Here is a 55,685-nt window from a genome sequence, read left to right as displayed (position 1 = left end):
CGTCGACGGCACGGCCGAGCGCATCGATTACGACGGCAAGCAGGACCTCACCACGCTCACGACGCGCGCCACGGTGCGCCGTCTGCAGGGCCTCTCGACGGTGATGGATCAGGTCCACGGCAGCGTCGTCACGTATGACGGCCAGAACGACTTCTATACGGCGCGCTCCGGAAAGGACGTCGCAGGTCCCGGCAACCCCGGCGGCCGCGTTCGCGCCATGCTCTCGCCGCGCAACACCACTACCGGCGCACAGCCACCCGCCGGCGCCCCGGCCGCGCTCACGCCGTCCACCAAGCTGCAGGAAGCGCCGCCACAGTGAATACCGTTACCGCCCCCCAAAGCTACGGCCGCCAGCTGGCCGGCAAGACGAGCACGCTCGTCGTGCGCAACCTGAAGAAGCGCTATGGCTCGCGCACCGTCGTCAAGGACGTTTCGCTCGACGTGAAGAGCGGCGAAGTGGTCGGGCTGCTCGGCCCGAACGGCGCCGGCAAGACTACGTCGTTCTACATGATCGTGGGTCTCGTGCCGCTCGATGCCGGCGAGATCGACCTCGACGGCCGGTCCATCAGCCTTCTGCCCATCCACAAGCGCGCGGCGCTCGGTCTTTCGTATCTGCCGCAGGAAGCTTCGGTGTTCCGCAAGCTCAGCGTCGAGGAGAACATCCGCGCAGTGCTCGAACTGCAGGTGGATGGCAACGGCAAACGTCTGTCGAAAGACGTCATCACCGAGCGCGCCGAAGCGCTGCTCGAGGAGCTGCAAATCGCGCATCTGCGCGATAATCCGGCGCTGTCGCTCTCGGGCGGCGAACGCCGGCGCGTCGAAATCGCGCGCGCGCTCGCAACCGATCCGAGCTTCATCCTGCTCGACGAGCCATTTGCGGGCGTCGACCCGATCGCCGTGCTGGAAATCCAGAAGATCGTGAAGTTCCTCAAGCAGCGCAACATCGGCGTGCTGATCACCGACCACAACGTGCGCGAAACGCTCGGCATCTGCGATCACGCGTACATCATCAGCGACGGCAGCGTCCTCGCGGCCGGCGCACCCGGCGAGATCATCGAGAACGAGAACGTGCGCCGCGTTTATCTCGGCGAGCACTTCCGCATGTAAGCCCCCGGGCGCGCCTCGCGCGCCCCCTCACCGCCGTCCCGCAGCACCCACCCGGGCGCGCGATCCGCTTTCGCGCTTTTCCGGCCTCATCTTTCGCATTCCCCGTGTAACTCCGCTGTATCGACCTTGCCCCCAAAACGGTGCCTGGCAGGCCGGGCAGCGCCCCCTGTTTGCGCACCAAATTCCGGGCACGCACCGGCGCGGCGCACGCTCGTTTTTGCGAATGTCCCGTGGTTTCGCCCGCGTGGCAAACTCTTTACAATGGTTCGCACACCGCCATGAAAGCCAGCCTCCAACTCCGCCTCTCGCAGCATCTTGCGCTCACGCCACAACTGCAACAGTCCATCCGGCTGCTGCAGCTGTCGACGCTCGAACTGCAGCAGGAGGTCGCGACGGCGATCTCGCAGAACCCGCTGCTCGAGAACGAGGACGACTGGATCGCGAGCCCGCTGCGCGTGGCCGCGGACGGCTCGCTCATCGCGCAGCCGCCCACGTCCTCCGGCGCCGAGCCGATGCAGGGCGCGAACAGCGGCACTTCGGCCTCGAACGGCAGCGGCGAGAACAGCGAGAGCGAGCCGCGGGGCGTGGACGAATACGACGGCCTTGGCGGCGACGCGAACGGCGACGCGAGCCAGTGGAACCTGGACGACTACGGCCGCTCGGGCAACGCCTCCGACGACGACGACCTGCCGCCGCTGCAGATCCACGAGTCGACCACCACGCTGCGCGACCATCTCATGGCGCAGTTGCGCGAAACGAACGCGAGCCAGCGCGACCGCGCGCTCATCACCTTCCTGATCGAATCGCTCGACGAAGACGGCTACCTCAGCGCGACCTGTGAGGAAATACTTGCCGACATTCCCGAAGAATTCGAAATCGACACCGACGAATTCAATGCGGCGCTAGCGCTGCTGCATAGCTTCGACCCCGCGGGTGTGGGCGCCCGCTCCGCTTCCGAGTGCCTCAAGCTGCAGTTGCTGCGCGTCAATTCGTCGCCCACGCGCACACTCGCGCTCGAGATCGTGTCGAACCATCTGGAACTGCTCGCCGCGCGCGACTTCACGCGGTTGCGCAAGCAACTGAAGACGGGCGACGACGAGCTGCGCGAGGCGCATGCGCTGATCCGTTCGCTCGAACCGTTCCCGGGTGCATCGTATGGCAAGGCCGAAGCCGATTACGTGGTGCCCGACATCATCGTGAAGAAGGCCGGCCAGAACTGGCATGCGGAACTGAACCCCGAGGTGGTGCCGAAGCTGCGCATCAACCATCTGTACGCGAATATCCTGCGCAACAACCGCGGCGATCCGGGCAGCGGTTCGCTGCGCCAGCAGCTGCAGGAAGCGCGCTGGCTCATCAAGAATATCCAGCAGCGCTTCGAGACGATCCTGCGTGTTGCGCAGGCTATCGTCGAGCGTCAGAAGAACTTTTTCGTGCACGGCGAAATCGCCATGCGCCCCTTGGTTTTGAGGGAGATTGCTGATACGCTGGGCCTACACGAATCAACTGTCTCGCGTGTGACAACCGGTAAATACATGCTGACTCCATTCGGGACACTTGAATTTAAGTACTTCTTCGGATCGCATGTATCGACGGACACCGGAGGCGCTGCATCGTCTACCGCCATCCGCGCCCTCATCAAGCAACTCATAGGAGCCGAGAACACCAAATCTCCTCTTTCAGACAGCCGCATAGCCGAACTGCTGGCGGAACAGGGCTTCGTGGTCGCGCGACGCACAGTCGCGAAGTATCGCGAGGCACTGAAGATTCCGGCGGTCAATCTGCGCAAGTCTCTTTAGCTTGTTCCGGCTTTTACGGAGCAGGCGTTTTCCGGCCGCTACGCCCGTTGGCGGACATGGCCGGCCGAGTTAGCCCGCCGTCGCAGGCCTTTCGGGGAGCCGCGCACAGGCAGACAGTCGACCGGCATTGCCGCACTTCACGCGTCACGCGGCCATTAGCCTGGAGAAGCACTATGAATCTGAAGATCAGTGGACACCATCTCGAAGTAACGCCAGCGTTGCGAGAATACGTGATCACCAAACTGGACAGGGTGCTAAGACATTTCGATCAGGTAATCGATGGCAATGTGGTCCTCTCGGTCGACAACCATAAGGAAAAGGATAAGAGACAGAAGGTTGAAGTGAACCTTCATCTGAAAGGCAAGGACATATTTGTGGAGAGCGCGAACGGCGACATGTACGCCGCCATCGATCTCGTGGTCGACAAGCTGGACCGCCAGGTCGTACGTCACAAGGACCGCGTGCAGGGACATCAACATGAGGCGATCAAGCACCAGCCTGCGCCCATCATCGAAATCCCGCCGCAGTGATCCCACAGTGTCCTGTGTGGCGATTCACGCCATGAACCGGGGCTGGAGTCGATAGTTCATCCTCCGCCCCTCGAAGCAAAGCCGCCCGAACCGGGCGGCTTTTTCGTGAGTGCACGCAATGCAGGGTTTTACCGCTGGGTGCAACCGGGCAACGAGGGTTGCGCTCATGCGTGGCGCATCGCACCATCGGCATGGACGCTTGTTCTATAATGGTCCAGTCGTATTACGGGGTCTAACGCGCCAACAGGTCCCCACTGGTCCCGGCACCGGGCTTCGTCGCCAGATCCAAAGCTTCCGCCAAAGCGGTCAGCTGTCGGGGTGTGGAGCATTCAGGCCACGTTTTCGCCTGCCAACATGAATCGTTTAGCCAAAATACTTCCTATCGAGAACGTCGTCGTCGGCCTGTCCGTCACCAGCAAGAAACGCGTCTTCGAGCAGGCTGGCCTGATCTTCGAAAACCAGAACGGCATCGCCCGCAGCACGGTTACCGACAATCTTTTCGCACGCGAGCGCCTCGGCTCTACGGGCCTGGGCGAAGGCGTCGCGATCCCGCACGGCCGCATCAAGGGCCTGAAGCAGCCGCAGGCCGCCTTCGTGCGCCTCGCCGAGCCGATCGCCTTCGAAGCGCCAGACGGTCAGCCCGTCTCGCTCCTGATCTTCCTGCTCGTGCCCGAACAGGCCACGCAGCAGCACCTTGAAATCCTGTCAGAGATCGCACAACTGTTGTCGGATCGCGAAACGCGTGAGCGGCTCCATACGGAAGAAGACCGCGAAACGTTGCATCGCCTGCTCACCCAGTGGCAACCTTGATGTAATGTGCGGCGTCTTGTGGTGCGCGGTCGCGGTACGCGCGGCCGAACAGCGCGCGCTCGACGCTCGTTGCAGGGGTGAAGCGCCGGGCGTCGGCAGCCGTTAACCACCCAGGTAGCGCATCCAGGTCGCGCGATTTATTTAGCCAGCAATTCAGTCAGCCGTTAAGCGAGTCATCTCGCGGAGTCACCGACTCATGGACACTTCCAGCATCAACGCCCAAAGCATCTTCGACGACAACGCCACCACGCTGAAACTCAGCTGGCTGACGGGGCACGAAGGCTGGGAACGCGGCTTTTCGACCGAGACGGTGGCCACGGCCACGGCGAGCGCGGACCTCGTCGGCCACCTGAACCTCATCCACCCGAACCGCATCCAGGTGCTCGGCGACGCCGAAATCCACTACTACCAGCGCCAGACCGACGAAGACCGCTCGCGCCACATGGCCGAGCTGATCGCGCTCGAACCGCCGTTCCTCGTGGTCGCCGACGGCATGACCGCGCCCCCCGAACTGGTGCTGCGTTGTACGCGTTCTTCCACGCCGCTCTTCACCACGCCAATGTCGGCGGCCACTGTCATCGACAGCCTGCGCCTCTACATGTCGCGCATACTCGCGCCGCGCGCGACGCTGCACGGCGTGTTTCTCGACATTCTCGGCATGGGCGTGCTGCTCACGGGCGACTCGGGTCTCGGCAAGAGCGAGCTGGGTCTGGAGCTGATCAGCCGCGGCCATGGCCTCGTGGCCGACGACGCCGTGGACTTCGTGCGCCTCGGCCCCGATTTCGTCGAGGGCCGCTGCCCGCCGCTGTTGCAGAATCTGCTCGAAGTGCGCGGCCTCGGTCTGCTCGACATCAAGACGATCTTCGGTGAAACGGCCGTGCGCCGGAAGATGAAGCTCAAGCTCATCGTGCAGCTCGTGCGCCGCCCGGACGGCGAGTTCCAGCGTCTGCCGCTGGAGAGCCAGACCGTCGACGTGCTCGGCCTGCCCATCAGCAAGGTCACGATCCAGGTGGCCGCGGGCCGCAACCTCGCCGTGCTGGTCGAGGCCGCCGTGCGCAACACGATCCTGCAATTGCGCGGTATCGACACCCTGCGCGACTTCATGGACCGCCAGCGTCTCGCCATGCAGGACCCCGACAGCCAGTTTCCCGGCAAGCTGATCTGACGCCCGAAGCCGCGCGGCCGGCGAGGCGCGCGAAGCACGCCGCGCGCCCCCCCCGAAACGAGCGCCTGCGGCCCGGAGAGCCAATACAGGCGCGCGGATCGGATGCTATGATGACCCAATCGGGTTCATCGACTCTCCCATGCGTATCATCCTGATCACCGGCATTTCGGGTTCCGGCAAGTCAGTGGCGCTCAACGCGCTCGAAGACGTCGGCTACTATTGCGTCGACAATCTGCCGCCGCGCTTTCTACCGCAACTCGCCCAATATCTCAGCGACGATGGCTACGAACGCCTCGCCGTCGCTATCGATGCGCGCTCGGGTTCGTCGTTCGACGACATGCCGGAGATGATCCGCGACCTGGCTCTTCGCCACGACGTGCGCGTGCTCTTCCTCAACGCGAGTACGCAGTCGCTCATCCAGCGCTTCTCGGAAACGCGGCGCCGCCATCCACTTTCGGGCTCCGCCGCGCACGACGCGAACGTGGGCATGCTCAAGTCACTCGAAGAAGCGATCGAGCACGAGCGCGAACTCGTCTCGAACCTCGCCGAATTCGGCCATCAGGTCGACACGAGCAACCTGAGTTCGAACGCACTGCGCCAGTGGGTGAAAGTGTTCGTCGGCGGCGAGCGCGGCTCGCTCATGCTCACGTTCGAATCGTTCGGCTTCAAGCGCGGCGTGCCGCTCGACGCGGACCTCGTGTTCGATGTGCGCACGCTGCCGAACCCGCATTACGACGCCCGCCTGCGGCCGCTCACCGGGCTCGATCAGCCCGTGATCGACTTTCTGAATGCGCAGTCGGCCGTTCACGAAATGATCGACGATGTCTATGCGTTCGTCGCGAAGTGGCTGCCGCACTTTCGCGCCGACAACCGCAGCTATCTCACCGTTGCGATTGGCTGCACGGGCGGACAACATCGATCGGTGTACATCGCCCAGACGCTCGCCACGCGCTTTGCCGGCGAGTCGAACGTTATCGTGCGTCACCGCGACGCGCCTCTCGATGTCGGAGAGTCGTCACGGCTGATCGCCTAACCGGCTGCGCATCGCGCGGCCCTTAACCGAAAGCGTTGCGCCATGCCCTCGTCTCCTGCCGTGCTTGCCGATTTGCCGTTGTTCCCGCTGCATACGGTACTGTTCCCCGGCGGCCTGCTGCCGCTCAAGATCTTCGAAGCGCGATACCTGGACATGGCGAGCGAGTGCCTGCGCGAGCACACGCCGTTCGGCGTGTGTCTGCTCAAAAGCGGCGCGGAAGTCGCGCAGCCCGACGAGACCACTGCCGTGCCCGAGCCCGTCGGCTGCCTCGCGCTCATCGAGCAATGCGATGTCGAGACCGTCGGCATGCTGCACATCCAGGCTCACGGCACCCAGCGCTTTCATCTGCTCTCGCATCGCGTGGAAGCCGACGGCCTGCTCGTGGGCATGGCCGAACTGATCCCCGAAGATATTCCGCTGGAAGGCGGCAATCAGCTCGCGCAATTCGGCGCGTGTGCGGAAGTCCTCGAGCGCATCATCGCGACGATCCGCGAGCGCGACCCCGCGAGCCTGCCGTTTGCGGAGCCGTTCCGCTTCGACGATCCCTCGTGGGTATCGAACCGTCTGGCCGAGGTGCTGCCGATCGCGCTGCGCGCGCGTCAGAAGCTCATGGAGTTGAACGACGCGGGCGCGCGTATCGAAATCGTGCATCACTACATGCAGCAGCATCAATTGCTTTGAGGCGGCGTTGATGCTGCGTTGATGTCGCTTGCTCGCTGACTCAGATCAGCGGTCCACGCAAACCGTCGAGCAGCTTGCGCACTGGCGCGGGCAGGCCATACGCGTCGATATTGCCGAGCGACACCCATGCGGTCTGTCCATCGTTGGCTTCGAGCGGCGCGGCATCGTGCCTGAGTTCGATCACGCGCGGCTCGATGTCTAGCTTGAAATGCGTGAACGTATGCGTGAGCGGCATGAGCGCGGAGCTCGACGCCGCGCCCTCCGGCGTCACGCCGAAGTCTCGCGCGCGCTCGGCGAGCGCGGGTTCGTCCGCGGCTTCGGGCAAGCTCCATAATCCGCCCCAGATACCCGATGGCGGGCGCTTCTCCAGCATGACCGCGTCGCCGTCGAGCAGCACGAGCATCCACGTACGCCGCGTGGGCACGGCCTTCTTCGGGCGCGCGGCGGGCAGTTCGCGCTGACGTCCCGTCGTCTTCGCCACGCAGTCGTCAGCGAACGGGCAGCGCGCGCAGTCGGGCTTGCCGCGCCCGCAAAGCGTCGCGCCAAAATCCATCAAGCCCTGCGTGTACGCGCTCACGTCGGCGTCGCTCGCTTCGGGACCCGGCACGAGCGTTTCGGCGAGCGTCCACATCGCGTTCTCCACGCGCTTTTCGCCAGGAAAGCCTTCCACGCCGAACACGCGCGCGAGCACGCGCTTCACGTTGCCGTCCAGGATCGTCTCGCGCGCGCCGAACGCGAACGACGCGATCGCCGCCGCCGTCGAACGGCCGATGCCGGGCAGCTCAGCGAGCGCCTCGACCGTCGAAGGAAACTTGCCGCCGTGGGTATCGGCCACGACCTGCGCGCAGCGGTGCAGATTGCGCGCGCGCGAGTAATAGCCGAGGCCGGCCCAGAGCGCCATCACGTCGTCGTCGGGCGCGGCGGCGAGCGCTTCGACCGTGGGAAAGCGCTCGAGAAAACGCGTGTAGTACGGAATCACGGTCGAGACCTGGGTCTGCTGCAGCATGATTTCCGAGAGCCAGATACGGTACGGGTCGCGCGTGTTCTGCCAAGGCAGGTCGTGACGGCCATGCTCGCGCTGCCAGGCGATCAGGCGCGGCGCGAAACCGGTAAGGAGTTCAGCGGGATAGGCGCCAGCCGGTAGCGGCGCGGAAGTGGAGGACGTTCGGTACATGAAAAAGCTAGTCGCTCAGCGCTGGCAGCGCGGACAGAAATAGGTGGAACGCTGGCCCTGCACGATCTGTTTGATCGGCGTGCCGCACACGCGGCAGGGTTGGCCGGCGCGGTCATAAACGAAGTATTCGAGCTGGAAATAGCCGCTTTCGCCATTGCTGCCGACGAAGTCGCGCAGCGTGCTGCCGCCCTTCTCGATGGCCGAGGCGAGCACGGCGCGCACGGCGTCCGCGAGCAGTTCGTAACGCGCCAGCGAAACGCGGCCCGCCGGGGTGGTCGGCCGGATGCCGGCGCGGAACAAGCTTTCCGACGCGTAGATATTGCCAACGCCCACCACGATATCGCCCGCGAGCAGCGCCTGCTTGACGGCGACCTTGCGGCCGCGGGTCTCGCGAAAGAGCAGCGCGCCGTCGAAGGCCGGCGCGAACGGCTCGATGCCGAGCCCCGCCAGCAGCGGATGGCCGAGCACGTCGCCGGCCTCGCGCGGGTGCCAGAGCACGGCGCCGAAACGGCGCGGGTCGCGAAAGCGCAGCGTGAAGTCGTCGAAGAACCAGTCGACGTGATCGTGCTTCTCCGCGGCGGGCGGCTTCGGCAGATTGCGCAGCACGCGCAGTGTACCGGTCATGCCGAGATGCACGATGAACCAGCCCTCGTCGACCTCGAACAGCAGATATTTGCCGCGCCGCCCGACCGAACGTATCGTGCGGCCGCGCAGCGTTCGGGCGAGCGTGGCCGGCACGGGCCAGCGCAATGCGGGGTTGCGCACCTCCACACGCTCGACGCGGCGGCCCGCGACCCACGGTTCGATCCCCCTTCGGGTAACCTCAACTTCTGGCAACTCTGGCATGTCTTGCGGCCTGATTCGGATGCTGGTCCGGGTTGGTCTGCAACTTGCATAAACGTGTGTGCGCGTTGTGCGCGTATTGTAGCCAGCGCGTTACAATCGACCGAAACATTCGACGGAATTCCATGGAACTGTCTTTCGTTAAGCTGTTCGCGAAGCGTCCCGCGACGCCCCGCGTGCCTGCCGCCTTCGCGCGTCGCCTCGTTGGCGCCGCGGTTCTCGCCGCCTGGGCGCTGACCACGTCGAACGCGTATGCGCAGGATCCGTCCCCCGACACGGACGACACTTCCGTCACTATGCCGGACGCTTTCGGCCCCGCCTCGCCCGACGAGAAGAAGGATCTGCCGGGCGTTCCGCTGTCGAGCCAGATCGTCTTCCAGGTGCTCGCTGCGGAAATCGCGCTGCAGCGCGACCAGCCTGCACCGGCCTTTCAAACGTATCTCGCGCTCGCGCGCGACACGCACGACCCGCGCATGGCGCAGCGCGGGACCGAAATCGCGCTCGCGGCGCAAAGCCCGTCCGACGCCCTGACCGCGGTCCAGCTCTGGCAGCAGTACGCGCCCGATTCCGAGCGCGCGGCGCAACTCGACGCTTCGCTGCTCGTGCTTGCCGGCAAGCCCGACGACGCCCAGCCGCTGCTCGCGCGCGAACTGGCGAAAGTACCGGCCGACAGCCGCGGCCAGGCCATCCTCTCGCTGCAGCTTCTGCTTTCGCGCGGCCCCAATCGCGTGGGCGGCCTGAATGTGCTCAAAGCGCTGCTCAAGGACGACATGAACCGTCCCGAAGCACAGCTCGCGATCGGACGCCAGCAACTGCTCGCCGACGATGCGCCCGGCGCGCGCAAGTCGTTCGAGCAGGCGCTCGCGCTCAAGCCCGACTACCTTCCCGCCGCGCTGATGCTCGCGCAGATGGGCCCGGAGGAGCGCGCCGAAGGCATTGCGTCGATCGAAAAGTACGTCCAGCAGAACCCGAAGTCGCGTGAAGGCCGTCTTGCACTTGCACAGACCTATCTCGCTGCCGACCGCCTCGATGACGCGCAGAAGCAGTTCGAGATTCTGCACAAGGACAACGCGACCGACCTGATGCCGCTCATGGCGCTCGCGCTCATCAGCGTGCAGCAGAAGAAGTTCGACGCTGCGCAGAAGTATTTGACGCAATACGCGCAACTTGCCGAGAAGAATCCGGCCGCCGACCCCGGTCAGGCCTATATCTACCTCGCGCAACTGTCGGTCGAGCAGAAGGACGACGCCGGCGCGCAGAAGTGGCTCGACAAGATCCAGCCCAGCAGCCAGCAGTACGTGCCGGCCCAGATCACGCGCGCGCAGATCCTGGACAAGGAAGGCAAGACCGACGACGCGCGCCGTCAGCTCGCGAGCATTCAGGCCGACGATCCGCGCGACCAGGCGCTGATCGCGCGCACCGATGCCGCGATCCTGTTCGACGCGAAGCGCTACCCGGAAGCCGAGGCACGGCTCGCGAAGGCGACCGCCGACTTCCCGGACGACCCGGACCTCACCTATGACTACGCGATGGCCGCGGAAAAGACCGGCCACTACGACGTCATGGAAGCGCAGCTGCGCAAGCTGATCAAGACGCAGCCCGACAATCCGCAGGCCTACAACGCGCTCGGATACTCGCTCGCGGACCGCAACCAGCGCCTGCAGGAAGCTGACAAACTGGTGGAAAAAGCCTCGGCGCTCGCACCGGACGACGCGTTCATCATGGACAGCGTGGGCTGGGTGAAATTCCGCCTGGGCGACAACGCCGACGCGATCAAGCTCTTGCGCAAAGCCTACAGCCTCCAGCCGAACGCGGAAATTGGCGCGCACCTCGGCGAAGTGCTCTGGAAAAACGGCGACCAGGACGGCGCCCGCGCTGCCTGGCGCGAGGCCCGCAAGCTCGAACCCGACAACGACACGCTCCTGAGGACGCTCAAGCGCCTCCAGGTCAACGATCTCTGATGGCAGATTTTTTCACTTCGATCTCCCCCAAGGCCCTCCCCGTTGCGCGCGCCGCCCGCCTCGTACGGCGCGCGTCGCTCGGCGCAGCGGCGGCTGCGCTCCTCGTGCTCACGGGCTGCGCGACGCAACAGCCGCCGCGCCAGCCGTCCACCTCGAACGCCACGACCTCGCTCTCTACGCAGACGAACCGCGCCTATCATGGCCGCTTCGCCGTGCAGTACGTCGACCAGAACGGCCAGCAGCGCAACGCGTACGGCAACTTCGACTGGCACGAGACCGATTCGACGGTGACGCTGCAACTGCTCAATCCACTCGGCCAAACGCTCGCGCTCGTCACGTCCGCGCCGTCGCAAGCCACGCTGGAACTGCCTAACCGCCAGCCGCTCACGGCCGACAACGTGAGTACGCTCATGCAGCAGGCGCTCGGCTTCGCACTGCCCGTGGAAGGGCTGCGTTACTGGCTGCAGCCTTCGGTCGCGCCCACATCGCACGCGCGCACCACGCCCGACCCGCAAAATCCGCAGCGGCTTTCGCAGATCGAGCAGGACGGCTGGACCGTCGATTACGTCGCCTACGCGGACGCGCCGGCCACTGGCGTGAAGCGCGTCAATCTCACGCGCGAAGTCCCGCCGCTCCAGATCAAGCTCGTGCTCGACCAGTAAGCGCGCCGGTTACCGTCTCTCATCAGCAATATCTGGCCGGCATGCGCCGGCCAGGATCCAGGCATCGCCCCAAGAGCATCATGATCGAAACCCAGGACTCGCTGCGCGACTGCCTCGCGCCCGCGAAACTCAATCTCTTCCTGCACATCACGGGCCGCCGTCCCAATGGCTATCACGATCTGCAGACCGTGTTCCAGTTGCTCGACTGGGGCGACACGCTGCATTTCACGCGCCGGCACGACGGCCGCATCACGCGTACCGTGGAAGTGGAAGGCGTACCTGCCGAGCACGACCTCACCGTGCGCGCCGCGACGCTGCTCAAGGAGCACACGGGTACGGGCGAGGGTGTCGAGATCGATATCGAAAAGCGTCTGCCGATGGGCGCGGGTCTCGGCGGCGGCAGCTCCGACGCAGCCACGACGCTGCTCGCGCTCAACCGTCTCTGGAAGCTCAACCTGCAGCGCGAGGAATTGCAGGCGCTCGCACTCAAGCTGGGCGCGGACGTGCCCTTCTTCGTGTTCGGAAAAAATGCGTTCGCGGAGGGTGTTGGCGAAGCTCTCGAGGCTGTACAATTGCCCCCGCGTCATTTTTTGGTCGTGACGCCGCGGGTTCATGTTCCTACTGCCGAGATTTTTTCGGAAAACTCGTTGACAAGGGACACAAAGACCCGCACAATAGCAGTCTTTCTTGCACAGCAAGCAACGCAAAACGGATGGCCAGACAGCTTCGGTCATAACGATATGCAAGCCGTTGTCGCAGGAAAATACGCGGAAGTAGCGCAGGTGCTTCGATGGTTTGAAAGTGTGTCGAACAGCATCGCACCAGCGCGGATGACCGGATCGGGTGCCAGCGTTTTTGCAGCATTCGCCAGTCGGTCCGAAGCAGAATCGGCACGAGCCAGACTGCTTGCGGAACAACCTGACTGGAGAAGCGCGGTAGCCTCGAGTCTGAATACGCATCCACTCTTCGCTTTCGCGGCATAGTTTTGCGTGGTTGATCGTCCTACCGGTCAGTCAGGCTCAAAGTCGAGTGTAGGGGAGTCGCCAAGTTGGTTAAGGCACCGGATTTTGATTCCGGCATGCGAGGGTTCGAGTCCTTCCTCCCCTGCCAAAATTTCCAGGCAGTTCGCTCTGTGGGTTACCCAGGGCAGTTCGCCTAAGTAGTTCCTCTCGCCCCCTCAAAGTCCGCAGCAGGTGCATGATGAGCAGCCATGACGGCCTGATGGTTTTTACTGGCAACGCAAATCCCGCGCTTGCCCAGGAAGTCGTCAAGATCCTCGGTATTCCCCTCGGCAAGGCTATGGTTAGCCGCTTTTCCGACGGTGAGATCCAGGTCGAAATCCAGGAAAACGTGCGCGGCAAGGACGTCTTCGTCCTTCAGTCGACTTGCGCGCCGACCAACGACAACCTGATGGAACTGATGATCATGGTCGATGCGCTCAAGCGCGCATCCGCAGGCCGGATCACCGCAGCTATCCCCTACTTCGGCTATGCCCGTCAAGACCGCCGCCCCCGTTCGGCGCGCGTCGCCATCTCGGCGAAGGTCGTGGCGAACATGCTGGAGATCGCCGGCGTCGAGCGGATCATCACGATGGATCTGCACGCCGACCAGATTCAGGGCTTCTTCGATATTCCCGTCGACAACATCTATGCAACGCCCGTGCTGCTCGGCGATCTGCGCAAGCAGAATCACGAGAACCTGCTGGTCGTTTCGCCGGACGTCGGCGGCGTGGTGCGCGCCCGTGCGCTCGCCAAGCAACTGAATTGCGATCTCGCCATCATCGACAAGCGTCGTCCGAAGGCGAACGTCGCCGAAGTGATGAACATCATCGGTGAAGTCGAAGGCCGCACCTGCGTGATCATGGACGACATGGTCGACACCGCCGGCACGCTCTGCAAGGCAGCGCAAGTGCTGAAGGAACGCGGCGCGAAGAAGGTGTTCGCTTACGCCACGCACCCGGTTCTCTCGGGTGGCGCAGGCGAGCGTATCGCCGCTTCGGCTCTGGACGAACTCGTCGTGACCGACACGATTCCGCTGGGCACCGAAGCGCGTTCGTGCGCGAAGATCCGTTCGCTCACGAGCGCAGGCCTTCTCGCCGAAACGTTCTCGCGTATCCGCCGCGGCGACTCGGTGATGTCGCTCTTCGCGGAAAGCTGACAAGTATTGACGCGCAAGGCGCGGGGTTCGCAAGAACGCCGCGCTTTTGCACGTAATCGGCGCGAACGGACGAAGGTTCGCGCTGCATCGCTGGGGGCCCAAAGGTAGGCGTTCTGCTGAAAAGGCCCCGTTTTACTGCCTGGTCGCGGGCAGTGCAATGGAGAATCAAATGAAAGTCATCGCTTTCGAGCGTAACCTGCAAGGTACGGGTGCGAGCCGCCGCCTGCGCAATGCTGGCAAGACCCCTGGCATCGTGTACGGTGTCGGTTCGGAGCCGCAACTGGTCGAAGTCGACCACAATGCGCTGTGGCACGCCCTGAAGAAGGAAGCCTTCCACTCGTCGATCCTCGAGCTCGAAGTGGCAGGCAAGTCGCAGCAAGTGCTGCTGCGCGACGTGCAATACCACCCGTTCCGTCAGCTCGTGCTGCACGTGGACTTCCAGCGCGTGGATCCGAACAAGAAGATCCACACGAAGGTGCCCCTGCACTTCATGAACCAGGAAACCAACCCGGCTGTGAAGACGGGTGGCGCGATCATCTCGCACGTTCTGGCTGAAATCGAAGTCCAGTGCCTGCCGGGCCAACTGCCGGAATTCCTCGAAGTCGACCTCGCGACGATCGAAGCCGGTCAATCGCTGCATGCCAAGGACATCACCCTGCCCGCAGGCGTGACGCTGGTTCAGCACGTTGAAGCGGAAAACCCGGTCATCGCGTCGGCACCCGTGCCGGCTGGCGCCCAGGCGGCTGCTGAAGGCGAAGAAGCGCCGGCTGCGGAGTAAGCGCAGCGGCCTCAATGAGCCGATCCTCTCGATCCGTTTCCCTGAAACGGACGACGTGACCCGCCGCGGTTCGCCCCGGCGGGTTTTTTTTCGCACTTTTTCGTACACTTGCGGGTCAATTCAACGATTTCCGCAGGCGGAACACCACAATGATCAGGTTGATCGTCGGGCTCGGCAATCCGGGCGCCGAATACACGGCGACGCGCCACAACGCGGGCTTCTGGCTCGTGGACCAGCTCGCGCGCGAAGCCGGCACGACGCTGCGCGACGAGCGGCGCTTCCACGGCCACTATGCGAAGGCGCGCCTCTACGGCGAGGAAGTGCATCTGCTCGAACCGCAGACCTATATGAACCGCTCGGGGCAATCGGTCGTCGCGCTCGCGGCCTTCTTCAAGATCCTGCCCGATGAGATCCTCGTCGCGCACGACGAGCTCGATCTGCCGCCCGGCGCCGTCAAGCTCAAGCTCGGCGGCGGCAGCGGCGGTCACAACGGCCTGAAGGACATCTCCGCGCATCTGTCGACGCAGCAGTACTGGCGTTTGCGCATCGGCATCGGCCATCCGCGCGACCTGATTCCCGAAGGCGCGCGCGCCGGCGCGAAGCCCGATGTCGCGAACTTCGTGCTCAAGCCGCCGCGCCGCGAGGAGCAAGAGGTGATCGACGCCTCGATCGAACGCGCGCTCGCCGTGATGCCGACGTTCCTGAAGGGCGAGGCCGAACGCGCGGTGATGCAGCTGCATCGCAATGGTTGAAACAAGGAGAGCGTCTTGAGTCGTTACTGGAGTGACATCGTCAACCGGCTCGTGCCCTACGTGCCGGGCGAACAGCCCGCGCTCGCGAAGCCGGTCAAGCTCAACACCAACGAGAATCCGTATGCGCCCTCCCCGCGCGTGCTCGAGGCGATCCGCCACGAGCTGGGCGAGACGGGCGAGTCGCTGCGCCGCTATCCCGACCCCGTCGCGAAGCGTCTGCGCGCCGCCGTGGCCGCGCATCACGGCATCCGCGCGGAGCAGGTGTTCGTCGGCAACGGCTCCGACGAGGTGCTCGCTCACGCATTCCAGGCGCTGCTCAAGCACGACAAGCCGATCCTCTTTCCCGACATTACCTACAGCTTCTACCCGACCTACGCGCGGCTCTACGAGGTCGAGTACCGCACGGTGCCGCTCACGGAGCAGTTCACGATTCGCGTCGACGATTACCGCCAGCCCAATGGCGGCGTGATCTTCCCGAATCCGAATGCGCCCACGGGTCACGCGCTGCCGCTCGCGGAAATCGAGCGGCTCATCGCGGCGAACACGGAATCCGTGGTGGTGATCGACGAAGCGTATGTGGATTTCGGCGCCGAATCGGCGATCGCGCTGATCGACCGCTATCCGAACCTGCTGGTCGTGCACACGACTTCGAAATCGCGCTCGCTCGCGGGCATGCGCGTGGGCTTCGCGTTCGGTCACCCCGATCTCATCGATGCGCTCAACCGTGTAAAGGACAGCTTCAACTCATACCCGCTCGACCGCCTGGCGCAAGCCGCCGCGACCGCCGCTTACGAAGATGACGAGTGGCTCAGGACCACCAGCGCGCGCGTGATCGCAAGCCGCGAGCGCCTGACGGCCGCGCTCACGGCGCTCGGCTTCCAAGTGGTGCCTTCGGCGGCGAATTTCGTGTTCGCGAGGCATCCCGAGCACGGTGCGGCGGCAATTGCGGCCAAACTGCGCGAAAAAGAGATCTTCGTGCGACATTTCAACGCGCCGCGCGTGAACCAGCATCTGCGCATCTCGATCGGCACCGATGCCGAGTGCGACACGCTCGTCCATGCATTGAAGGCCATCGTCGCGTAAGAAGACGGCAAGATGAAATAAAAAACGCGCCAGTTGGCGCGTTTTTTATTTCCGGAGGATTGCGCGATTCAGGCGCTGTTCTTCGCCGCCGTCAGCGCGTGGTACTTCTGCATCAATTGCTCGGGCGACTCGACATGCTCCGGATTCTTGGGAATGCACTCCACCGGGCACACCTGGATGCACTGCGGCTCATCGAAATGGCCGACACATTCGGTGCACTTTTTCGGGTCGATCACGTAGATTTCCGGGCCCATCGAGATCGCGTCGTTCGGGCACTCGGGCTCGCACACGTCGCAATTGATGCACTCGTCGGTAATCATCAGGGCCATGCTGTTCTCACTTCCTGCCGGCGCGAAGGCCGGCTCACACGTTGCTTAGCCCCACAGTTTACGCTGCTTTCGCCTCGCGTTCACGCCTTCGTAACCGGGGCGCCCATTGAGGCGACCTTGTCCTGCAAGCGCTTTTCCACGGACGGAAACACGAACTTGCTCACATCGCCGCCCAACTGGGCGATTTCACGCACGATCGTGCCCGAAATGAACTGATACTGGTCCGACGGCGTCATGAACATCGTCTCGACGTCGGGCAGCAGGTAGCGGTTCATGCCCGCCATCTGAAATTCGTACTCGAAGTCCGATACGGCGCGCAGGCCGCGCACGATCACGCGTGCGTTGTTGGTGCGCACGAAGTCCTTCAGGAGCCCCTTGAAGCTCATGACCTGCACGTTCGGATAGTGGCCGAGCACCTCGTGGGCAATCTCGAGCCGCTCGTCGAGCGAGAAGAAAGGCTTCTTGTTGCGGCTGTCCGCAACGCCGACTACCAGCGTGTCGAAAATGCTCGACGCGCGCCGCACGAGATCTTCGTGGCCGCGCGTGAGCGGGTCGAAGGTACCGGGGTACACGGCGACTACCATGAGGCTTCTCCTCTCAACAGAAATGGGGCGCAATGCGGTGCCGTGGCGACGCATGCACACGTGCGTGCGTGACGGCCAGGCCGCCCGCCGCTTCTTATCGAACGCGCATTATTCCTCATTTTCGCGCTGCAGCAAATGATAGTGAACCGCACCCGCCCGGCCCTCGCGCACCACGCTCCAGCCCGCCAGCGTGGGCCGCACAGCCGGATCGATGCGCTCGCCCGACTCCACGTAAAGCCAGCCGTCCGGCGCGACGAGCGGCGCGGCCAGCTCGAGCGCACGATCGAGCAGCGCGGTGTCGCCGAACGGGGGATCGAGGAACACCACATCGAACGAGCCTGGCGCGAGATTGGCCGCGAGGCGCAGTGCGTCGGCTTCCGCGATTTCGATCATGCGCGCGCCAAGGTGCGCCTGGTTCGCGCGCAGTTGCGCGGCGGCGCGCGCGCTGCGCTCCACCATCACGACGCGCGCGGCGCCGCGCGAGGCCGCCTCGAAGCCGAGGCCGCCGCTGCCCGCGAAAAGATCAAGGCAACGCAGGCCGTCGAGACGCTGGCCGAGCCAGTTGAAGAGCGTTTCGCGCACGCGGTCGGGAGTCGGGCGCAGACCATCGAGGTCGAGCACCGGTAGCGGCGTGCGCTTCCAGTCGCCGCCGATGATGCGGATCGTGTGCGCGCCGCCACCACCGCCGCCACGTGCGCGCGGATCGGATTGATGGGCGCGGCCGCCTTGGCCACGTGAAGGTGAGGAACGGGTCATGCGTTGGGTCGTACGGCTGCGTGCATTTGACCGCCGGCAGTCAACTTGCCGGCGGAACTCGACTGCGAGGTTCGGGCACGACGCTTTCGCATCGCACCCTCCAATGCGCGCACGTTACCACAGGGGCGCGCAGGTGCCGCGTGCGCGCCGCAACGGCCCTGGGCGGGCCCCCACGGCGACGCCGCAGCGACTCCAGCTAACGCGCCTGATAAAATGCCATGTTTTCCGCGCGTTACCTCTTCCCATGCCGTCGCTGACCGCCCCTCGGTCCGATCCGCAGCGCGCCTGACCCACCCCAGACCATGTTCAGTTTCTTCAAACGATTCCGCGGCTCGAAGGACGCCGAGAACGCGCCGGCCGAGAATGCGCAGGACGAAGCCACGCTCGATGCGCCGGACGAGGCCGTTGACGCGCCCGCCAGCACGCCCCGCGAACCGTCGCCCGCGCCGTCCGCTCCACCGGTCGCGCCCGCTCCGGTCCAGCCGCAGCAAGCCGCCGACGAAAACGATGACGAGCCGGAAGCCGTCGAAATCGTCCCGCCGCCCGCGCTCGAGCCCGCCGCAAAGCAATCGTGGCTCACGCGCCTGAGGTCGGGGCTTTCGAAAACCGGCTCGAACATCCAGAGTATCTTCGTCAACGCGAAGATCGACGACGACCTCTACGAGGAGCTGGAAACCGCGCTGCTGATGTCGGATGCGGGCGTCGACGCGACCGAATATCTGCTCGAAACGCTGCGCCAGAAGGTGCGCGCCGAGCGCCTGACCGACGCACTGCAGGTGAAGAACGCCCTGCGCGAGCTGCTCATCGGCCTGCTCAAGCCGCTCGAAAAGTCGCTCATGCTCGGCCGCGCGCAGCCGCTCGTGATGATGATCGCGGGCGTGAACGGCGCGGGCAAGACCACCAGCATCGGCAAGCTCGCCAAGCATCTGCAAAGCTTCGACCAGAGCGTGCTGCTCGCCGCCGGCGACACGTTCCGCGCCGCCGCGCGCGAACAGCTCGCCATCTGGGGGCAGCGCAACAACGTGACGGTCGTGCAGCAGGAAAGCGGCGACCCGGCGGCGGTGATCTTCGACGCCGTGAGCGCCGCGCGCGCCCGCCGCATCGACGTGGTAATGGCCGACACCGCGGGCCGCCTGCCCACGCAATTGCATCTGATGGACGAGCTGAAGAAGGTCAAGCGCGTGATCGGCAAGGCGTTCGACGGCGCGCCGCACGAGGTAGTGCTCGTGATCGACGCGAACACAGGCCAGAACGCGCTCGCACAGGTCAAGGCCTTCGACGACGCGCTCGGCCTCACCGGCCTCATCGTCACGAAGCTCGACGGCACCGCCAAGGGCGGCATTCTCGCCGCGATCGCACGGCAGCGCCCGATTCCCGTGTATTTCATCGGCGTGGGCGAAAAGGTCGAAGACCTGCAGCCGTTCGTGGCCGAGGAATTCGCCGACGCGCTGCTTGGCAGCTGAAAGCGCGCTTTACCCGGACTTAGATGCACGAAGGGCGTCGTTCTCGCGAACGACGCCCTTCTTCATTGGTACGGCCAGCGTGAGCCGGTCAGACGCTCATTCCGTATCCGGCTGCACACCCGGCGCGGCGCGCGCGAACGCATCGAGCGTGAGCGCGTAGTCGTTGATGCGCTGAATGGTCGGGTAACGCGTCGTGTCGATCTTGAACCGGTTCGCGTTGTAGACCTGCGGCACGATGCAAAGATCGGCGACAGTCGGCGTGTCGCCGAACGCGAGCTTGCCGGTGCGCGGATCGCTGGCGAGCCGCTGTTCGAGCGTCGCGAAACCCGCCTCGATCCAGTGGCGATACCACGCGTCTTTCGTCGCGTCGTCCGCGCCCACGGTGTGCTTGAGGTACTTGAGCACGCGCAGGTTGTCCACCGGATGAATCTCGCACGCCACCTGCAGCGCGAGCGAGCGCACGTGAGCGCGGTCGACGGGCGACTTCGGCAGCAGCGGCGGCTCGGGATGCGTCTCTTCCAGATACTCGATGATCGCGAGCGACTGCTGTAGCGTGTGCCCTTCGTCGTCGACGAACGCCGGCACGATCGCGTCGGGATTCACCTGGCGGTAGGCGGGCTTGAGCTGCTCGCCGCCGTCGCGCACGAGGTGAACCGGCACGTACTCGTACGACAGGTTCTTCAGATTCAGCGCAATGCGCACTCGATACGACGCCGAACTGCGGAAATAGCTGTAAAGCTTCATGCTCCTCTCTTGCTCCTCTTGAATCGTGATGCGGCGCGCGGCGCTCAGACGACCCGCACGGCGAATTCGCCGATCCCTGCCACACCGCCCGTCATCAGATCGCCCTTGACCACGGCGCCCACGCCTTCGGGCGTGCCCGTGTAGATCAGGTCGCCGGCCTTGAGCTCGAACAGCGTCGAAAGGAACGCGATCGTGTCGGCAACCGGCCAGATCATCTGCGAGATGTCGGAGCGCTGCTTGTCCTCGCCGTTGACCGCGAGCCAGATTTCGCCCTTCGCGAGCTGGCCGATCTTCGAAACCGGATGGATCGGGCCGATCGGCGCCGAATGGTCGAAGCCCTTGGCCGTATCCCACGGACGACCGAGCTTCTTCGCCTCGCCCTGCAAGTCGCGGCGCGTCATATCGAGGCCGAGCGCGTAGCCATACACGTGGTCGAGCGCGCTCGCGACCGGAATGTCCTTGCCGCCCTTGCCGATGGCCGCGACGAGTTCCATTTCGAAGTGCACGTTCTGCGATTGCGCGGGATACGGGAATTCGGCGGTCGAGCCGGGCGCAACGTAGAGCACGGCGTCGGCGGGCTTGGAGAAGAAGAACGGCGGTTCACGGTTCGGATCGTGGCCCATCTCGCGCGCATGCGCTTCGTAGTTGCGGCCAACGCAATAGATGCGCCGCACCGGGAAACGCGTGTCGCTGCCGGCCACCGGCACCGAGGCGAGCGCCGCCGGTTCGAATACGTACGTCATGGAGTTCTCCGTCTTTGTGATGGGGCGTGCGCGAGGCACGCGGGCCTGTAGATCGCTCGGCTTGCGCCGCCAGAACAATCGCGAGTGTAACGCGCGGCGGTGGGCGTGCGCGGCGGTGCCTGCAAGTAGCCGGCGAGGTGGGGCCGCCCAGGTGGGGCCGCCCAGGCGGGCCGCGGGCGTGGCCGGCGAGCCGCGCCGTGCTCGTGCGATACTTGTCGCATCCCCCATTTCAATATGACGGCGGCCCGCCGCACGCCGTCGAACGAACCGCGCTCGCCCATGACCACCGCCGACTCCACCGACATCTTCCCGTGCGCCCGCTTCATCAAGGAGATCGGCCGCGGACCGCACGGCGCACGCTCGCTCTCGTCCGAAGACACGCACGCCCTTTACGCCGCCATGCTCGACGGCCGCGTGCCCGAGCTGGAGCTGGGCGCGGTGCTGCTCGCCTACCGCCTCAAGGGCGAAACCGCGGATGAGCTGGCCGCCATGCTCTGCGCTGCGCACGCCTCGTTCGCGCCGCTCGCGGTGCCGCAAGGCGACTATCGGCCCGTGTCGATCCCAAGCTACAACGGCGCGCGCAAGCAGCCGAATCTCGTGCCGCTGCTCGCCTTGCTCCTCGCGCGCGAAGGCGTGCCGGCGCTCGTGCACGGCGTCGTCACCGATCCGGGCCGCGTGACGAGCGCGGAAATCTTCGCGGCGCTGAATCGGCCCGAAGCAAGCGATCACGCCGAAATCGAGGCGCAACTCGCGTCGGGCCGCGTCGCGTTTTCGTCGATCGAAACGCTCGCGCCCAAACTCGCGCGCCTGCTCTCGATGCGCCGGCGCATGGGCGTGCGCAACTCCACGCATACGCTCGTGAAGTTGCTGCAGCCGTTCGCCGAGCCGGGCCTGCGTCTCGTGAACTACACGCACCCGCCGTATCGCGAAAGCCTGAGCGCCCTCTTCGCGGCGCATCCGGAAGCGGCGGTGGGCGGCGCGTTGCTTGCGCGCGGCACCGAGGGCGAAGCCGTCGCCGATACCCGCCGCCAGGTGCAGGTCGACTGGCTGCACGACGGCATCTGCGAAACGCTGGTCGAACCGGAGCGCTCGTCGCCCGGCGCGCCCGAAATCGATCTCCCCGAAGGTCGCGACGCGCCCACGACGGCCGCCTGGATCGAAGCCGTGTTGCGCGGCGAAGCGCCGGTGCCGGAAGCGATCGCGCGCCAGATCGAGACGATCAAGCGCATCGCGAAGCGCTGACGATCGAACCGGAAGCGCGCCGCTCAAGCCGCTGAAAGCCATGCGGGGCGGGCGACCGGCGCGTTCCGACGCAGGCGCATCGGAGCGCTTCGTCGGCCATCTTCACGCATCTTCACGCGGCCAATCTGCAAATTCTCTGTTGACACGCGCATCCGCCCTGATTTACATTGGACGAATGCGTTCCTACCCGAACACCCTCCGAATTGCCCTCGGCCGACTATCGGCCCTATCGCTACGCCTAGCCTAAAGCTGGTGTAGCGCCGCAACGACCACCTCCTCCGGTCACCGCGGTCCTCCCAAAGCCGTTTTCGCAGTACCCCAAAACCGCAGTATCTCTACAACCTGTCGTCTGCATTCGTCCGCTTACCGTTCGGACGAGTCGCGAGGTCAAAATGCACGTTGCATGGGCATCGTTCACGTCCGCTTTCGCCGCGCCGGCTACCGCCGTCACCGTGGCCGTCTTCTTCGCGTCCGAGGTTGCCGCCCGTACGCATGAAGTTTCGCGCATCGTGCTCCGTCGTCAGCCCGCCAGCCGCCCGCTGCCGACCGCCATCGCAAACGACACCATGAAGAACGAGGCTCGTCATGTTGCGTAATCCCGCCGAGAAATACCGCCCCTTCCCCGCCATCCGCCTGAACGGCCGCAAATGGCCGACGCGCACCGTCGAACGCGCGCCGATCTGGATGAGCACCGACCTGCGCGACGGCAACCAGTCGCTGATCGAGCCGATGAGCATCGAGCAGAAGACCGAATTCTTCGAAATGCTCGTCGCGATCGGCTTCAAGGAAATCGAAGTCGGCTTTCCGTCCGCTTCGCAGACCGACTTCGATTTCGTGCGCAAGCTGATCGACGAAAAGCGCATTCCCGACGATGTGACCATCGAGGTGCTCGTGCAGTCGCGCGAAGAATTGATCGCGCGCACGTTCGAGGCGCTCGAAGGCGTGCCGCGCGCAATCGTCCACCTTTACAACGCGATCTGCCCGTCGTTCCGCAAGATCGTGTTCGGTCAGTCGAAGGATGAAGTGAAGGCGCTTGCAGTCGAAGGCACGCGCATCATCCGCGAACATGCCGATAAAAACCCGCAAGCGCACTGGACTTACCAGTATTCGCCCGAAACCTTCAGCATGACCGAGCTGACCTTCGCGCGCGAAGTCTGCGACGCGGTAGCCCAGACGTGGCGCCCGACGCGCGATCACAAGATGATCGTGAATCTTCCGGCGACCGTCGAAGCGGCGATGCCCAACGTCTACGCCGACCAGATCGAGTGGATGGATCGCAATCTCGCATACCGCGACAGCATCGTGCTTTCGGTGCATCCGCACAACGACCGCGGCACCGCGGTGGCCGCCGCCGAAATGGCGCTGCTCGCGGGCGCGGACCGTATCGAAGGCTGCCTCTTCGGCAACGGCGAGCGCACCGGCAACGTCGATCTCGTCACGCTCGCGATGAACCTCTACACCCAGGGCATCGACCCGGGCCTCGACTTCTCGGACGTCGACGCCGTGCGCCGCGTGGTCGAGCGCTGTAACCAGTTGCCCGTGCACCCGCGCCATCCGTACGCGGGCGACCTCGTGTTCACGGCGTTCTCGGGCTCGCACCAGGACGCGATCCGCAAGGGCTTCGCGCAGCAGCAGGCCGACGCCGTCTGGGAAGTGCCGTATCTGCCGATCGATCCCGCCGACCTCGGCCGCAGCTACGACGCGGTGATCCGCGTGAACAGCCAGTCGGGCAAGGGTGGCGCGACCTATCTGCTCGAGCGCGGCATGGGCTTCACGCCGCCGCGCCGCGTCCAGATCGAGTTCAGCCACGCCGTGCAGACCGCCGCCGATACGTCGGGCGAAGAAATCACAGGCGATGCGGTCTGCGCACTGTTCGCGCGTGAGTACTTCGAAACGCGCGGGCCGGCTGCCAGCGCCGGTTCAGGCCGTGTGCGCTGGGAAGGCCGTGATGTGGCCATGCCGGCTACCGCCAGCAGCGACGAAGCGCATGCGCAAGCCGTGGCCGCCGCCATCGCGGCGATGGCCGGCGAGCGCATCGAAATCACGTCGTTCGAGACCGAGCGCACCTCGCAGGGCGGCACGGCCGTGTTTGTCGGCGCGCGCGTGGGCGGCCAGCCGTTGCGCCACGGCGTGGGCGTGGGCGAAGACGCGGTCCATGCGTGCGTCGCGGCAGTCGTTAGCGCGGTGAATCGCGCTGTCTGGCCGCAAGTGGATCGGCGCGCGGCGGCCTGACACCTTCCGCGCGTGTCGCGCGCGGTGCGCGAAGCAGTTTGAGTTTCAGCAGGGAAATCGGCGGCATTGTTGAGCGCCGGCGGCAAAACGGGCCGCCGGCGTGCGCCTGAAGCGCCCAAGCGGCGTTTCAGCGAGTGGACTTACCGGTCGTCACTCGATCGCGCAACGCGTCGCCTGCCATGCGAGCAGGCGCCAGTGGCCCCCTTCCTGCGTCTGGATCGCCGTATAGGCAATAGGAAAGAGCAGCGCACCGTTGTTCGCTTCCATCTCGATAAGCACGCGGCCGGAGACCACGCAGGCCTCGTTGCCCGCGTGCAGCACGTCCTGCGACTGGATCTCGATCTGGCGGTAGCGGCGGCGGCCCGCCGTGATCGCGTCGATGAACTGCTGCTTGGTCTCGCGTTTGCCGTTGGTGTGGACGAAGGTCGCGTGATCGGACAGCAACTGGTCCAGCGACGTGCCGTCGCCGTCGACCATCGCGCGAAAACGCTCGCGCTCAAGTCCGCGAATCGCATCGATTAGTTTTGCCGCCATCGCTAGAGCCCCTTGCGCGTCGACCCGCGCCTGAGCGCAGATCGACGCCGAAGATTTTCTACATACGTCTGGCTGAAATTTATACCAGGTTTTGGCGCATGGATACTTGCGATCAAAGACAACGCCTCCATGTATGGTGCATACGCCACGCGCCCGGCGAAAACCGCGCGTGGCGCTAGCGTCATCCCCACGGCCGCGCCCGGATGTCGCAGCGCAGCACTTTCGTCTTTGTCCGATGTCTATTTGTCAGATTCCGTGGCAAAGTCCAAGCGCTCCGCCGCCCTTCGAGCACCGCTGATTCAACCCTTTATTTCCCGCGCTCTCGCGCTGGACTGCTGCCCCGTTCTAGAGTGTTCCTTCGGCCTGCCCCTGCGCGGGCCTGCGCCGGGCACCAGGCCCCGCCCTGCTTGACTGCCGGCGTTTAGTGTAATCTATCGATACAACCATTTCGATAGGAACCAAGGAACCTTGAAGCCCCTACAGACTCCAAGTATTAGCACTCGGGGATTCAGAGTGCTAACATCCACCGTGGAGTCGGTGTCTGACTTTTGCAAGATTCCTGAGGAGTTCGCTACGTGAGCAACGCAATGACCATGACCCTTCCGAGTACGCTGAGCCCGTCGTCGGCCAAGGCCGGGGGCTCATTGGCGCTCGCGAATGCTTCCCTGTTGCCCGGCCAGCTGGGCAATATCGACGCCTATATTCAGGCCGTGAACCGGATCCCGATGCTGACGCCACAAGAAGAGCGTCAGTTCGCGACCGAGTTTCGCGAGCAAAACAATCTTGAAGGCGCGCGCCGCCTGGTGCTGTCGCACCTGCGTCTCGTGGTGTCGATCGCGCGTAATTATCTCGGCTACGGCCTGCCGCACGCCGACCTGATCCAGGAAGGCAACATCGGACTGATGAAGGCCGTGAAGCGCTTCGACCCCGAGCAGAACGTGCGGCTGGTGTCGTACGCCATGCACTGGATCAAGGCTGAGATCCACGAATACATCCTGCGTAACTGGCGCATGGTGAAGGTCGCCACGACCAAGGCGCAGCGCAAGCTGTTCTTCAACCTGCGCAGCCACAAGCAGGGCCTGCAGTCGTTCACGCCGGAGGAAATCGACGGCCTCGCGCAGGAACTGAACGTGAAGCGCGAAGAAGTCGTGGAGATGGAAACGCGCCTCTCGGGCGCCGATATCGCGCTCGAAGGCCAGACGGAAGACGGCGAGGAGTCGTTCGCCCCGATCGCCTGGCTCGCCGACTCGCACAACGAGCCGAGCGCGGTGCTCGCCGCGCGTTCGCGCGACCGCCTGCAGTCGGACGGCATTGCGAGCGCGCTGGAAGCGCTCGACGCACGCAGCCGCCGCATCATCGAGGCGCGCTGGCTCAACGTGGACGACGACGGTTCGGGCGGCTCGACCCTGCACGAACTGGCCGACGAGTTCGGCGTTTCGGCCGAACGCATTCGCCAGATCGAGGCGAGTGCCATGAAGAAGATGCGCAGCGCGCTCGCCGACTACGCGTAAGCGTCGCCAGGTCTCAACGCCAAACCGAAAACCCCGTTCCCGCGAACGGGGTTTTTCTTTTGCGCGCGGTATGCCAGTGAAAAACGCCGCGGCACCCTGCCGCGGCGTTTTTGTTTCCGGCGCTGCTAAATCGCCGCGGCGCCCGGTACAACGTATGCTGGTTGTCAGCGGATCGATTACGCCGGCTGGAGAGCCAGTTCACGTGCATAGCGCGGTGCGGCGTCGCCGACCACGATGTGCAGCGTATCCGCCGAAATCCACGCTACGTCGAGCGCGCCGAGGCGCTCGCGATCCACGGCCGCCGCGTCGCGCACGATCACGCGCAGGCGCGTGGCCGCCACCGCGTCGAGCGAGACGATATTGGCAACGCCGCCGAACACCGCGAGCCAGCGCGACGGATTCGGATCGAGCGGGCCCTGCGCGACATCCGCGCTCGCGTTCGCCTGGATAGCCTGGGCCGCCTGACCCGCAGGCTGCGCCGCCGAAGCCGCCCTGACAGCCGCCGCGCCACCGCGTGCGATCTCACCGCGAATCTCATCGGCGATGATGTCCGCTTCCGGCCCGATGATGACCTGCACGCTTTCGCCGCCGCGCTTGAGCACACCGCGCGCGCCGATCGCCTTCAACGCCGGCTCGGAAACATGCGCCGGATCGGCCACCGTGAGACGCAGACGCGTCGTGCAGGCATCGACCACCTTGAGATTGGCCGCGCCGCCCAGCGCATCGATATAACGCGCAGCACGCGAGAGCGACGCCGCCGTGGCCGCGCCGCCAGCTGCCACCGCCACGCCCGACATCGACGAGGCGATTGCCGTATCGCCCGCCGAGGCTTCACGGCCCGGCGTGGGCAGATTGAAGCGGCGGATGAAGAAGCGGAACAGCCCGTAGTACACGACCGCATAGACCACGCCGAGCGGAATCGCATACCAGCCATGCGTGGAGAGCCCGTAGTTCAGCACGTAGTCGATCGCGCCCGCCGAGAACGTGAAGCCGAGCTTGATGCCGAGCAGCGAGCAGATCGCGAGCGACAGCCCCGTGAGCACCGCGTGGATCGCGTAGAGCACGGGAGCGAGGAACATGAACGTGAACTCGATCGGCTCGGTCACGCCCGTGAGGAACGAGGTGAGCGCCATCGAAAACAGCAGGCCGCCCACCATCGCGCGCTTGTCCTTCGGGGCTTCGTGCAGCATCGCGAGGCACGCTGCCGGCAGGCCGAACATCATCACCGGGAAGAAGCCGGCCATGAAGCTGCCCGCCGTGGGGTCGCCCGCGAAGAAGCGGTGCAGGTCGCCCGTGACGGCCGCGCCGCCCGCTGCCGGCGTGAACGAGCCGAACACGAACCACACGAGCGAGTTGAGGATGTGGTGCAGACCCGTGACGAGCAAGAGCCGGTTGAGCAAGCCGTATACGAAGGTGCCGATCGCGCCCGCCGTAGTGAGCCAGTGGCCGGCGGTGTCGATCACGCCCTGCACCGGTCCCCAGACGTAGCCGAACGCGATACCCAGCACCAGACACGTGAGCCCTGTGACGATCGGCACGAAGCGTTTGCCGCCGAAGAACGCGAGGAACTCGGGCAGCTTGATGTCCTTGAAGCGGTTGTACAGCATGCCCGCGACGACACCGGCCACCACGCCCGACAGCACGCCCATGTTGAGCTTGTCGTTGATGTCCTTCATCACGGCCGTCTGGACCAGATAGCCCAGCGCGCCCGCGAGGCCGGCGACGCCGTTGTTGTCTTTCGCGAAGCCCACCGCAATGCCGATCGCAAACAGCAACGGCAGGTTATCGAAGATCGCGCCGCCCGCGTCGGCGATGATCTTGATGTTGAGCATGTCGGCCTGGCCGAAACGAAGCAGGATGCCGGCGACCGGCAGCACTGCGATGGGAAGCATCAGCGCGCGGCCGAGGCTTTGAATCTTGAGAAACGGATTGCCATCCATTGAACTGCCTCCAGTCTCTATTTCTTGCTTGACGTGTGTGGGTGAGAGAAGCCGGCGCGCGATCGCTGCGCGCGCCGGCGTGTTTTTAAGGATTGCTTAGGGTGGGTGAAACAGAAACCATCAATCGAGCGGCCAGCTTTCGCGGCTTGCCGCACGCACGGCTTGCGCCGATTCGAGTGCGAGTGCGTTCTGCGCGCGCTCGCGACAGTCGTTGTAGTCGAGCTTGCGCACGCGCGCCTTGATCGACGGCACGGAAACCGGATCGACGGAAAGCTCCGTCACGCCGAGGCCGACGAGCAGCGGCACCGCGAGCGGATCGCCCGCCAACGCGCCGCACACGCCGACCCACTTGCCGTGCTGGTTCGCGCCCTCGACCGCCGCCGCCACGAGACGCAGCACGGCCGGGTGCAGACCGTCGGCTTGCGCCGCGAGGTCAGGCTGGCAACGGTCCATCGCGAGCGTGTACTGCGTGAGATCGTTGGTGCCGATCGAGAGGAAATCGGCGTGGCGCGCGAGCTGGTCCGCGAGCAGCGCTGCCGAGGGCACCTCGATCATCACACCCACTTCGATGGGCTCCGTGCGGCCCGCTTCGCGTGCGAATGTGTCGATGCGCTCGCGCAAACGCACGAGTTCGCCCACGTCGGTCACCATCGGCAGCAGGATGCGCACCTTGCCCGCCGGCTTCACGGCGACGAGTCCGCGCAGCTGGTCGTCCAGCAGATCGGGACGCACCTGCGCGAGGCGGATGCCACGCAGACCGAGCGCCGGATTCGGCTCGGGCGGCAGCGTGAGATAGTCGACTTCCTTGTCCGCGCCCACGTCGAGCGTGCGGATGATCGCCGTGCGGCCCGCGAGTGCGTCCGTGATGGCCTGGTAGCTCTGAAGATGGTCTTCCACCGTCGGCGCGGCCTGGCGATGGATGAAGAGCAGCTCCGTGCGCAGGAGGCCCACGGCGTCCGCGCCGTTTTCCACCGCCGTGTTGGCGTCTTCCAGCGTCGCGATGTTCGCGGCGACCTCCACCGCGTGGCCGTCGCGCGTGGCTGCGGCCTCGTGCGAGGTGCGGCGGTTCACTTCGCGCACGCCGGCCAGGCGCTGCTTCTCGCTGCGCGCGCGTTCGATGTCGAGCGCGCTCGGCGTGTACGCAAAGCGGCCAGCACCCGCATCGATGACGACTTCGGTGCCCTCGGGCACCGCATGCAGCGCGTCGCCGAGCGCGACGAGCGCGGGAATGCCGGCCTGGCGCGCGATGATCGAGGCGTGCGAGGTCGCGCCGCCGCGTGCCATCACGAGCGCCATCACGCGCTTGCGGTCGAGCGAGGCGAGATCGGAAGGCGTGAATTCGTCGGCGGCGAGCACGGCTTCCTCGGGCAGCGTGCGCGCGGCCGTGTTCGACAGACCAAGCGCGCGTAGCACGCGCTTTTCGAGGTCGCGCAAGTCGGCGGCGCGCTCCGCGAGCAGCGGATCGTCCACCTTGCCGAGCACCGCGATCTGCGCGCGGATCGCTTCGCGCCACGCGTAGCCCGCGCTCTTGCCGAGGCTGATCGCATCGCGCGCGGCGTCGACGAGCGTCGGGTCTTCGAGCAGCACGCGGTGCATCGTGAAGATGCCCGCCTCGCCGATCGCGCCGCGTTGCGAAGCCGTGCGCACGCTCTGGTTCAGCTCGGCGTCCACCGCGGCGATGGCCTTGTCGAGCAGGCGGCTTTCCGCGGCCGATGGGCCGCTCGCGAGTTCCGGCGGCGTCAGTTCGGCTTCGTCCCAGCGCACCAGCTTGCCCACCGCGACGCCCGGCGCCGCGCACACGCCCGCGAGCACGCCCGGCTCGGCGGACGACGCCACGGCGGCCGCTGCTTCCTGCATCACGGGCGCGGGCGACTGCAGCCGCGCCGGTGCTTCGCCGCCCTCGCCGGGCGCTTCGCGCAGGAGTTCGCCCGCTACGGCGTCCACGGCGCGCTGCGCCTCCACGCCGATGCCGACGAGTTCGATGGTCGCGCCCTCGCCCGCGCCGAGGCCCAGCAGGCCGACGACGCTCTCGATGGCGGACTTGCGCTCGCCAAAGCGGACCTCGACGCGCGCGTCGATGCCGCGCACCGCTTCGCGCGCCCGCGCCGCGGGCCGCGCATGGAGACCGCCCGCATGCGTGAGCGTGATGCTGCGGCGCACTTCGTTCGCGATCAATTCGTGGGCGGCCGCGATCTCCGCGCCGTCGCGCACGCGCAGCACGAGCAGCGCGGACTTGCCCGCTTCGACGTGACCCGCGCCCGCGCGCTCGATCACTTCGAATGCATCCGAATTGGCGATCGCAACGACCGAAACGAGGCTCGGCGCATTGCACGCCACCACGTCGAGATCGAACTCGATCAACGTGTCGCCGAGCCGCACCTGCGCGCCCTGCGCGACCTTCGGCGTGAAGCCCTTGCCGTTCAGCTCGACGGTGTCGATGCCGACGTGCACGAGCACCTGCGCGCCTTCGGCCGTTTGCAGCGTGACCGCGTGGCCGGTGCGCGCGAGATGCACGACGATGCCGTCGCACGGCGCGACAACACGGCCGGCGAGCGGATCGACGCCGATGCCGTCGCCGAACAACCCTTCCGAGAACACCGGATCGGGCACCGACGCGAGCGGCACGACCGGCCCGGTGAGCGGAGAGACCAGGACGATGTGCCCCTCGACGCGAGTATGCGGATCCATCAGGCGAGACTCCTCGATGCGTTCCATTCGCTTTCCAATCTAGTGGGTTTCGGTGACTTTGTTCAGGTAACGCGGCTCGTCAGGATTGCGGCCGCGTGCGGCAGCGAGGGCCGCCGCCATTACGTAGAACGACAAAATGGCCGCGATCGGATCGAGTGCCGCATCGGCAGCCGTCTCGAGCGGCAGCGCAGCGCCGGCTACGTCGGCAGGCGCCGCGAGCAGCACGCGCGCACCGCGCTTCTCCATGTCGCGGGCGAACTCGATCAGGCCTGCCTGCTCCGGCCCGCGCGGGGCGAACACGAGCAGCGGGTAATCGCTGTCGATCAGCTCCATCGGGCCGTGGCGCACTTCGGCGCTCGAAAACGCTTCGGCCTGAATGCCCGAGGTTTCCTTGAGCTTGAGCGCAGCCTCCTGCGCAATGGCGAGGCCTGGACCGCGGCCGATAACGATCATCTGTTTCACGTCGCGCAACTCTTCGACGGCCTTCGACCAGTCGAGCGTGCCCGCGCGATCGAGCGCGTCGGGCAGCGCGCGCACGGCGTCGAGGAACGCGGCGTCGCGCTGCCAGAAGCCGACGAGTTGCGCCGACATCGCGAGCATCGCGATATAGCTCTTGGTGGCCGCCACGCTCAGCTCGGGACCGGCGAGGAGCGCCAGTTCCGTGCCCGCGGCCTCGGCGAGCGGCGAGCCCGCGACGTTGACCATCGCCGCCGTCAGCGCGCCGGCTTCGCGCAGCGCCTTGATCGTCGCGACGAGGTCAGGACTCCTACCCGATTGGGAGAAAGCGAGGGCGAACTGGCCGCGCACACGTAAGGGCGCCTGCTGGAGCGTCGCGATCGACATCGGCAGCGTGGCCACCGGCACGCCGATGCGGCTCATGGTGAGCGCAGCGAAGTAGCTCGCCGCGTGGTCCGAACTGCCGCGCGCGACGGTCAGCGCGACGTGGCGCGGCTCGGCCTTCAGCGCGCGGGCGAGCGCTTCGACGCGCGAGGTGTCCGCGAGCTGCGCGGCGACGACGCTGGCCGAGGCCAGCGCTTCTTTAAGCATATTCGACAATCGATTCTCCTTCGACGTAAGTCGCGGTGAGCGCCAGCTCGCGATCGAACACGTTGACATCGGCCCATGCGCCGCGCACGAGGCGGCCGCGGTCTTCGATGCCGAGGTAGTCGGCGGCGTAGCGCGACAGGCGCGCGGACACGTCCGCGATCGGCAGTCCGATCGAGACGAGGTTGCGCAGCGCCTGGTCCATGGTGAGGGTGCTGCCCGCGAGCGTGCCGTCGGCGAGACGCACGCCGCCAAGGCATTTCGTCACGTGCTGGCTGCCGAGGCGGTATTCGCCGTCGGGCATGCCGGTGGCCGAGGTGCTGTCGGTCACCACATAGAGACGCGGAATGGCGCGCAGTGCGGCGCGGATCGCGCCGGGATGCACGTGCAGCAGGTCCGGAATGATCTCCGCGTACTCGGCATGCGCGAGCGCCGCGCCGACCACGCCCGGGTTGCGATGGTGCAGTGGCGACATCGCGTTGAAGAGGTGCGTGAAGCCGCAGGCGCCGTGCTTGAGCGCGGCCACGGCGTCGTCGTAGGTCGCGAGCGAGTGGCCGATCTGCACGCGCACGCCGCGCGCCGCCATTTCGCCGATGATCTCGATATGGCCCGCGATCTCGGGCGCCACGGTGACCACGCGAATCGGCGCGATCGAGAGGTACTTGAGCACTTCGTCGAGCACGGCCGAAACGGCGGCGTCGGGCTGCGCGCCCAGCTTGCCCGGGTTGATATACGGGCCTTCGAGGTGCACGCCCAGCACGCGCGCGCTGCCCGCCGTGCGGTTGCGCGTGACGTTGCCGAGGCCCGCGACCACGTTCATCAGCTCGTCGCGCGGTGCGGTCATGGTGGTGGCGAGCAGGCTCGTGGTGCCGTAGCGGGCGTGGGTGCGCGCGATGGTTTCGATCGCGTCGCCGGCTTCCATCACGTCGGCGCCGCCGCCGCCGTGCACGTGCAGGTCGATGAAGCCCGGCAGGATGTAGGGCGCGTCGTTGTTCGCCGGATCGGTGGCCTCGCCCGTGATCGCGGTGATGCGTCCGTTCTCGAACGACAGCGTGCCGTGGATCCAGCCTTCAGGGGTGAGTATGTTTCCGCTCAGCATGAGAGTTTTCCGATGAGGCGCATCGAAGCGCGGTAGGACGTTTCGGTGACGTGCATGAGAGAGACTGCGGCGGCGCTCACTGGCGCAGCTCCGCAACGAAGTCGTAATAGCCGTCGCGGCAATAGGTGTCGGTCAGCTCGATGGCGCGCTGATCGGCGGAAAAGCCCACGCGCGTGATGACGAGCAGCGCCGCGCGCGGCTCGACGCCCATCAGCGCGGCGATCTCGCCCGTCGCGTTGAGCGCGCGAAAGTGCTGCAGGGCGCGTACCACGGGCACGCGGCGCTGCTCCAGATACGCATACAGCGAGCCCTCGATGGCTTCCGGGTCCGGCACGATCGATACCGGCAGCGCCGAATGCTCGACGGCCATCACGGTGCCGTCGGCGCGGCGCAGGCGGCGCAGGCTCGCGACCGAGGCGCCCGGCGAGAGGCCGAGCTGCACGATCTCCTCGCGGTGCGCGGACCGTACCTCGCGCGCGAGCCATACCGAGTCGGGCGTGAAGCCGCGCTGCTCCATTTTCTTCGTGAAGCCCGTGAGGCGCGAAAGCGGATCTTCCACGCGCGGCGTGATGAAGCTGCCCGCGCCGCGCGCGCGCCGGATCAGCCCCTGCTCCACGAGCAGCTCGATCGCCTTGCGCGCGGTAATGCGCGACACGCCGATCGCGTCCGACAGCGTGCGCTCCGATGGCAGCGCCTCGCCGGCCGACCACACGCCGCAGTGAATGGCCGTGGCAAGGTTGCGCGCCAGCTGCAGATAGAGCGGCGTCACATTGCGCGCATCGGGCATCAGGGCAGACCAACGGGTTTCCATGGACTTGGCGCCAGCGGTTGGACGATCGTGGGGGCCGGACGGGCATGCGGCGTGGCAGTGCCGGTTGTGCAGATTGGTCCGGTGCGAAAGCGAGCCCATTATATAACCACAATAAGACCAGTCAACAGATGCCATCTCGCCGCATGGTATCGAAAAATATCGTTAAAAATCAATATATTACACGAAAATACAAGGCTCCGGCGGGGCGCAGTCCAGCATCAGGATTTACCCTGGAGCGGTATCCATAGGGCGCCACAATGGGACCAAAGCGGCATCAAAAGGTTATCTGACATAGCCCACCGTAGTACCGCCGTAGGACCAGGACGCGACTTCGACAGGAAAGATCGCGCAGACCGCGATAGTGCACGCGCAATAAAAAAACGCCGTGGCGGTCGCCACGGCGTTCGGGTTCTGGCGGGCTACCGCGTCGATTGGACGCAGGCAGCCGCTTACCAAAGGTCCCTTAGAACGACGGAACCATCGAGCCCTTGAACTCGCTCTTGATGAACTGGCGCACGTCTTCCGACTGGTAGGCGGCGACCAGCTTCTTCACCCACGGCTTGTCCTTGTCCTGGGTGCGAACGGCGATCAGGTTCGCGTACGGGCTGTGGACGTCCTCGATGGCGATGGCGTCCCTGGTCGGCTGCAGGCCGGCCGCGAGCGCGTAGTTCGTGTTGATCACGGCGGCGTCCACGTCGCCGAGCGCGCGCGGAAGCTGCGCGGCGTCGAGTTCGACGAGCTTGATCTTCTTCGGATTTTCGGCGAGGTCGAGCGGCGTCGCGTTGTTGCCGTTGGTGCCCGCGCCAGCGCGCAGCTTGATCAGGCCCTTGCCTTGCAGGAGCAGCAGCGCACGGTTTTCGTTTGACGGGTCATTCGGCACGGCGACCTTCGCGCCTTGCGGCAGCTCGTTCAGCGATTTGAGCTTCTTCGAGTACACGCCGATGGGCGAGATGTAGGTGAGGCCCGCGTTCACGAGCTTGTAGCCGCGCTGCTTGATCTGGCTGTCGAGATACGGGCCGGTCTGGAAGCTGTTGGCGTCGAGGTCGCCGGCGTCGAGCGCGGCGTTCGGCTGCACGTAGTCGTTGAATTCGATGACCTTGACGTTCAGGCCTTCGCGCTTGGCGACCTTCTGGACGACGGCCCAGACTTGCGCGTCCGGACCCGAAACGGTGCCGACCTTAATGACCTGGTCGTCGGCGCGGACGCCGAAGCTGGCTGCGAGCGTGGTGGCGGCGACGCCGGCGAGGAGTGCTTTAATCAGATTTCTGCGCTGCATGGAGATGATGTTTCTGCGTGGTTTTGGTGTTGCTCCGGTCCCGTGGCGTTGTGCACCATCTGCCGGACGATATAAATCGTCTCATATGGAACCGGTTGCGGGAAATAATGAATTCGCATACTGGTATGCCCGCGCCGCCCTGAAGCGCGCGGCGCGTGTTCGCTCTCGAGGCGAACACGCGGGCTCTCCGCTAGTCGGGAGTCGAACCGAGGAGGATCTTTAGATCGTGCAGCCAGGGCGTGACGCCCTGCCCGTCGCGCGCGAAGAGGCGCAGTTTGCCGGTCGTGTCGAACACGTAACTCGCGGCGGTGTGGTCCATCGTGTAGCTATCCGGCGTGTTGCCGGGCACCTTCGCGTAGTACACGCGGAAATCCTTCGCCACCTGCTTGAGCTGGTCTTCGTTGGCCGGGCGCAGCCCAATGAAGGTCGGATTGAACGCGGCTGTGTACTGGCCCAGGATCTGCGGCGTGTCGCGCTCGGGATCGACGGTAACGAACAGCACCTGCACGCGCTTCGCCGCATCGGGCCCCAGTTGCTGGAGCGCCTGCGAAAGCTCGGCCATGGTGGTCGGGCAAACGTCCGGACAGTGCGTATAGCCGAAGAACAGCACGACCACCTTACCCTTGAAGTCGGCGAGCGTGCGCGTCTTGCTGCTGGTGTCGGGCAATGCGAAGTCCTTGCCGAACTGGGTATTGCCGGTGATGTCGAGGTTCGAGAACGCGGGCGGCTGCCGGCCGCAGCCCTCGAGAACCAGTGTGCCGCCGAGCGCGCCTGCAGCGGCAAGCGCGACGACCGTGGCGCGCACGAAGCGCGCAAGCGTGCGGTGGGCCATATCGTTACGCCGCGATGAGCGCATGCACGTAATGGTCGACGAGCAGCGCCACGAACAGCAACGAGAGGTAGATGATCGAGTAGCGGAAAGTCTTGCGCGCCAGTGCGTCGGAATACTCGACGTAGATCTTCCAGGCATAGGCAAGGAACACGGCGCCGAGCAGCACGGCCGAAGCCAGATACAGCACGCCGCTCATGCCCGAGATGTACGGCATCAGCGTGACCGCGAACAGGATCACGGTGTAGAGCAGGATATGCAGACGCGTGTACTTCTCGCCGTGCGTGTTGGGCAGCATCGGCAGGCCGGCGTTTTCGTAGTCCTTGCGGCGGTAGAGCGCGAGCGCCCAGAAGTGCGGCGGCGTCCACACGAAAATGATGAGCACGAGAATCCAGGCGTCGGCGGGCACGTGGCCCGTCACGGCGGCCCAGCCGAGCGCCGGCGGCATGGCGCCGGAGGCGCCGCCGATCACGATGTTCTGCGGCGTGGCCGGCTTGAGCAGCAGCGTGTAAATGATCGCGTAGCCGATGAAGGTCGCGACCGTGAGCCACATGGTGAGCGGATTGGCGAACGTGTACAGCACCCACATGCCGAGGCCGCCGATCACCGCCGAAAAGATCAGGATCTGCTTGCTAGTGATCTCGCCGCGCGCCGAAGGACGCCAGGCAGTGCGACGCATGCGCGCATCCACCTTTTGCTCGACGAGACAGTTGATCGCAAAGGCCGCGCCGGCCGTGAGCCAGATACCGACGGTGCCGCCGACCAGCTGCTTCCAGGGCACCATGCCCGGCACGGCGAGGAACATGCCGATCACGGCGCAAAACACGGCCAGTTGCGTGACGCGCGGCTTGGTGAGCGCGAGATATTGGGAAATCCGGCTACCGGGCGTCTGGGATAGGGTTGTACTTTCCATAGGGCGGGATCACACCGCAGCGGTGTCGCGCGCAGGGAGAACGGCGCGGCCGGGGCGGCTACAAGCAATTCGAAAGTTTAGCACGACGACCAAAAGCAGCAGGATCGCCGCGCCACCGTTGTGCGCCACTGCCACGGGCAGCGGCCACTGCAGCACGATGTTGGAAAGCCCTGTCAGAAATTGGATAAAGATCACGATCATGATCCAGTTTGCCGGGCGTCGCAGCGAGGCATAGCGTCGCAACTTGAGGGCGAACCATACCAGATAAGCGATCACGACGAACGCGAACGTACGGTGCGTCCAGTGGATCGCGACGAGCGCGTCCTGCGTGATCACGTCGCCGTTGCCGTCCATGCCGAGCGCGCGCCAGAGGTGGAAGCCGTGATGGAAATCCATCGGCGGAATCCACGCGCCGTTGCAGGTCGGGAAGTCGGTGCAGGCCAGCACCGCGTAGTTCGTGCTCACCCAGCCGCCCAGCGCGATCTGCACGACGAGCAGCACGAGCGCAGCCAGCGCGGCCACGCGCCAGCGCGCGGCGTCGGGCTCGTAAGCGGGCAGCGGCGTCATGCGTGCGGCGAGCCACGCGAGCGAGCCGAGCAGCGTGAGGCCGAGCAGGAGGTGCGTCGTGACGATGATGGGCTGCAGCTTCATCGTCACCGTCCACGCGCCGAACACACCCTGCACGAGGATTAGTCCAAGCAGCGCGGTGGGCCACCACGGCGACACATGCAGCGGCAGGCGCTTGATGCGCGCGCGCCAGGCAATCGCCATCTGCGCAATGATCAGGACACCGATCGCCATGGCGAAATAGCGGTGGATCATCTCGATCCATGCCTTCGTCATGCTCACGGGGCCGCTCGGCATCGCGAGATGCGCCGCGGCAATCTGCGCATGCGCGATAAACGGCGACGAGGTGCCATAGCAGCCCGGCCAGTCAGGACAGCCGAGGCCCGAGTCGGTCAGGCGCGTAAAGCCGCCGAACATCACGAGGTCGAGCGTCATGAACGTCGTGAGCCACACGAGCTTGCGAAACTTGTTGTCGTCGGCCTTCACCCAGACCCACGAGAGCGGCAGCAACGCGACGCACAGGCCAATCAGGCCCAGCTCCAGGATAAACATCTCTCTTACTCTTCTCTGTCAGACTCGCGCTGCGCACCTTAACCGATGCGGGACCACTTGAGCAGTTTAGTGACGTCTTGTTTGATTTTCGACGGATCGGCATGCGCCGGGAATCGCATCATCAGGTTGCCGTTCGGATCGACCAGATAGATGTGGTCGGTATCGTTCGTCGTCTGCGTAGCGGGCAGCCACGCGGCGACCGCGACCGGATCGGCGCGCAACACGCGCGTGTCCGCGTAGGCGCCCTTCAATTTCGCGGGGACGCTCGCGTCGTCGGTGCGCAGCCAGACCGTGACGATGCGCTCGCGCTCCGGGCCCTGCGTCGCGCGCACCTGGCGCATGAAATAGAGCTTCGTCGCGCAGGCTTCGTCGCAGTCGCCGCCATTCACCGAGATCATCAGCCAGCGGCCCTTGAGCGAGGCGAGCGGCACTTCATGACCGTCGTCGCCCGTCACCATGAGCGCACCGGGAATGGGCCGCTGCGGCTCGATGAGCGCGCCATAGCTCGTCGTGCCGCCCTTCGGTTTGATCACGTAGTACGTGAAGTACGAAATCGCGATCGGCGCGCCGCAGATGAGCGCAATGATGAGCAGCGTCCAGCGGCCACGCCGCTTCGCGTGCTGCTGTACGGGCGTGGCGGCCGGCTTTGCGACCTGGGCGGAACGGGGGGATTGCGTCGACACTCTCGTGGAACCTCGCTTCTGTCGCTTTCAGTTGTCCATGTGCTGCATGCGCAGCGCCATTGTCCGGATCATGCCGGGATCGAATTGATTCGTCCGACCGATCATCAGGCGTCCTTCGCGCTGCCTGCGTCTTGCCTTTCGGGCTCTTCGGCGTGCCGCCCAGCTTCACCTTCAGTGCGCGCTTTTGTCGCAGCCTTGCGGGCCGCAAACAGACCGAAACCAAGGGCTGCGAGCGCCATGCCCCACCACTGGAGCATGTAGCCGTAGTTGCGCTCGACATCGGTGTCCGGCACCGGCCAGTCGCGCACGAGCCCATCCTTGAAGGCCGGCACAAAGCCGGTCTGCTGGATCACGAACGGTTGCAGCGGCAACCCGGTTTCCGCTGCGTAGGAAGCGACGGCGAGATTCTGCCGTATCTTCAGATGCGCTGCAGAGCCGCCCGCACCGAGTTCGAACGCGCGCGAGGCGTCTGCGCGCGCGATGCCTTCGACCACGACCGGCCCAGGCGGCGTGACATAGGGCGCGATCGTGGCGCGATCCGCGATGTTGCGCGGCAGCCAGCCGCGATTGACCAGCACGTAGCCACCGCCCTCGAGTTTAAGCGGCATCACGACATAAAAACCCGGCTGATCGTTATACGGGCGATTGTCGAGATACACCACGCGCTCGGGCAGGAACGTGCCCGTCGCGCGCACGCGATGAAACTCGATGTCCTTCAGCGCGAGCGGCGTGACGCCCACCGGTTGCGGCGCAGACGATTCGTACTGCGTGATTTGCGCCTGCAGCGCCTCCTTCTGATGCGCGCGGTCGCGCTGCCAGAAGCCGAGCCGGATCGTCACGGCCATCACGATCAGGATGAGCAACGTGGGGACGAGCCGGATTTTCATTGGGCACGTCCGATGCGAAAGATACAAGTGCTCGAACCCCGCGCCGTGTGGCACGGTGCGATAATGAGACAGACGTTTTCAGGCATGCCAAATTCCGTGAACTTCATGCACATACTCGTCCCCGTTGCGTTCGCGCTGATCATCGCGAGCATGATCTCCGCGCTCTACTTCATGATGCACGACCGGGGCCGCACCAAGCGGATGGTCTGGTCGCTCGCCACGCGCGTGGGCCTTTCCATCTCGCTCTTTCTGTTCATCCTGTTCGCGCACTGGATGGGCTGGATCCAGTCCACCGGGATCCCTTACGGTCGCTGAGCGCCGCAGACCGTCACTGAACACCTCAGCGCAAACCCCATTCCGCAAAACGCAAGGCGCCGCGCCGACGAGGTCGGGCGGCGCCTTGTTTCATTCTCGTCTCCCGCGCCGCGGCCCGCGCGGCGCACCACGCATCACAGCCAGTACACGACGATGTAGAGGCCGAGCCACACTACGTCCACGAAGTGCCAGTACCATGCCGCGCCTTCGAATGCGAAGTGATGCTCCGCGGTGAAGTGGCCACGAATGAGCCGGATCATCACGACCGTGAGCATCGTGCCGCCGAGAAACACGTGGAAGCCGTGGAAGCCCGTGAGCAGGAAGAACGTCGAACCGTAGATGCCCGAAGCGAGCGTGAGGTTCAGTTCGCCGTACGCGTGGATGTACTCGAACGCCTGCAGGAAGAGGAAGCACACGCCCAGCACGATCGTCGCGGCGAGCCACGCGATCGCCTTCGAGCGATGATTGTCGCGCAGCGCGTGGTGCGAAACGGTGAGCGTCGCGCCCGAGGAGAGCAGCAGCGCCGTGTTGATGGTCGGTACGGGCCACGGCGTCATCGAGCGGAAGTGCGAGACCAGCGCCGCGGGACCGTTGTTCGGCCACACCGCCGAGAAGTCCGGCCAGATCAGCTTGTAGTCGAGGCTGCCGAGCTGATGCAGGGCGATCGCGCGCGCGTAGAAGAGCGCCCCGAAGAACGCGCCGAAGAACATCACTTCGGAGAAGATGAACCAGCTCATGCTCCACCGGTACGACACGTCCACACGCTTGCCGTACATGCCGCCTTCGGATTCGGCGATGGCGTCGCCGAACCAGTGCCACAGCGTGAAGAGCAGCCACAGCAGGCCGACGAGCACGCCGATCGGCCCCCACGACTCGCCGTTGATCCACGACGCGAGCGACCCGAGCATGACCACAAGCCCAATGGACGCGCTGATCGGATGCCGCGACGGGTGCGGTACGAAGTAGTACGGGCTATCGTTTTGGCCGCTCATGCCAGTTTCTCCAGTTTCCAGTTGCACCGGACATCGCCGGCTGCATTTGTCCGAGTGTGTCCTCGTTATTCACTGCTATGCGCGCGGCGTTGCGCGCACTCGCTCATCCCACCACCGCGTGCACGATCAACAGCAGCACGACGATGAACAGCACCGCGCCGATGATGCCCGCGATGATCAGCTGCACGGGGTGGAGGTTCGCGGCGTCGTCTTCGAGGTCGGCGCGTTTGCGCACGCCGAGAAAGGACCACGCCACCGCTTTCATCACCTGCAGGATGCCGCCCTTCTTCTTCGCCGGCCTCTCAACGCCGCTGCCGCGTTCGTCGCTCATGCGCCTCTCGCCTCCTGGCTTCGTTGACCTCGGCACCGCAGACTCATGCGCCCGCCGACTGTTTCGGCGGCGGCGGCACGGCCGGCTTGTTCAGCTCGAAGAACGTGTACGACAGCGTGATCGTCTTCACGTCCTTCGGCAGCTTCGGGTCGATCACGAACACCACCGGCATGCGCTTCGTCTCGTTCGCCTTCAATACCTGCTGCGTGAAGCAGAAGCACTCGATCTTGCGGAAGTACTCCGTCGCCTGCTTCGGCGCGTAGCTCGGAATGGCCTGCGCGTCGATCGTGCGTCCTTCGTTGTTCGAAATGTCGTACATCACCGTCATGACTTCGCCCGGATGCACGTCGAGGCTCGTCTGCTCCGGCTTGAAGCCGAGCAGCCCGCGTGCGTTCGCGTCGAACTCCACCGAGATCGTGCGCGTCATGTCCACCTGCGTGTTGCGCGCCTCGCGCTCGGTGGCGTCGCGTTGCACCAGGTTGTTGATGCCCGTAACCTGGCAGATCGCGCGATACATCGGCACCAGCGCAAAGCCGAACCCGAACATCAGCAGCGCCACGACGACGAGCTTGATGAGCATCGACCGGTTGAACGCGCGATCATTTCCAGCTTGCGTGGACATCGAACTTCCTCGAACGATCTTCCGGCAAACGCTCTGCGCGTCAGTGACCGGGGAAATACACCTGCTTGACGACGGCAGCCACAAAAAAACCGACTACGACGGCCAGCAAGATGAGGCCGAGCCGCAGATTGCCCGCGCGGATCTGCTCGGGCGTGCGTCTTTTTTGTGGATCCCGGGTCATGCGTTCAGCGCGGCTCGCCGCGGCTTCTCCTTGCATCGTGAATCGCCTCTCGTACGTGCTCCGATGAAGACTGCATGAAGACCGCGGACTTCGTTCGCGTCCGGCTGCGCACAGCCGGACGCCACACACTCAACGACTTACTCGACCGTCGGCGGATTCTCGAACGTGTGGAACGGCGCCGGGCTCGGCACGGTCCACTCGAGGCCCGTTGCGCCATCCCACGGCTTGTCGCCGGCCTTTTCCAGCTCGCCGCCGCCGCGATACGCGGGCAGCGCGACAAAGAACAGGAAGTACACCTGAGAAAGCCCGAAGCCGAAGGCGCCGATCGTGATCACCTGGTTCCAGTCGGTGAACTGGGCCGGATAGTCGGCATAGCGTCGCGGCATGCCGGCCAGGCCGACGAAGTGCATCGGCAGGAACGCGAGGTTGAAGAAGATGAGCGAGCACCAGAAGTGGATCTTGCCGCGCGTCTCGTTGTACATCCAGCCGGTCCATTTTGGCGCCCAGTAGTACCACCCTGAGAACAACGCGAATAATGACCCCGCCACCAGCACGTAGTGGAAGTGCGCCACCACGAAGTATGTGCCGTGATACTGGATGTCGAGCGGCGCCATGGCGAGCATCAGGCCCGAGAGACCGCCGAACGTGAACACGATCAGGAAGCCCACGGCCCACAGCATCGGCGTTTCGAACGAGAGCGAGCCGCGCCACATCGTGGCGACCCAGTTGAACACCTTCACGCCCGTCGGCACGGCGATCAGCATCGTCGCGTACATGAAGAAGAGCTGGCCCGTGACCGGCATGCCGGTGGCGAACATGTGGTGCGCCCAGACCATGAACGACAGAATCGCGATCGACGCCGTGGCGTACACCATCGAGCTATAGCCGAACAGCGGCTTGCGCGAGAACGCCGGAATCACCTGCGAAACGATCCCGAACGCCGGCAAGATCATGATGTAGACCTCGGGGTGCCCGAAGAACCAGAAGATGTGCTGGTACATCACCGGGTCGCCGCCGCCGGCCGCGTTGAAGAAGCTCGTGCCGAAGTGGCGGTCGAACAGCAGCATCGTGATGGCGCCCGCGAGCACCGGCATCACGGCGATCAGCAGGTAGGCGGTGATGAGCCACGTCCACACGAACATCGGCATCTTCATGAGCGTCATGCCGGGCGCGCGCAGGTTCAGGATCGTCACGACGATGTTGATACCGCCCATGATCGACGAGGCGCCCATCATGTGCAGCGCGAAGATCGCGAAGTCCATGCCCGGGCCCATCTGCGTGGAAAGCGGCGCGTAGAGCGTCCAGCCCGCGGCGGTCGCGCCGCCCGGCGAGAAGAACGAGCCGACCAGCAAGCACCCGGCGGCGGGCAGCAGCCAGAAGCTGAAGTTGTTCATGCGCGCGAACGCCATGTCCGAGGCGCCGATCTGCAACGGAATCATCCAGTTCGCGAAGCCCACGAAGGCCGGCATGATCGCGCCGAACACCATGATGAGACCGTGCATCGTGGTGAGCTGGTTGAAGAACTCGGGGCGCATGATCTGCATGCCCGGCTCGAACAGTTCCGCACGAATGGCGAGCGCCATGACGCCGCCCGAGAGGAACATCACGAACGAGAACAGCAGATACAGCGTTCCGATGTCCTTGTGGTTCGTCGCTAGCAGCCAGCGGCGCCAGCCGTGGGGCGTGGCGTGCGCGTGGTCGCCGTGCACGTGGCCGTGCCCTCCAGCTACATCGTGTCCGATGCTAGACATGACTTATCTCCTGTCGGCCCGGAGCTGGCACCTTAGCGCCTGACTCCAGCCCCATGCAATTTAACTGCGGAAGCGAATTGCTTTGTCTCTTGCTGCAGCGTTTGCCTGCTTGTTTTATGCTCGCGCAGCGCTTGTCCTGCGTCTGTTGCTGCTTGTCCTTCTCGCGCTGGGCCGCTCAGGCCGCTGCGCTGATCTCCACCCGGCGCGCTTCTTTCGCGTTCGCGCCGCCCGTGATCGTTTCCGGCTTCTTCAGAATGATGTGGTCTTCGGCAATGCCTGCCGCCTTCATCGCGTCGCGCACCGCTTGCGCCCGGCGCTTGGCGAGCTCGGCGTTCGTGCTGGCGTTGCCGCTCGAATCGGTGTAGCCCGAGAGCGTGAACTTCGCGTCCGGGTGCGCCTTCGCGTAGTCGGCTGCGGCCTGGATGGCGTCCTTCGCGTCGGCGGGAAGCGTGCTCTTGCCCACTTCGAAGTAGACGCTCGCCGGCAACGCGGCCGCGCTCGGCGCTGCTGCGCCCGACGCCTGATCCGCGCCGCTTGCGGGTGCCGCACCGCTTGCCGCACTCGCTTCGGCTGCGCCGCTGGCTTCTTCCGCACCGCTTGCCGCGGCTGCGCCGCTCGCGCCGCCCTCGCCCGCTGCCGCCATCGAGCCGCCGCCCTCGGGCATCTTGCCGTTACGCGCGTCGGCAACCTGACGCGGCTGCAGAATGTCGCCGGTGTGGTTGCCCCACGAGTTGCGCTCGAACGTGATGACCGAAGCGATCTCGACGTCGTTGAGTGTGGGCGCCCACGAAGGCATGGCGTTCTTGCCGTGCAGGACGATGCTCACGTGCCCGGCGAGCGGACCCTGAACAACCTTGCTGCCGTCGAGCGCCGGGAACGCGCCCGCGCCCTTGCCGGTGGGCTGGTGGCACACCGCGCAGTTCGAGTTGTAGACCTTCTCGCCGCGCTCCTTCAGCTCAGCCAGCGTATAGGTCTTGTTCGGGTCGTCGTTGGCGGCGGCCATCTTCGCCTTTTGCGTATCGACCCACTTCGCGTAGTCGTCGTCGGAGAGCACCTCGACCACGACCGGCATGAACGCGTGCTCCTTGCCGCACAGCTCGGTACAGAAGCCGCGATAGGTGCCGACCTTGTCGGCCCTGAACCACGTGTCGCGCACGAAGCCCGGAATCGCGTCCTGCTTCACGCCGAACGCGGGCACGTACCACGAGTGCACGACGTCGTTGGCCGTGGTGATGATGCGGATCTTCTTGTTGACCGGCACGACCAGCGGATTGTCGACTTCCTGCAGGTACGTATCGGTGATCGGCACGCGGTTGTTCACCTCGGAGCGCGGCGTGCTGAGCGTGGAGAGGAAGTTGATGCCCTCGCCCGGCCCCTTCACGTAGTCGTAGCCCCATTTCCACTGGTAACCCGTGACCTTCACGGTGAGGTCGGCGTTGGACGTGTCCTTCATCGCGACGACGGCCTTGGTGGCGGGCAACGCCATCAGCACGACGATGATGAACGGCACCACCGTCCAGATGATTTCGACCGTGGTGCTCTCATGGAAGTGAGCGGCCTTGTGGCCTTTCGATTTACGGTGCGCGTAGATCGAATAGAACATGACGCCGAACACGCCGACGAAGATCACGGCGCACAAGAGCAGCATCATCATATGGAGGCTGTAGAGCTCTTCGGCGATGCGCGTGACGGGCGGCTGGAAATTGATCTCGTTCACCGCAGGGCCGCCTGGGCTGTCTCCGACTGCGAGTGCCGCGCCGGCGACGAGGAATCCGCTGCACGCCAGCACGCCCTGGAGGGCTCGCTTGATTGTTTTCATAGCTTCCTTACCCATAATTTCCATTCAAACCCTCGACCCCGCAGGAAGGTTTTGCAACCAGGGCGCCCCCTGGGACGCTCATACCGCCAACCGGCAAACTCACGCGCCGCGCATCAACCCGCGCGCGCAAGCCAGGCACGCAGTTCCCGCGCGAACTGCGCACGCCGATATTGCGGCAGATGCAACCCGACAGCGACCGCCTGACCGCGGGACACGAGACGCACCGGGTCGCGTGGGGTCGCGCCCGGCTCGACCCGGACCCAGCGGGGATTGAATTCGAACTGCGTGAGCGCGTCGGCGCTCATCTGTTCGATCACCAGCCGGTTCGGATAAAGCCTGATACGTTCGTAATCGACAGCATGGCGCGCATAAATGACAAAAGCGCCGCCTACTACCAACAGATCGATACCGGTAAACGGCAAAACCAGCCAGGCGCCGTGGATCAACAACAGAACGGCGATCGCGATGGAAACCAGCGCCAGCGAAACATAGAAGAACACGAATTGCCTGGGCGAAACCGAACAGTTGCGCTTCATGGTCCAGTCTTTCAGGACCGGTTCCGGACTCGCCAGCAGATCAGACGCCTGCATCGCTCGCTTCCCCCACTTGCAACCTCGCCAGACTATCGCCGCGTCGCGCCTCGCACAACTACGGGGAGATCTGGACTTGCCACAATGGATTTTGGGGACCCTTCCGTGCAGCAAACTGACGCATTATAGGCGCGATCCCCAGCCCTCACAAGCAAGACCCAATCGCCCGCAAACCCATATCAGACGGGCCTTGCAGCGATTTTTCAGGCATTTTCCCGGGGCTTTTCAGGCGCTAATTTCAGGCATAACGAAAGCCCCCTTACCACGTTACCGATTCCTTGCCGGACCCCGGCCGATGTCCTCGAGGCGTACGATGCCATGGCCTTCGGCGGTCGTGCGCGGCACGGCCTTCCACGCGTGGCCGTAGATGATCTCGAAGGTCAGCGGGATCGTGCCCGCGTGCGGTCCGTCCGTGCAGCGGCGCGCCTCGAGCGCGGCCACGAGCGCACGGTGCAGGCGCCGCGCGGTGCCGCCGTTCTCACCCTCGCCATCGCCGTTGCGCTCGAACGGATACGCGCCCCAGCGGCGCACGTCGGCGAGCAGTTTCTCCGGCGTCTTGTAGGTGATGGTGAGCGTTTCCTGGTCCATCACCGGAATCTCGAAACCGTTCTCGACGAGCATGTCGCCCAGATCGTGCATGTCGACGAAATCGATGACGTGCGCGCGCGTCGGCACGCCGTGCGCGGCCTCGACTTCGGCGAACGCGCCGCGCAGCTCCTTGAGCGTGTCGGGACCGAGCGTGCTGAACATGAGCAGGCCGTTGACTTTAAGCACGCGCTGCCACTCGCCGAACACGAGGTCGGGGCGCGGATGCCAGTGCAATGCGAGATTCGACCACAGCAGTTCGAACGCGGCATGCGCGAACGGCAGTTCGGCAAAGTCGGCCTGCGCAACCCGCGGACCGCGCGAACCGAGCGCGCGGCCAAGCGAGGCCGGCAGAAAACGCCGCCAGCTCGTGTCGGGGGCATCGTGCTCGCGCGCGCGGCGCAGCATGGCGAGGGAGAGATCGGTGCCGAACACGGGCGCTTCGGGAAAGCGTTCGCGCAAGCTGGGCAGGTCGTCGCCCTGGCCGCACGCGATGTCGAGCACGGCCGCGGGATTCACCTTGATGTATTCGAGGCGCTCGCGCATGCGTTGCGCGATTTCACGCGGCAGGAAGGCAACGTCGTCGAAAGTCGCCGCACGGCGATCGAAGATGCGCCGAAGGTGCCGGGTGTCATAGTCCGGACGGCCAGTTCTTGCGGGAGACGGGGACATGTCGGTCGTATTGGCGAAGTCTGCGAAGTATACTCGCTCACTCCTTTCCTTTCAGTCACGCGAGCCCGCTGCCCGGGCCGTCCTTCGATGCCACCGCGCCCTTCTTCAGGTGAGACACGCAATGCAGCGCGTATCACACTGCCCGCTTCACACCGCACTCGTCTTGCGGGCGTGGCGCGCGTCTGTCGAAAAGCGCGGGCGCTGCCGTCACAGCTTGCCCACTTCGTGCTGCCCAATCTGTGCCCATTATGCGGCAATTTGTCGCGAACCACGCTCTGTGTGTGCTGCGACGCCGCGTACTGGAATGAGCCGCGTGCGCTGCACGGTCTGCGCTGTGCCGCTCGCGCACAGGCCCGGGACGGCGGGACGCGCGCGCTATCGCTGCGAGGCCTGCGCCGACGCGCCGCCCGCATTCGACGCCACGCTTGCGCTCGCCGACTATCGCGCGCCGCTCGACCTGCTCGCGCGGGGCCTGAAGTTTCGCGCGCGTCTCGCGCTCGGCGAGGAATTTGCGCGACGCCTCACGCTGGCCGCACAAGCTATGTGCGATGAGCACGGCATGCCGGAGATCGTCGTGCCGGTGCCGCTCTCGCGCGAACGCCTCATCGAGCGCGGCTACAACCAGGCCTGGCAGATCGCGCGGCCGCTCGCGCGCCGGTTGGGCACGCACGCGGACGCCACGCTCGTACGACGCATCCTGCATACGGCGCCGCAATCGAAGCTCGATCGCGAGACGCGCCGCCGCAACGTCGGCCGGGCGTTCGCGCTCACGCGGCCGCTCAGCGGCCAGCACGTGGGCGTGGTCGACGACGTGATGACCTCGGGCGCCACGCTCGACGCGCTCGCGCATACGCTGAAGGCCGCAGGCGCACGGCGCGTGACGAATTTCGTGGCGCTGCGCACGCCGAAGGACTGATCGGCCTCACACTATTCAAGACATCGAGAGAGTTTCATCGTCATGTTCAACGTCGTTCTCGTCGAACCCGAAATCCCGCCGAACACCGGCAACGTGATCCGCCTGTGCGCGAACACCGGTGCGCGGCTTCATCTGATCGAACCGCTCGGCTTTCCCCTCGATGACGCGAAAATGCGCCGCGCGGGCCTCGATTACCACGAGTACGCGCAGATGCACGTGCACGCCGACTGGGATGCCTTCATCGCCAAAGAAGCACCAGACCCGTCGCGGATGTTCGCGTTCACGACGCGCGGATCGGGCCGCTTTCATGCGCATGCGTTCCAGCCCGGCGACTGGTTCGTGTTCGGTGCGGAAACGCGCGGCCTGCCCGATGCGGTGCTCGAGCGCTTCGAGACGCCACAGCGCGTGCGCCTGCCGATGCGGCCCGGCAATCGCAGCCTGAATCTCTCGAACACGGTCGCGATCGTGGTGTTCGAAGCGTGGCGTCAGGCGGGGTTCGAAGGCGGCGAATGAGGCGAGCGCGTTGTGACGCGTCGCCCTACGCCTTGCCGCGCGCCGCAAGCTCACGCTCATAGCGCGTGAGCATCGCATTGTCGAAGCACGCGAAGATCACGTGCTCGAGCGTCGGGTATTTCGCTAGCTCGTCGATCACGGTCGATACCGCAATCGCCACCGCCTCGTCGGCAGGAAAACGGTAGACGCCGCAACTGATTGCCGGAAACGCGATGCTCGTCACGCCCGCCGCGCGCGCGCACTCGAGTGAGCGCCGGTAGCAGGAAGCGAGCAGATGCGCTTCGTCACGGCCGCCGCCGTACCAGACGGGGCCCACGGTGTGGATGACGTGTTTTGCGGGAAGGTGATAGCCGCCGGTGATTTTGGCGTCGCCGGTCGGACAGCCGTTCAGCGTCTCGCATTCGCGCAGCAGGTCCGGCCCGGCGGCGCGATGAATCGCGCCGTCCACGCCGCCGCCGCCGAGCAACGATTCGTTCGCGGCGTTGACGATTGCATCGACCTTCAACGTGGTGATGTCGACGGCCTGCGCTTCGATGCGGCAGTTTCCGATGGTCAGCATACGGTCCTCCTTTGCGATCCGGAGTTGGCGCTTTAGCGCTTTGCGCTCCGGTCCCACGCAGAGCGTGCTTAAAGCCAGGCGCAGCAGGACCGCAGCGTCCTACTCCGCCTTCGCGTCGCGTCGGAGCAGCGCGCTCACGGCGTCGCGCGGCGTGACACCGTCGAACAGCACGGCGCATACCGCCTGGGTGATCGGCATGTCGATGCCATGTGCGCGCGCGAGCGCCAGCACCGCCTGCGCGCAGCGCACGCCTTCGGCCACGTGGCCGAGCGCGCCGAGGATGTCGTCGAGCGTGCGGCCGCTCGCGAGCTGCTTGCCTACGGTGCGGTTGCGCGAGAGGTCGCCCGTGGCGGTGAGGATGAGGTCGCCGAGGCCGGTCAGTCCCGTGAAGGTCTCGGCGCGCCCGCCGAGCGTGACGCCAAGGCGCGTCATTTCGGCGAGGCCGCGCGTGATGAGCGCCGCGCGTGCGTTCAGGCCGAGGCCCAGGCCATCGGCAATGCCGGTCGCGATCGCGAGCACGTTCTTGACCGCGCCGCCCACCTCCACGCCGACCACGTCGTCGCCGGTATAGATGCGCATCGCGCGGTGATGGAACGCTGCGAGCGTGCGCTCGCGGCAATCGGCGGAGGCGCTCGCCACCGTCAACGCGACGGGCAGGCCCTGGCCCACTTCGCGCGCGAAGCTCGGCCCCGAAAGCACGCCGTTGCTCGCGTGGCCCGGCAGCTCGGCTGCCACGACCTGATGCGGCATCAACTGCGTTTGCGCTTCAAAGCCCTTGCAGAGCCAGACGAAGTGCGCGGGCACGCGGCCCATGTCGCGCAGCGTGCAGAGCATGCCGCGCAGGCCTGCCACGGGCGTGGCGAGCACGACGAGATCCGCCTCGCCCGAAGCATGGTCGAGCGCGGCGGCGAGATCCGTTTCGTATTTGAGATTCCTGGGCAGCGCGACGCCCGCGAGGTAGCGGGCGTTTTCGTGCGTCTTGCGCAAGGTGTCGACGAGCGCGCCATCGCGCGCCCACAACAGCGTGTGATGCGCCTGGGCGAGATGCCCTGCCAGCGCGGTGCCCCACGCTCCGGCGCCGAGAACGGCGATGTTCATTCCGATACTCCGCACCGGTAGTTCGTGGAAACGATCAACGTACGCTTTTTTAGTGCGTTGCGTTGCTTGCGCCGTCAGGCTGGGCGAGTTGCTGCAGGCGTTGCTCGTAGAGCGCCTGGAAGTTGATCTCGGCCAGGTGGATCGGCGGGAAGCCTGCGCGCGTGATCGCGTCGGCGATGTTCGAGCGCAGGTACGGGAACAGGATGGTCGGGCATGCGATGCCGACGAGCGGATCGACCTGTTCGGCCGGGATGTTGCGGATGTCGAAAATGCCGGCTTGCTTGGCTTCGATCAGGAACGCAACCTTGTCCTTGACCTTGGCCGTGACGGTGCCGGTGACGATGATTTCGAACACCGATTCGGCGAGGCGCTCGGCCTTGACGTCGACTTCCACTTCGACCGAAGGCATGTCCTGCTCAAGGAAGATGGACGGCGAATTCGGCTGCTCGAGCGACATGTCCTTGAGGTAAATGCGCTGGATATTGAAGAACGGCTGGTTGTTCTCGTCAGACATGGTGTATGGCTTCCCTGATTGAATGGATCGCGGCGGCATCTTCGTGACATCTCGAAGTCGCGAAAATGCGCCGCGCTACGGCAATGGACGGCAACAGGCCCGCGCGAGCCTCACTGGCTCGCGCGGGCCGAAACCCTGCGTCGCTACGTCACGCTGCGCAGCCCGCCTGCGGACCGAGGCCGCACGGCTATCGGGCTGCGAATCAGGCCTTCAATCCGCCTGTAACCTCAGGCGGCTTCGAGCAGCGGCATCAAGCCGCCCGCACGGTCGAGCGCGGAGAGGTCATCGTAACCGCCCACGTGCGTCTCGCCGATGAAAACCTGCGGCACGGTACGCCGGCCGGTGCGCGTCATCATCTCTTCGCGCCGCGCCGGGTCCCGGTCGATCAGCACTTTCTCGATTTGCTCGACGCCGCGCGACTTTAAAAGACGCTCGGCCATCTGGCAATACGGGCACACCTGGGTGCTGTACATGACCACTTTGCTCACTTCGAACCTCCTTGTTTCACGACCGGCATTCCGGCCTGCTGCCAGGCGTTCACGCCGCCGTCCAGCACGTGGACTTCGGCAAAACCGGCGTCCTTCACGAGGCGCAGCGCCTTGTGCGACTGCTGGCCCGTCTGGCAGACCAGCAACACCGGGTTGCTCTTGTTCTTCACGAGCTGGCCGATCTTCGCCTCGAGTTCGCCAAATTCGACCTGGCGCGCCGAGGGCAGATGACCCTTCGCGAATTCACCCGCGGGACGCAGGTCGACCACCACCGCGTTGCGGCGGTTGATGAGCTGCGTCGCCTCGGCGGTGGAAACGCCGCCGCGGCCGCCGCGCTTGAGCGTCGGCCACAGGAGCAACCCTCCTGAGATGAGGACGATCGCGATGAGTACAAGGTTGATGTAATTGGTGAAGAACGTCACGGAGGGTCCGCCGGAAAAAGGGAAAGTCGGAGAAATCGTGCGAAATCGGATTCGGACAATCCGCTCATTATAAAATAACCGTTTGTCGCAGGGTTACCGCCCCCCAGCCCGGGCGTGCATCCCGTCGGACTGGACCGCCGCCATGGCGCTGCTGCCGCGTTGCGTCCTCCGTCCCCGATTACCGCTTCCTTCACTACCGACCGGCATCCTCATGTACAAACTCGTACTCATCCGTCACGGCGAATCGACGTGGAACAAGGAAAACCGCTTCACCGGCTGGGTGGACGTCGACCTCACCGAGCAGGGCAACCGCGAAGCGCAGCAGGCTGGCCAGCTGCTCAAGGAGTCCGGCTACACGTTCGACATCGCCTACACCTCGGTGCTCAAGCGCGCGATCCGCACACTCTGGCACGTGCAGGACCAGATGGACCAGATGTACCTGCCCGTGGTCCACTCGTGGCGCCTGAACGAGCGTCACTACGGTGCGCTTTCGGGCCTGAACAAGGCCGAAACGGCGGCCAAATTCGGCGACGAGCAAGTGCTGGTCTGGCGCCGCAGTTACGACACGCCGCCCCCGGCGCTCGAGCCGACCGACTCGCGCACGGCGTACGACGACCCGCGCTACGCCAGGGTGCCGCGCGAGGAACTGCCGCTCACCGAGTGCCTGAAGGACACGGTCGCGCGCGTGATGCCGATCTGGAACGAGTCGATCGCACCGGCCATCAAGGCGGGCAAGAAAGTGGTGATCGCCGCGCACGGCAATTCGATCCGCGCGCTCGTGAAGTACCTCGACAACATTTCGGATGACGACATCGTCGGCCTGAACATCCCGAACGGCGTGCCGCTCGTCTATGAGCTGGACGAGAACCTCAAGCCCATCAAGCACTACTATCTGGGCGACGCAGAAGCCATCGCGAAGGCGCAGGCCGCCGTGGCGAACCAGGGCAAGAAGGCGGGCTGACGCTTAGCGCCGCCCGGCATCGGCCGCCCCTGGCGGTGCCTTGTCGATTCAGGCAGCCGCCGGTCCGTCGGGCCGGCGGCTGTGCTTCGGGCCATGCCCTCCCGCCACGCGGGTGCGCTGCGGCTTCGCCCCGGAAATTCGTTGCACATTCCCCTTTTCTGCCTTTTTTGGGCCCGGCTGGCAAGATTGCCAGCGCCCTGACAGCACCGCGCCAGAACCGAAATTACGGCACACGGTTTGCGAACCTGGCGGCTGCAGCACTGTCTTAGTCCCATCGTACGCGCCATATACACAGCCACGGCGGGTGTGCAGTTATACTTGTCCGTCGCTTTTCCAATAGACGCTGCCACGCGCCTTTCCGACCGCACGCAACATACTCTATGCGAAAGAACCTGAAAAACATCGGCCTGATCGCCGCTGGCCTCGCGACCGGCGTATTTGCCACCCTGCAGATTTCCGCCGAGGCGCAGCAAACCCAGCAGACGGTCGTAGAACCGCTGCCGCTCGACCAACTGAGGCTCTTCGCCGAAGTGTTCGGTCAAATCAAGCATGAGTATGTCGTGCCGGTGGACGACAAGAAGCTCCTCACCGCCGCCATCAAGGGCATGGTGTCGAGCCTCGACCCGCACTCGTCGTATCTCGACAAGACCGATTACCAGGAGCTCCAGGAGCAGACCAAGGGTCGCTTCGCGGGCCTCGGCATCGAAATCTCGTCGGAAGACGGCCTGATCAAGGTCATCTCGCCGATCGAAGACACGCCCGCGTACCGCGCCGGCATCCGTCCGGGCGACCTCATCACGCGTATCAACGACAAGCCGGTGCGCGGCATGACGCTCGACCAGGCGGTCAAGCAGATGCGCGGCGACCCGGGCACCAAGGTCACGCTCACGATCTTCCGCAAGACCGACGACCGCACCTTCCCGCTCACCATCACGCGCGCCATCATCAAGGTGCAGAGCGTGAAGTCGAAGATCCTGCAGCCGGGTTACGCGTATATCCGCGTCACGAGCTTCCAGGAGCGCACGGTCCCCGACCTCGCCCAGAAGCTGCAAGACATCGCGCGCCAGGAGCCGAACCTCAAGGGCATCATCCTCGACCTGCGCAACAACGGCGGCGGCCTGCTGCAAAGCGCCGTGGGCGTGGCGGGCGCGTTCCTGCCGCCGGATTCGGTCGTCGTCTCGACGAACGGCCAGATCCCGGACTCGAAGCAGGTCTACCGCGACACCTACGAGAACTACCGCCTGCCGTCGTTCGATGGCGACCCGCTCAAGGGCGAGGCGGCCGAGTTCAAGACCGTGCCGATGGTCGTGCTGACCAACGCCTATTCGGCGTCGGCCTCGGAAATCGTGGCGGGCGCGCTGCAGGACTCGAAGCGTGCGCTCATCGTCGGCAAGACGACGTTCGGCAAGGGCTCGGTGCAGACCGTGCGCCCGATGACGGCCGACACGGCGCTGCGCCTGACCACGGCGTACTACTACACGCCGAGCGGCCGCTCGATCCAGAACAAGGGCATCCGTCCTGATATCGCGGTCGACCAGTACGCCGACGGCGATCCGGACGACGCACTCGTCACGCGCGAAGTGGACTACCAGAACCACCTCGCCAACACGCAGGATCCGGACGAGAAGAAGGAGCAGGAAGTGCGCGAGCAGGAGCGCATGGACATGCTGCGTCAGCTCGAAGAGCAGAACGACAAGAAGACGCCGGAGCAGCGCCAGAAGGATCGCGAGCGCAAGCCGGTCGAGTTCGGTTCCACCGACGACTACATGCTCCAGCAGGCGCTGAACAAGCTCCAGGGCAAGCCGGTGGCCGAATCGAAGTCGCCGATGGAGCGCCGCCTCGCGCAGCAGAAGCCGCCTACCTCGGCTTCCGCGCCGATCGCCGTGAAGCCGGGCGCCCTCATCATGGCGCCGGCTCCGGGCTCCGCTGCCGCGCCGGCCTCCGCTCCGGCTCCGGCGAAGTAACATGCCGTACCGCCTCGCGACCCTCGCGCCTTGTGCGCCGGTCGCGAGGCCGCCCCTCCTCCAGCCGCTGGCGTCGTTACAATAACGGCACGGTATTTCCCCGGCGCGCGCTTCCCCATTCAGGGCCATCCAGGCTCTCGAGGTCCATCGCAGCGCCATCGAACCAGCGCATCGCGATGAACGACGACCAACTCCTTCGCTATTCCCGCCATATCCTCGTCGACGAGATCGGCATCGAGGCGCAGCAGCGCTTTCTCGACGCGCATGCGATCGTCGTGGGCGCGGGCGGCCTGGGATCGCCGGCGGCGATGTACCTCGCGGCCTCGGGCGTGGGCACCCTCACGCTCGTCGACAACGACACCGTCGACCTCACCAACCTGCAGCGGCAGATCATGCACGAGACGGCGTCGGTCGGCCGCGCGAAGGTCGAGTC

General features: G+C 65.3%; 56 protein-coding genes, 1 tRNA gene and 1 pseudogene (2 of these 58 running past the window's edge). 26 read left to right on the top strand and 32 right to left on the bottom strand.

The genetic code is table 11. The annotated features are described in order from the left end of the window. The 8 genes from lptA to A3CW_RS0100790 form a co-directional block, all read left to right on the top strand. Positions 1-319: the 3' end of a lipopolysaccharide transport periplasmic protein LptA gene (lptA, locus tag A3CW_RS0100825; RefSeq protein ID WP_028201864.1), read on the top strand. Its footprint begins 374 nt before the window's first position; the window shows 319 of its 693 coding nt (coding positions 375-693); the start codon falls outside the window, past its left edge; it ends in the stop codon at positions 317-319. Beyond that, on the top strand, positions 316-1,107 hold the full coding sequence (gene lptB / locus A3CW_RS0100820) for an LPS export ABC transporter ATP-binding protein (protein WP_028201863.1): 792 nt from the start codon (positions 316-318) through the stop codon (positions 1,105-1,107). The genes lptA and lptB overlap by 4 nt, the downstream gene beginning before the upstream one ends. Before the next feature lie 278 nt (positions 1,108-1,385). Then, positions 1,386-2,903, top strand: coding sequence for an RNA polymerase factor sigma-54 (locus A3CW_RS0100815; protein WP_028201862.1), 1,518 nt, complete (start codon positions 1,386-1,388; stop codon positions 2,901-2,903). 173 nt (positions 2,904-3,076) lie between these two features. Then, a complete protein-coding gene (hpf, locus tag A3CW_RS0100810) occupies positions 3,077-3,433 on the top strand; it encodes a ribosome hibernation-promoting factor, HPF/YfiA family (RefSeq protein ID WP_028201861.1) in 357 nt (118 codons plus the stop codon). Positions 3,434-3,787: 354 nt separating this feature from the next. Next, on the top strand, positions 3,788-4,243 hold the full coding sequence (ptsN, locus tag A3CW_RS0100805; RefSeq protein WP_028201860.1) for a PTS IIA-like nitrogen regulatory protein PtsN: 456 nt from the start codon (positions 3,788-3,790) through the stop codon (positions 4,241-4,243). A gap of 196 nt (positions 4,244-4,439) precedes the next feature. Then, complete coding sequence (gene hprK, locus A3CW_RS0100800; RefSeq protein WP_028201859.1) at positions 4,440-5,408, top strand: HPr(Ser) kinase/phosphatase; 969 nt, start codon at positions 4,440-4,442, stop codon at positions 5,406-5,408. 139 nt (positions 5,409-5,547) lie between these two features. After that, a complete protein-coding gene (gene rapZ, locus A3CW_RS0100795) occupies positions 5,548-6,441 on the top strand; it encodes an RNase adapter RapZ (RefSeq protein WP_028201858.1) in 894 nt (297 codons plus the stop codon). 42 nt (positions 6,442-6,483) lie between these two features. Beyond that, complete coding sequence (locus A3CW_RS0100790) at positions 6,484-7,122, top strand: LON peptidase substrate-binding domain-containing protein (RefSeq protein WP_028201857.1); 639 nt, start codon at positions 6,484-6,486, stop codon at positions 7,120-7,122. Positions 7,123-7,162: 40 nt separating this feature from the next. Here A3CW_RS0100790 and mutY read toward each other — a convergent pair whose 3' ends face one another. Together mutY and mutM are read right to left on the bottom strand one after the other, a co-directional pair. Then, a complete protein-coding gene (mutY, locus tag A3CW_RS0100785) occupies positions 7,163-8,296 on the bottom strand; it encodes an A/G-specific adenine glycosylase (protein WP_028201856.1) in 1,134 nt (377 codons plus the stop codon). A gap of 15 nt (positions 8,297-8,311) precedes the next feature. Continuing rightward, positions 8,312-9,142 carry a bifunctional DNA-formamidopyrimidine glycosylase/DNA-(apurinic or apyrimidinic site) lyase gene (gene mutM, locus A3CW_RS0100780; protein ID WP_028201855.1) on the bottom strand — a complete coding sequence of 277 codons (831 nt, stop codon included), beginning with the start codon at positions 9,140-9,142 and terminating at the stop codon, positions 8,312-8,314. A gap of 122 nt (positions 9,143-9,264) precedes the next feature. Here mutM and A3CW_RS0100775 point away from each other — a divergent pair, with 122 nt between their 5' ends. From A3CW_RS0100775 to hisC, 8 genes are all read left to right on the top strand, one after another. Then, complete coding sequence (locus A3CW_RS0100775; protein WP_028201854.1) at positions 9,265-11,100, top strand: tetratricopeptide repeat protein; 1,836 nt, start codon at positions 9,265-9,267, stop codon at positions 11,098-11,100. Further along, positions 11,100-11,762, top strand: coding sequence for a lipoprotein insertase outer membrane protein LolB (gene lolB, locus A3CW_RS0100770; RefSeq protein WP_051481081.1), 663 nt, complete (start codon positions 11,100-11,102; stop codon positions 11,760-11,762). The genes A3CW_RS0100775 and lolB overlap by 1 nt, the downstream gene beginning before the upstream one ends. 80 nt (positions 11,763-11,842) lie before the next feature. Then, complete coding sequence (gene ispE, locus A3CW_RS0100765) at positions 11,843-12,745, top strand: 4-(cytidine 5'-diphospho)-2-C-methyl-D-erythritol kinase (RefSeq protein ID WP_028201852.1); 903 nt, start codon at positions 11,843-11,845, stop codon at positions 12,743-12,745. A 50-nt stretch (positions 12,746-12,795) separates the two neighbouring features. Further along, positions 12,796-12,872: transfer RNA gene (locus A3CW_RS0100760), tRNA-Gln, on the top strand. 90 nt (positions 12,873-12,962) lie between these two features. After that, on the top strand, positions 12,963-13,919 hold the full coding sequence (locus tag A3CW_RS0100755) for a ribose-phosphate pyrophosphokinase (RefSeq protein WP_028201851.1): 957 nt from the start codon (positions 12,963-12,965) through the stop codon (positions 13,917-13,919). A 169-nt stretch (positions 13,920-14,088) separates the two neighbouring features. Further along, on the top strand, positions 14,089-14,697 hold the full coding sequence (locus A3CW_RS0100750; RefSeq protein ID WP_028201850.1) for a 50S ribosomal protein L25/general stress protein Ctc: 609 nt from the start codon (positions 14,089-14,091) through the stop codon (positions 14,695-14,697). Positions 14,698-14,846: 149 nt separating this feature from the next. Further along, positions 14,847-15,449, top strand: coding sequence for an aminoacyl-tRNA hydrolase (pth, locus tag A3CW_RS0100745; RefSeq protein ID WP_028201849.1), 603 nt, complete (start codon positions 14,847-14,849; stop codon positions 15,447-15,449). A 15-nt stretch (positions 15,450-15,464) separates the two neighbouring features. Beyond that, on the top strand, positions 15,465-16,532 hold the full coding sequence (gene hisC, locus A3CW_RS0100740) for a histidinol-phosphate transaminase (RefSeq protein ID WP_028201848.1): 1,068 nt from the start codon (positions 15,465-15,467) through the stop codon (positions 16,530-16,532). Positions 16,533-16,600: 68 nt separating this feature from the next. Here the strand turns inward: hisC and A3CW_RS0100735 are convergent, their stop codons facing one another. The 3 genes from A3CW_RS0100735 to rsmD form a co-directional block, all read right to left on the bottom strand. Further along, positions 16,601-16,861, bottom strand: a complete 261-nt coding sequence (locus A3CW_RS0100735; RefSeq protein ID WP_028201847.1) for a YfhL family 4Fe-4S dicluster ferredoxin — start codon at positions 16,859-16,861, stop codon at positions 16,601-16,603. An 80-nt stretch (positions 16,862-16,941) separates the two neighbouring features. Further along, positions 16,942-17,445: a pantetheine-phosphate adenylyltransferase gene (gene coaD, locus A3CW_RS0100730; protein WP_028201846.1), complete on the bottom strand. Its 504-nt coding sequence runs from the start codon at positions 17,443-17,445 to the stop codon at positions 16,942-16,944. A gap of 108 nt (positions 17,446-17,553) precedes the next feature. Continuing rightward, positions 17,554-18,201: a 16S rRNA (guanine(966)-N(2))-methyltransferase RsmD gene (gene rsmD / locus A3CW_RS0100725; protein WP_028201845.1), complete on the bottom strand. Its 648-nt coding sequence runs from the start codon at positions 18,199-18,201 to the stop codon at positions 17,554-17,556. Between the two features lie 302 nt (positions 18,202-18,503). On the opposite strand from rsmD, the gene ftsY reads away from it, so the two are divergent. Then, entirely contained in the window at positions 18,504-19,664 is a 1,161-nt protein-coding gene (ftsY, locus tag A3CW_RS0100720) for a signal recognition particle-docking protein FtsY (RefSeq protein WP_028201844.1), read from the top strand. Positions 19,665-19,760: 96 nt separating this feature from the next. Here ftsY and maiA read toward each other — a convergent pair whose 3' ends face one another. Together maiA and A3CW_RS0100710 are read right to left on the bottom strand one after the other, a co-directional pair. Beyond that, positions 19,761-20,408 (bottom strand): maleylacetoacetate isomerase, encoded by a 648-nt coding sequence (maiA, locus tag A3CW_RS0100715; protein WP_028201843.1) that lies wholly within the window; start codon positions 20,406-20,408, stop codon positions 19,761-19,763. 44 nt (positions 20,409-20,452) lie between these two features. Continuing rightward, on the bottom strand, positions 20,453-21,151 hold the full coding sequence (locus tag A3CW_RS0100710) for a fumarylacetoacetate hydrolase family protein (RefSeq protein ID WP_028201842.1): 699 nt from the start codon (positions 21,149-21,151) through the stop codon (positions 20,453-20,455). Between the two features lie 279 nt (positions 21,152-21,430). Between A3CW_RS0100710 and ybiB the strand changes: the two genes are divergently transcribed. Beyond that, positions 21,431-22,393, top strand: a complete 963-nt coding sequence (gene ybiB / locus A3CW_RS0100705; protein WP_028201841.1) for a DNA-binding protein YbiB — start codon at positions 21,431-21,433, stop codon at positions 22,391-22,393. A 585-nt stretch (positions 22,394-22,978) separates the two neighbouring features. Continuing rightward, entirely contained in the window at positions 22,979-24,625 is a 1,647-nt protein-coding gene (gene leuA, locus A3CW_RS0100695; protein ID WP_028201839.1) for a 2-isopropylmalate synthase, read from the top strand. A 150-nt stretch (positions 24,626-24,775) separates the two neighbouring features. On the opposite strand, the gene A3CW_RS0100690 is transcribed toward leuA, so the two are convergent. Next, positions 24,776-25,159 (bottom strand): nuclear transport factor 2 family protein, encoded by a 384-nt coding sequence (locus A3CW_RS0100690; RefSeq protein ID WP_028201838.1) that lies wholly within the window; start codon positions 25,157-25,159, stop codon positions 24,776-24,778. Positions 25,160-25,734: 575 nt separating this feature from the next. On the opposite strand from A3CW_RS0100690, the gene rpoH reads away from it, so the two are divergent. Beyond that, complete coding sequence (gene rpoH, locus A3CW_RS0100685) at positions 25,735-26,670, top strand: RNA polymerase sigma factor RpoH (protein ID WP_028201837.1); 936 nt, start codon at positions 25,735-25,737, stop codon at positions 26,668-26,670. A gap of 176 nt (positions 26,671-26,846) precedes the next feature. Here rpoH and nagE read toward each other — a convergent pair whose 3' ends face one another. The 11 genes from nagE to A3CW_RS44770 all read right to left on the bottom strand — a co-directional run bounded on the left by nagE (position 26,847) and on the right by A3CW_RS44770 (position 39,959). Then, entirely contained in the window at positions 26,847-28,610 is a 1,764-nt protein-coding gene (gene nagE, locus A3CW_RS0100680) for an N-acetylglucosamine-specific PTS transporter subunit IIBC (RefSeq protein ID WP_028201836.1), read from the bottom strand. A gap of 120 nt (positions 28,611-28,730) precedes the next feature. Further along, positions 28,731-31,325 carry a phosphoenolpyruvate--protein phosphotransferase gene (gene ptsP, locus A3CW_RS0100675; RefSeq protein ID WP_051481080.1) on the bottom strand — a complete coding sequence of 865 codons (2,595 nt, stop codon included), beginning with the start codon at positions 31,323-31,325 and terminating at the stop codon, positions 28,731-28,733. Positions 31,326-31,337: 12 nt separating this feature from the next. Next, entirely contained in the window at positions 31,338-32,345 is a 1,008-nt protein-coding gene (locus A3CW_RS0100670; RefSeq protein ID WP_028201834.1) for an SIS domain-containing protein, read from the bottom strand. Then, positions 32,338-33,441, bottom strand: a complete 1,104-nt coding sequence (gene nagA, locus A3CW_RS0100665) for an N-acetylglucosamine-6-phosphate deacetylase (RefSeq protein WP_028201833.1) — start codon at positions 33,439-33,441, stop codon at positions 32,338-32,340. The genes A3CW_RS0100670 and nagA overlap by 8 nt, the downstream gene beginning before the upstream one ends. 76 nt (positions 33,442-33,517) lie before the next feature. Continuing rightward, positions 33,518-34,252 (bottom strand): GntR family transcriptional regulator, encoded by a 735-nt coding sequence (locus A3CW_RS0100660; RefSeq protein ID WP_028201832.1) that lies wholly within the window; start codon positions 34,250-34,252, stop codon positions 33,518-33,520. Between the two features lie 463 nt (positions 34,253-34,715). Then, the gene (locus A3CW_RS0100655) at positions 34,716-35,528 is read right to left on the bottom strand and encodes a MetQ/NlpA family ABC transporter substrate-binding protein (RefSeq protein ID WP_028201831.1); all 813 of its coding nucleotides are present in this window, start codon (positions 35,526-35,528) and stop codon (positions 34,716-34,718) included. 190 nt (positions 35,529-35,718) lie between these two features. Beyond that, positions 35,719-36,360 carry an SCO family protein gene (locus A3CW_RS0100650; protein ID WP_028201830.1) on the bottom strand — a complete coding sequence of 214 codons (642 nt, stop codon included), beginning with the start codon at positions 36,358-36,360 and terminating at the stop codon, positions 35,719-35,721. A 4-nt stretch (positions 36,361-36,364) separates the two neighbouring features. Further along, entirely contained in the window at positions 36,365-37,270 is a 906-nt protein-coding gene (cyoE, locus tag A3CW_RS0100645; RefSeq protein WP_028201829.1) for a heme o synthase, read from the bottom strand. 9 nt (positions 37,271-37,279) lie between these two features. Continuing rightward, a complete protein-coding gene (locus A3CW_RS0100640; protein ID WP_028201828.1) occupies positions 37,280-38,389 on the bottom strand; it encodes a COX15/CtaA family protein in 1,110 nt (369 codons plus the stop codon). Positions 38,390-38,427: 38 nt separating this feature from the next. Continuing rightward, complete coding sequence (locus tag A3CW_RS0100635; RefSeq protein ID WP_028201827.1) at positions 38,428-39,072, bottom strand: SCO family protein; 645 nt, start codon at positions 39,070-39,072, stop codon at positions 38,428-38,430. Positions 39,073-39,176: 104 nt separating this feature from the next. After that, positions 39,177-39,959, bottom strand: coding sequence for an SURF1 family protein (locus A3CW_RS44770; RefSeq protein ID WP_051481079.1), 783 nt, complete (start codon positions 39,957-39,959; stop codon positions 39,177-39,179). A gap of 105 nt (positions 39,960-40,064) precedes the next feature. Here A3CW_RS44770 and A3CW_RS0100625 point away from each other — a divergent pair, with 105 nt between their 5' ends. Beyond that, complete coding sequence (locus A3CW_RS0100625) at positions 40,065-40,274, top strand: twin transmembrane helix small protein (protein WP_028201826.1); 210 nt, start codon at positions 40,065-40,067, stop codon at positions 40,272-40,274. Positions 40,275-40,408: 134 nt separating this feature from the next. On the opposite strand, the gene A3CW_RS0100620 is transcribed toward A3CW_RS0100625, so the two are convergent. From A3CW_RS0100620 to A3CW_RS0100585, 8 genes are all read right to left on the bottom strand, one after another. Next, positions 40,409-41,266, bottom strand: coding sequence for a cytochrome c oxidase subunit 3 (locus A3CW_RS0100620; RefSeq protein ID WP_028201825.1), 858 nt, complete (start codon positions 41,264-41,266; stop codon positions 40,409-40,411). Between the two features lie 103 nt (positions 41,267-41,369). Next, complete coding sequence (locus A3CW_RS44765; protein ID WP_373682561.1) at positions 41,370-41,531, bottom strand: DUF2970 domain-containing protein; 162 nt, start codon at positions 41,529-41,531, stop codon at positions 41,370-41,372. A gap of 109 nt (positions 41,532-41,640) precedes the next feature. Further along, positions 41,641-42,219 carry a cytochrome c oxidase assembly protein gene (locus tag A3CW_RS44760; protein WP_051481078.1) on the bottom strand — a complete coding sequence of 193 codons (579 nt, stop codon included), beginning with the start codon at positions 42,217-42,219 and terminating at the stop codon, positions 41,641-41,643. A gap of 40 nt (positions 42,220-42,259) precedes the next feature. Continuing rightward, positions 42,260-42,400 (bottom strand): cytochrome oxidase small assembly protein, encoded by a 141-nt coding sequence (locus A3CW_RS53200; protein ID WP_208867222.1) that lies wholly within the window; start codon positions 42,398-42,400, stop codon positions 42,260-42,262. Between the two features lie 137 nt (positions 42,401-42,537). After that, positions 42,538-44,151: a cytochrome c oxidase subunit I gene (gene ctaD / locus A3CW_RS0100600; protein WP_028201823.1), complete on the bottom strand. Its 1,614-nt coding sequence runs from the start codon at positions 44,149-44,151 to the stop codon at positions 42,538-42,540. A gap of 175 nt (positions 44,152-44,326) precedes the next feature. Next, a complete protein-coding gene (gene coxB / locus A3CW_RS0100595) occupies positions 44,327-45,994 on the bottom strand; it encodes a cytochrome c oxidase subunit II (protein WP_028201822.1) in 1,668 nt (555 codons plus the stop codon). Between the two features lie 89 nt (positions 45,995-46,083). Further along, a complete protein-coding gene (locus A3CW_RS0100590; RefSeq protein WP_028201821.1) occupies positions 46,084-46,560 on the bottom strand; it encodes a DUF2244 domain-containing protein in 477 nt (158 codons plus the stop codon). A 267-nt stretch (positions 46,561-46,827) separates the two neighbouring features. After that, positions 46,828-47,817 carry a methyltransferase domain-containing protein gene (locus A3CW_RS0100585; protein WP_028201820.1) on the bottom strand — a complete coding sequence of 330 codons (990 nt, stop codon included), beginning with the start codon at positions 47,815-47,817 and terminating at the stop codon, positions 46,828-46,830. A gap of 87 nt (positions 47,818-47,904) precedes the next feature. Here A3CW_RS0100585 and A3CW_RS44755 point away from each other — a divergent pair. Both A3CW_RS44755 and trmL read left to right on the top strand, forming a co-directional pair. After that, positions 47,905-48,733: pseudogene (locus A3CW_RS44755) on the top strand (ComF family protein). A 42-nt stretch (positions 48,734-48,775) separates the two neighbouring features. Next, on the top strand, positions 48,776-49,246 hold the full coding sequence (trmL, locus tag A3CW_RS0100575) for a tRNA (uridine(34)/cytosine(34)/5-carboxymethylaminomethyluridine(34)-2'-O)-methyltransferase TrmL (RefSeq protein ID WP_028201819.1): 471 nt from the start codon (positions 48,776-48,778) through the stop codon (positions 49,244-49,246). A 25-nt stretch (positions 49,247-49,271) separates the two neighbouring features. Here trmL and A3CW_RS0100570 read toward each other — a convergent pair whose 3' ends face one another. The 5 genes from A3CW_RS0100570 to A3CW_RS0100550 all read right to left on the bottom strand — a co-directional run bounded on the left by A3CW_RS0100570 (position 49,272) and on the right by A3CW_RS0100550 (position 52,327). Beyond that, positions 49,272-49,805, bottom strand: a complete 534-nt coding sequence (locus A3CW_RS0100570; RefSeq protein WP_028201818.1) for an O-acetyl-ADP-ribose deacetylase — start codon at positions 49,803-49,805, stop codon at positions 49,272-49,274. Between the two features lie 99 nt (positions 49,806-49,904). Further along, the gene (locus tag A3CW_RS0100565) at positions 49,905-50,903 is read right to left on the bottom strand and encodes an NAD(P)H-dependent glycerol-3-phosphate dehydrogenase (RefSeq protein ID WP_028201817.1); all 999 of its coding nucleotides are present in this window, start codon (positions 50,901-50,903) and stop codon (positions 49,905-49,907) included. A 49-nt stretch (positions 50,904-50,952) separates the two neighbouring features. Further along, a complete protein-coding gene (secB, locus tag A3CW_RS0100560; protein WP_028201816.1) occupies positions 50,953-51,417 on the bottom strand; it encodes a protein-export chaperone SecB in 465 nt (154 codons plus the stop codon). A 227-nt stretch (positions 51,418-51,644) separates the two neighbouring features. Further along, on the bottom strand, positions 51,645-51,905 hold the full coding sequence (gene grxC, locus A3CW_RS0100555) for a glutaredoxin 3 (protein WP_028201815.1): 261 nt from the start codon (positions 51,903-51,905) through the stop codon (positions 51,645-51,647). Next, the gene (locus A3CW_RS0100550; RefSeq protein WP_028201814.1) at positions 51,902-52,327 is read right to left on the bottom strand and encodes a rhodanese-like domain-containing protein; all 426 of its coding nucleotides are present in this window, start codon (positions 52,325-52,327) and stop codon (positions 51,902-51,904) included. Before A3CW_RS0100550 ends, grxC begins: the two co-directional genes overlap by 4 nt. A 211-nt stretch (positions 52,328-52,538) precedes the next feature. On the opposite strand from A3CW_RS0100550, the gene gpmA reads away from it, so the two are divergent. The 3 genes from gpmA to A3CW_RS0100535 all read left to right on the top strand — a co-directional run. After that, positions 52,539-53,288, top strand: a complete 750-nt coding sequence (gene gpmA, locus A3CW_RS0100545; RefSeq protein ID WP_028201813.1) for a 2,3-diphosphoglycerate-dependent phosphoglycerate mutase — start codon at positions 52,539-52,541, stop codon at positions 53,286-53,288. A gap of 380 nt (positions 53,289-53,668) precedes the next feature. After that, positions 53,669-55,252, top strand: coding sequence for a S41 family peptidase (locus A3CW_RS0100540; protein ID WP_028201812.1), 1,584 nt, complete (start codon positions 53,669-53,671; stop codon positions 55,250-55,252). A 176-nt stretch (positions 55,253-55,428) separates the two neighbouring features. Then, on the top strand, positions 55,429-55,685 hold the beginning of the coding sequence (locus A3CW_RS0100535) for a HesA/MoeB/ThiF family protein (RefSeq protein WP_028201811.1). The gene runs 505 nt beyond the window's last position; the window shows 257 of its 762 coding nt (coding positions 1-257); the start codon lies at positions 55,429-55,431; its stop codon lies beyond the right edge, outside the window.

It is taken from the genome of Paraburkholderia nodosa DSM 21604 (assembly GCF_000519185.1).
Taxonomy (GTDB): domain Bacteria; phylum Pseudomonadota; class Gammaproteobacteria; order Burkholderiales; family Burkholderiaceae; genus Paraburkholderia; species Paraburkholderia nodosa.
This window is presented reverse-complemented; position numbering and strand designations above follow the sequence as displayed.

What these genes read in the sequence shown, in the direction of transcription:
- A3CW_RS0100755 (WP_028201851.1), top strand. Translation starts at nt 12,963, where the DNA reads ATGAGCAGCCATGACGGCCTGATGGTTTTTACTGGCAACGCAAATCCC.
- A3CW_RS0100585 (WP_028201820.1), bottom strand. Translation starts at nt 47,817, where the DNA reads ATGTCCCCGTCTCCCGCAAGAACTGGCCGTCCGGACTATGACACCCGG.
- A3CW_RS0100790 (WP_028201857.1), top strand. Translation starts at nt 6,484, where the DNA reads ATGCCCTCGTCTCCTGCCGTGCTTGCCGATTTGCCGTTGTTCCCGCTG.
- ptsP (WP_051481080.1), bottom strand. Translation starts at nt 31,325, where the DNA reads ATGGAACGCATCGAGGAGTCTCGCCTGATGGATCCGCATACTCGCGTC.
- A3CW_RS0100660 (WP_028201832.1), bottom strand. Translation starts at nt 34,252, where the DNA reads ATGGAAACCCGTTGGTCTGCCCTGATGCCCGATGCGCGCAATGTGACG.
- secB (WP_028201816.1), bottom strand. Translation starts at nt 51,417, where the DNA reads ATGTCTGACGAGAACAACCAGCCGTTCTTCAATATCCAGCGCATTTAC.
- A3CW_RS0100775 (WP_028201854.1), top strand. Translation starts at nt 9,265, where the DNA reads ATGGAACTGTCTTTCGTTAAGCTGTTCGCGAAGCGTCCCGCGACGCCC.
- gpmA (WP_028201813.1), top strand. Translation starts at nt 52,539, where the DNA reads ATGTACAAACTCGTACTCATCCGTCACGGCGAATCGACGTGGAACAAG.
- nagA (WP_028201833.1), bottom strand. Translation starts at nt 33,441, where the DNA reads ATGCTGAGCGGAAACATACTCACCCCTGAAGGCTGGATCCACGGCACG.
- A3CW_RS0100670 (WP_028201834.1), bottom strand. Translation starts at nt 32,345, where the DNA reads ATGCTTAAAGAAGCGCTGGCCTCGGCCAGCGTCGTCGCCGCGCAGCTC.
- A3CW_RS0100710 (WP_028201842.1), bottom strand. Translation starts at nt 21,151, where the DNA reads ATGACGTACGTATTCGAACCGGCGGCGCTCGCCTCGGTGCCGGTGGCC.
- A3CW_RS0100815 (WP_028201862.1), top strand. Translation starts at nt 1,386, where the DNA reads ATGAAAGCCAGCCTCCAACTCCGCCTCTCGCAGCATCTTGCGCTCACG.
- nagE (WP_028201836.1), bottom strand. Translation starts at nt 28,610, where the DNA reads ATGGATGGCAATCCGTTTCTCAAGATTCAAAGCCTCGGCCGCGCGCTG.
- A3CW_RS0100655 (WP_028201831.1), bottom strand. Translation starts at nt 35,528, where the DNA reads ATGCAGCGCAGAAATCTGATTAAAGCACTCCTCGCCGGCGTCGCCGCC.
- mutY (WP_028201856.1), bottom strand. Translation starts at nt 8,296, where the DNA reads ATGTACCGAACGTCCTCCACTTCCGCGCCGCTACCGGCTGGCGCCTAT.
- A3CW_RS0100625 (WP_028201826.1), top strand. Translation starts at nt 40,065, where the DNA reads ATGCACATACTCGTCCCCGTTGCGTTCGCGCTGATCATCGCGAGCATG.
- A3CW_RS0100570 (WP_028201818.1), bottom strand. Translation starts at nt 49,805, where the DNA reads ATGCTGACCATCGGAAACTGCCGCATCGAAGCGCAGGCCGTCGACATC.
- A3CW_RS44760 (WP_051481078.1), bottom strand. Translation starts at nt 42,219, where the DNA reads ATGTCCACGCAAGCTGGAAATGATCGCGCGTTCAACCGGTCGATGCTC.
- ftsY (WP_028201844.1), top strand. Translation starts at nt 18,504, where the DNA reads ATGTTCAGTTTCTTCAAACGATTCCGCGGCTCGAAGGACGCCGAGAAC.
- ispE (WP_028201852.1), top strand. Translation starts at nt 11,843, where the DNA reads ATGATCGAAACCCAGGACTCGCTGCGCGACTGCCTCGCGCCCGCGAAA.
- A3CW_RS44765 (WP_373682561.1), bottom strand. Translation starts at nt 41,531, where the DNA reads ATGAAAGCGGTGGCGTGGTCCTTTCTCGGCGTGCGCAAACGCGCCGAC.
- A3CW_RS0100565 (WP_028201817.1), bottom strand. Translation starts at nt 50,903, where the DNA reads ATGAACATCGCCGTTCTCGGCGCCGGAGCGTGGGGCACCGCGCTGGCA.
- rapZ (WP_028201858.1), top strand. Translation starts at nt 5,548, where the DNA reads ATGCGTATCATCCTGATCACCGGCATTTCGGGTTCCGGCAAGTCAGTG.
- A3CW_RS0100640 (WP_028201828.1), bottom strand. Translation starts at nt 38,389, where the DNA reads ATGTTTATCCTGGAGCTGGGCCTGATTGGCCTGTGCGTCGCGTTGCTG.
- A3CW_RS0100620 (WP_028201825.1), bottom strand. Translation starts at nt 41,266, where the DNA reads ATGAGCGGCCAAAACGATAGCCCGTACTACTTCGTACCGCACCCGTCG.
- A3CW_RS0100735 (WP_028201847.1), bottom strand. Translation starts at nt 16,861, where the DNA reads ATGGCCCTGATGATTACCGACGAGTGCATCAATTGCGACGTGTGCGAG.
- pth (WP_028201849.1), top strand. Translation starts at nt 14,847, where the DNA reads ATGATCAGGTTGATCGTCGGGCTCGGCAATCCGGGCGCCGAATACACG.
- A3CW_RS0100650 (WP_028201830.1), bottom strand. Translation starts at nt 36,360, where the DNA reads ATGGCCCACCGCACGCTTGCGCGCTTCGTGCGCGCCACGGTCGTCGCG.
- mutM (WP_028201855.1), bottom strand. Translation starts at nt 9,142, where the DNA reads ATGCCAGAGTTGCCAGAAGTTGAGGTTACCCGAAGGGGGATCGAACCG.
- A3CW_RS53200 (WP_208867222.1), bottom strand. Translation starts at nt 42,400, where the DNA reads ATGACCCGGGATCCACAAAAAAGACGCACGCCCGAGCAGATCCGCGCG.
- coxB (WP_028201822.1), bottom strand. Translation starts at nt 45,994, where the DNA reads ATGGAAATTATGGGTAAGGAAGCTATGAAAACAATCAAGCGAGCCCTC.
- leuA (WP_028201839.1), top strand. Translation starts at nt 22,979, where the DNA reads ATGTTGCGTAATCCCGCCGAGAAATACCGCCCCTTCCCCGCCATCCGC.
- coaD (WP_028201846.1), bottom strand. Translation starts at nt 17,445, where the DNA reads ATGGTAGTCGCCGTGTACCCCGGTACCTTCGACCCGCTCACGCGCGGC.
- A3CW_RS0100590 (WP_028201821.1), bottom strand. Translation starts at nt 46,560, where the DNA reads ATGCAGGCGTCTGATCTGCTGGCGAGTCCGGAACCGGTCCTGAAAGAC.
- A3CW_RS0100540 (WP_028201812.1), top strand. Translation starts at nt 53,669, where the DNA reads ATGCGAAAGAACCTGAAAAACATCGGCCTGATCGCCGCTGGCCTCGCG.
- ptsN (WP_028201860.1), top strand. Translation starts at nt 3,788, where the DNA reads ATGAATCGTTTAGCCAAAATACTTCCTATCGAGAACGTCGTCGTCGGC.
- ybiB (WP_028201841.1), top strand. Translation starts at nt 21,431, where the DNA reads ATGACCACCGCCGACTCCACCGACATCTTCCCGTGCGCCCGCTTCATC.
- trmL (WP_028201819.1), top strand. Translation starts at nt 48,776, where the DNA reads ATGTTCAACGTCGTTCTCGTCGAACCCGAAATCCCGCCGAACACCGGC.
- hpf (WP_028201861.1), top strand. Translation starts at nt 3,077, where the DNA reads ATGAATCTGAAGATCAGTGGACACCATCTCGAAGTAACGCCAGCGTTG.
- hprK (WP_028201859.1), top strand. Translation starts at nt 4,440, where the DNA reads ATGGACACTTCCAGCATCAACGCCCAAAGCATCTTCGACGACAACGCC.
- lolB (WP_051481081.1), top strand. Translation starts at nt 11,100, where the DNA reads ATGGCAGATTTTTTCACTTCGATCTCCCCCAAGGCCCTCCCCGTTGCG.
- maiA (WP_028201843.1), bottom strand. Translation starts at nt 20,408, where the DNA reads ATGAAGCTTTACAGCTATTTCCGCAGTTCGGCGTCGTATCGAGTGCGC.
- A3CW_RS44770 (WP_051481079.1), bottom strand. Translation starts at nt 39,959, where the DNA reads ATGAAAATCCGGCTCGTCCCCACGTTGCTCATCCTGATCGTGATGGCC.
- ctaD (WP_028201823.1), bottom strand. Translation starts at nt 44,151, where the DNA reads ATGTCTAGCATCGGACACGATGTAGCTGGAGGGCACGGCCACGTGCAC.
- cyoE (WP_028201829.1), bottom strand. Translation starts at nt 37,270, where the DNA reads ATGGAAAGTACAACCCTATCCCAGACGCCCGGTAGCCGGATTTCCCAA.
- A3CW_RS0100690 (WP_028201838.1), bottom strand. Translation starts at nt 25,159, where the DNA reads ATGGCGGCAAAACTAATCGATGCGATTCGCGGACTTGAGCGCGAGCGT.
- rsmD (WP_028201845.1), bottom strand. Translation starts at nt 18,201, where the DNA reads ATGACCCGTTCCTCACCTTCACGTGGCCAAGGCGGCCGCGCCCATCAA.
- A3CW_RS0100750 (WP_028201850.1), top strand. Translation starts at nt 14,089, where the DNA reads ATGAAAGTCATCGCTTTCGAGCGTAACCTGCAAGGTACGGGTGCGAGC.